This window comes from Flagellimonas pelagia, assembly GCF_003584135.1.
In the GTDB taxonomy this organism is placed as follows: Bacteria; Bacteroidota; Bacteroidia; order Flavobacteriales; family Flavobacteriaceae; genus Flagellimonas; species Flagellimonas pelagia.
Genome location: NZ_QXFI01000021.1, coordinates 1 through 49,977 on the forward strand (window position 1 = coordinate 1; position 49,977 = coordinate 49,977).

Genomic DNA, 49,977 nt, shown 5'->3' on the forward strand with positions numbered 1-49,977 from the left:
TGTGACTACGTCAACTAAAAGTGTACTATTTTGATAATAAATCAAGAGACACTTTTGACATGGAAAAGACAAGAGAAATTGAGCAATACTTAAGATGGAAGTTCAAACTAAGAGTACTTGAATTTGCAAAAGATTATGGAAAGGTCAAGGAGACCTGTGAAATGTTCAATGTTAGCAGGAGCAGCTATTTTAATTGGAAAAGAAAGTTTGACAAACATGGAGCAAAGGGTCTTTTAAGGAAAAAGAGGGAAGCTGATACCTACCCCAATAGAATCAATCAGAAAACGGTTGATCTGATATTGGACCTTAGAAAGGAATACAAACTTGGCACATGGCGCATCAAATGGTATTTGGAAAGATATCACAGTATCAATGTCTCTGAATCAAGTGTCTACAGAACCCTGAAAAGGAATGGTATCAAGCCGCTCGAACGAGCCGTTACCAGAAAAGCGATGGGACCTAAACGCTATGCCAAGAAAACCCCGGGCCACCATGTTCAAGTAGACGTCAAGTTCTTGGTTTTCCACACCAAAGAAGGAAAAAAGATAAAAAGGTATCAGTACACGGCGATTGATGATTGCACACGTATCAGAGCGTTGAAAGTATATGAAAGGCACAACCAATCAAGTTCCATTGACTTTATGGATTATGTGGTCGGTATGTTCCCGTTCCGAATCCATACCGTCCAAACCGACAATGGGCATGAATTCCAATCCAAGTTCAATTGGCATGTGAAGGACCTTGGCATGGAGCACCGTTATATAAAGCCCGGAAGACCCCAGCTCAATGGAAAGGTGGAACGGTCGCACCTCACGGACAAAAAGGAGTTCTATCAACTATTGGACTACTCCGACGACGTGGATTTGAACAAAAAAATAAAGCAATGGGAAGACTTTTATAACTTTGATAGACCACATGGTGCATTTAAGGGAAAGACACCCTATGAAATTTTAATGTATCACTTGAAAAAATAAGAATTCAGTGCCATTTTAGCTGAAGTAGCACAAAAAGTTTTGCAGACCATTTCTTTTTGTTTATTCCACAAAAGACAAGGGTTTTAAAAGCCCCTTCTTCTTTATTACAAAAAGATACAATTAGATTTTGGATACTACCCCTACTGATTTTTTTTCAGTTTACCCAAACTTATTCTCATGATCCTTATTCTGGTAGGAAAACCAAAAAACCTCCCTATTACTTTTTTAAAGCCAAAGATCCCGCACTAGAAATTAATGATATTCTGGAAAAAGACTCCCTTTTCAAGCCAAGTAAATTATTTAAAATTGATGATCTAGATGCGCATTATTGGATAAAAATCGATTTTATAAACGAGCTTGATACCCTTGAAACAAAAGGTGAATGGAAATTGATGACCATTAACATTTCAAATGCCACAATATACTATTCGATTGATAATAAAATACAACAAAAGCCCTATGGTCAAAGGTGGATCGAGCCAGAAAAGGCTACATCCATTTGGTATTATCAAGGATTTAATTTCAAAAAAAGCAACTTAATCAATAATAGATATTTATATCTTAAGGTTCGATACATTGGTGGAGATAACATGGCTCCAGGTATCGGTTATCTCTCCATTCCAGCAAGTAGTTTATATACCAAATATTATGCTCAATATGATTTGGACTGGATTACATATGACCATATTTATATAGGCGCCTGTCTGATAATTTTTGTAACCTTTCTATTAATTTATTTAAGCACTCGCAGACATGAGTTCTTGTTCTATTCACTTTATGTTATTTTCTCCCTCATTTACTTAACAGACATTAACCTTGGCCCAAACTTATTTCACAGCGTGTATTTCTCCCCTTTAGGCCTTTGGACAACTATATCATCTCAAATATTTATCAATCTTTTCTACATCCTCTTTGCAAAGTACTATCTGGATACAAAAAAAAATTACCCAAAACTTGATGCAATTATATTTTATCTAAAGTATTTATTGATACTAATGATAGTAATCGATCTCTATGCATTCTTCTCCGAGCATTATAATATGAAGCGTTTTTGTTTAAGCTTCCAGAGGTTGGTCATGATAGCCTTTGGTTTATTTTCAATGATATACTTGCTATTCAAATCAAAAGACAAACTTGCAATTTTTCTTGTTGTTGGTTCATTCATATTTATGACAGGTGCCCTTGGATTCCTTTTTACCAGAGACAGACATTATATGATGATTGGATCCATTCTGGAAATCATCATCTTTTTCCTTGGTCTAGCCTACAAAATCAAACTGGAATACGAAACTAGATTAACCCTACAACAAGAGGTTTCTTCCAAGGAAATTAGTGCGTTGCGTGCCCAAATGAACCCTCATTTCATCTTTAACTCCTTGAGCTCCATTCAAAACCTGATCCTTAAAAACGACAGGGTATCTGCTCTAAAATATCTGTCGCAGTTTGGAAAACTGGTGCGCAATGTGCTGGAAAGTTCCAACCAGGCCATTGTAACACTTACGGAAGAAATAGCCTTGTTGAAATCATATCTGGAGCTAGAGTCCCTTCGGTTTGACAATGCTTTCAAATATACCATTGACGTGGACGAAAATCTGGATGCCGATAGTTTAGAAATCCCTTTGATGCTCATACAGCCATTTGTAGAAAATGCCATCATCCATGGCTTGGTGGGCAAAAAGGAAGGCGAAAAAAAATTATCCCTAAGCTTCAAAAAAGATGGACAGTTTGCCGTTTTTGAAATCGAGGACAATGGTATCGGGCGAATAGCTTCAGGAGCGTTTGGCGACCCCTCCAAAAAGCAGCGAAAATCGAGGGGAATGGAAATCACCGAAAAAAGATTGAAAATGCTAAACAAATCCAATACCAACCCAAACATAGTGGAAATTGTGGATAAATATGATCCCTATGGCAATTCCACAGGCACGAAGGTCATCATACGAATTTTTAACCCATAAAGACAAACCTATGATTTTAAAAGTAGTTATCATTGAAGATGAAAAACACAGCAGGGAAACCTTAAAATCGATGCTTGAAGAGTTTTGCAAGGACGTTAAGGTAATCGCCATGGCCGCATCGGTAGAAGAGGCGGTAAAAGTACTTTCGGTATACAGTCCAGATGTAGTCTTCTTGGATATCGAGTTGCAATCCGGGGTAGGGTTCGATGTGCTCAACCAGATCAAAAACCCCAATTTCGAAGTCATTTTTACCACGGCTTTTGAAAAATATGCGATAAAGGCCATCAAGTTCAGTTCCTTGGATTATTTGCTGAAACCCATTGATCTTGATGAACTGCAACAGGCTGTGGAAAAGGCCCGAACCCGTATGGACACCAATGTGTACCGGGAACAATTGGACACCTTAATGCAGAGTATTTCCAAAGGAAGTGTCCGACCCGAAAAAATCTGTCTGGCCACTACGGCAGGAATCGAATTCATTGCCTTGGAAGACATTATTGCCTGTAAAGCCGATGGCTCCTATACCAGTTTTGTCCTAAAGGACAACAACACGCTGTTGGTAAGCAAGCATTTGAAGGAATATGAAAACCTCTTGGGCGACCATCAGTTTATGAGGGTGCACAACAGTTATCTCATCAACCTAAAGGAAGTTAAAAAATACATTAAATCAGATGGAGGGTATTTGATCATGAGCAATGATATGCAGGTGAACATATCACCCAAGAAAAAAGATGATCTTATCGATGCCATGAAACGACTCTAATCCTTTTTGTTGATGAGCCCCTTGGTGAACTCATTCAGGGTTTCCACCTTTTCCTCAAAATTACCTTTTAGGGTCTGTCTGTATTCATTTAGGTTTTGGACCAGGTCATCAATATTATCCGGAATCACATCCTCAAAGAACTGACGCAATCTTTTGGCCGTAGTGGGGGATTTGCCATTAGTGGAAATAGCCACTTTGACATTGCCCTTCGTCACAATACCTCCCATATAAAAATCGCAAAAGGGTGGATTGTCCGCCACATTGACCAAGATGCTGCGTTCCCTGCAATCATGATATACCTCTTCATTTACTTTGGGATTATCGGTACAGGCAATCACCAAGTGCTTCCCTTCCAAATATTCCTTTTGATATGCCGCTTGCACCAATTCAACACTATGTTTTTGGGCCAGTTCCACGGTGTCCTTCAAAAATTCCTTGGCCACCATCTGCACTTGGGCGTTAGGACTGGATTTCAACAAAAAGGTCAGCTTTTCCAGACCAACATGGCCTCCCCCCACAATCAATACGTTAAGATGGGATACTTTTAAGAAGATGGGATAGAGTTCATTCCGTTCCATAAAACCTTTCAATTTATTCTTCCTGGAACCTTTGGCTTTGGTTTCAATGATAAAGATACTGACAATTTACGTAGGCTTATTTGAAGGAAGTAGTGTAACTGCTAGAAAGTTGGTTCCTCCAATTGCTTTTTGGCCGTTTTAAATTCATACCGAATAAACAATTCGTGCGATCCTCCGGTATAGCTGGCCAAATTGGATGATGTGAGATCATACGCATATCCGGCACTCAGGTTTGGATTGATCTGCATCCCCAACAAGGTGGCGAAAGAGTCGTCCCAACGGTAGGCCAGTCCAAAGGTGAAGGTTTCCTTGAGCAAAGCATTGACCGAAATATCGGCGATCATCGGAGCACCGGGCACCCATTTTACAAAGAAGGCGGGTTTCAACTTTACTTCCGGGGTAAGATCCACAACCTTCCCCCCTATCACATAATAATGCAATCGCTCCGCGGCGATTTCCTGTTCCTGGCCATCATAATGCTTTTGGGAAAAGAAATTGGGCACGGCAAAACCTAGGTAGCCTTTGCCCGAATTATAATAGATTCCAGCGCCAATAGTCGGGAAAAATTTGCTCTTGATATTATTTTGAAAAGCCACATCGGCATCCTCGGTCAATCCTTTGGAGAAATCCACATCGAAGATGCGCCCTCCCACTTTCAATCCGAAGGATAGCTGTCTATTGGTACTGTCCAATTGAATGGTATAGGATACATTTCCATCCAAAAAAGTCTCCGAAGAAGGCCCAAGGGCATCATGGGCCAAAATACCACCAACACCAATTTTGTTTTCCAATGGAGTGTCCACAGAAAGTACCTGGGTATTTGGGGCACCATTGATCCCTACCCATTGGGAACGGTGCATGAGCAAAGCGGTCAAGTGGCCATTGGAGCCTGCAAAGGCAGGGTTCACACTCATGGCATTGTACATATACTGGGTAAATTGGGGATCTTGCTGGGCCGAAACCGAACACATCCACACCATAAGGACGGGCAAACAAAGCTGCCTTACTATTTTCACCGTATGTTTCATCGCAAAAAATACCATCCTTATCTGTTTATATACAACCAATCCGTTCGTGGTTCCGATCCGTCACCCAAATCCAATACATAGTAATACGTCCCTACCGGAAGTTGGTCCTCCTTTTGAACAATGGCCCGACCGTTGGGTGTGCCATCCCAGTCATTTTTGTAGGAGCGGGTCTCAAATACAATATTCCCCCATCTGTTGTATACCTGCAACGAATTATTGGGGTACTGGGCAATACAATCAATTTTGAAATAGTCATTGACCCCATCACCATTGGGTGAAAACTCGTTGTAGACCACCAAGCAAGTAGGCACTACATAGGCTTCAGCAAAGTTGTTGGAATCGTCCGTATCCCACTGATCCACATAGGCCAAACTTGCCGTGTTCACATAATCTTCAATATCCAAGACTTTGGCGGTGACTTCCAACGTAGCCGTTTCCGCTGGTTGCAAGATTGAGATTTCCCAAATACCTGAATCATCATATGTACCTGTAGACGCCACAGAACTTACCAATTGATATCCCAAAGGCAATTGGTCTTCAATACCGATCACGGTGGCCGGAACGTTGCCTTGATTGGTCACTGTTATAGTGAATACCACTTCATTGCCCATGCTGGGGGACATATTGTCCACCATTTTTGTAAGGGCTATGTCCGTTGTTTGTGGAATGACAAAGGCACTGGCCTCATCATCATCGGCTATACCATCTGAAAGGTCATCGGCTTCCACTCCAATGAAAGGGTCACTATCCGGATCCATAAAATTGCTTGCCGTGATGTAGGCATGGTTCACATATTCCTCTTCCATCCCAGTTGGTGCGTTGACCACGGCCAAGACTTCCAAACTCTCCGTATCTTGATCTAAAATGGTCCGGTTGATGTTCCATATTCCAGAACTGGGATTATAAACCCCAGCAGTAGAAGTGTGGGATTGATAGCTATACCCTTGCGGTAATAAATCGGTCACCATGACTCCAGAAGCATTGGTCGGCCCATGATTGGTTACACTGACCACAAACCTTAACACATCGCCTACATTCGGGGATGCATTATCCACGGTTTTGGAAAGAGACAAGTCCGATAACCCTTGCGGAACAGGTATCACGGTATCCTGATCGTCTTCGGAACCTAGGTTGTTATTCGGGGTAGAATCTGGATCATAGGTGTCCAACGCAATCAACTCGGCTGTATTCTTGTACTCCCCACTGGATAAAACAATCACTCTAATTTGGAGTGTCTCTGATATGCCGTTGGACAAATTGGGCAAGTCCCACGATCCCGCTATTTCATCATAAATTCCGGATGTAGTGGTTGCCGACACAAAATTGTACCCACTCGGCAATTGATCTTCCATCACCAAGCCTGTCGCATCATTGGGACCATCATTGGTCACTACTATGGTAAACAGAATTTCATCGCCTGCATCAGGATTCATATTATCCACTTTCTTGGTCACAGAAATGTCGGTCACATGCCTTGGATTGGTCGCCTGTTCATCCTGATCATCCTCAGAAGGCACATTGTTATTGGGGGTGGAATCCAAATCGTAAAGTATGGCAGCAATGACTTCCGCAAAATTGTTATAATCTCCCGAAGGGTTTACTTGAACCATCAAGTTCAACTGCAATTGATCACCTGCCGCAATATTTCCAACATTCCAACGCCCATTATTTGGGTTGAACGACCCTCCGGAATCCTCGGAAATAAAGGTGTATCCTGATGGCAATCTGTTTTCCACCATTACCCCAATGGCATCACTGGGTCCTTCATTCCACAAGGTCAAGGTAAAGGTAACATTGGTGCCTACATCTGGTGTGGTATTGTCTACGGAAACATCCAAATTCAAATCTGCCGAAGGAATGGGCGTGGTTCCCGCATTATCTTGGTCGTTCTCAAAGAAATTGTTGTTGTTCGGGGTGGAATTGGGGTCCAAATTATCCGAAGCAAACACTTCTGTCACATTGAAATAGTCCCCATCAGGATTGACCGTTGCCACAATGTTCAAGGTTTCCGTATTGCCATCCACCAAGGTGCCGTTCAAAGTCCACATGCCTGTTGCTGCACTATACGTTCCTGCTGTTGAACTGTGTGACACATAGGAATATCCTGTCGGGAGTTGGTCGATAATTTCCACGCCTGTGACATCGCTGGGCCCATAATTGGTGATGCTGATGGTAAAAATGACTTCTTGCCCCACATAAGGACTCAACACATTGACGGATTTGCGCAATAACAGGTCCGAAACGGGCACTACAATCGGTGTTATGGTCTGTTGATCATCTTCGGTCTCACTATTGTTTCCTGGGGTAGAATCTACATCGTCCTCGGTAACGTTGGTCAGTTCAGCTGTATTGGAATAGATTCCGGTTGGCAACACTTCCACTGTAACATCCAACGTTTCAGAAGTTCCATTTGGCAAACTGCCCACAGTCCAGGACCCGTTGGAAGCATTATATGCTCCGTTTGAGGCCACGGCATTCACAAATTGGTATCCAGAAGCCAACGCATCTGTTACCACAACATTGGTGGCATCACTGGGGCCATCATTGGTGACAGTTACCGTAAACACAATCTCCGCGCCTACTTCAGGAATAAATTCATCCACCGTTTTGGTCACTGAAATATCCACTATAGGATTTGGAACCACTATCACTTCATCTTGATCATCTTCACCGGGCACATTATTATTGGGGGTAGAGTCGACATCAGTTTGGTCATGTCCGGTGATTTCTGCAACATTGATATAATTACCGCTCGCATTTACATTGGCCAAAATACTCAAGCTTTGAGATGCACCATTGGCTACTGTACCAACCACCCAAATACCTGTAAGTTCATCATAGCTACCACCACTATTATCCGAAACATAGGTGTAGCCTGAAGGCAGTAAATCGGTCACCTCTACGGATGTGGCATCACTCGGGCCATCATTGGTCACCGTTAAGGTGAATCTCACATTATCACTTACCAAAGGTGGCGATTTGTCAATCTGCTTGGTAAGGGAAAGGTCGATTACCTCCTCTGGTGCCACGGTCACATCCCCTTGATCATCCTCGGAAGAAACTCCGTTTGCTGGAGTGGAATCCGGGTCATAGGCATCGGAAGCGATCACTTGGGAAGTATTCGTATAATTTCCGGTCGGATTGACGGTTACGTTTATCACCAAGGTTTCGGTGGCCCCATTGTTCAAAGTGCCCACTTGCCAGTATCCATTGGTAGCGTTATACGTCCCCGCGGTTGCGGTGTATGAATCAAAACTGAAACCGGACAACAACTGATCTACAACAACAACATTGGTTGCATCATCGGGACCGGAGTTGGTCACGGAAATTTCAAAACTTATCTGATCCCCAACAAAAGGATTGAGGATATTGCCCACCACCGATTTGGTCAAGGATAAATCTGCCTGCAAAGGAGCGGCCGTAACAGTAGCTTCATCATCTTCGCTTTGGTCGCCATCATCATTATTTGGGGTACTATCCAAATCAAATTTATCGGCAGCCGTTACTTCTGCAACGTGGGTAAACTCGCCCGAAGTACCCGTGGGTGTCAATACCGTAGCATTGAAGGAGAGGGATACCGTATTGGTACCCAAAGGAACCGAAAGTCCTATCCAAGAAACTTTATCTGTAATAGTGCTGTACGAACCTCCATTATCGATTGCCGTTACGCTCCCAAATCCGATCGGCACCAAGTTTTCCACCGAAACCCCAGTGGCATCCACATCTCCCAAATTGCTTAGGTTGATGGTAAAAGTGACCACATCGCCAATTTCAGGGGAAGCATCACTTGCCAAGGCCTCTATTTGTAGGTCCACTCCTAAGATGGATATGGCAGCAGTATCAGAATTTGTATCGCAAGTGGCATCAGAAACGGTCCATTCAAAAATATAAGCGCCCGGTGCCGTATTCGTTATTTCCGTGTTCGGGTCATTCGCATTTGCAAAACCCACAATGGTCGGGCCTGATAACTGGGTCCATGTACCTGTACCCACAATGGGTGAAGAGGCATTCAAAAAAACTGGGGAAACCTGTGTCAAGGTTTGGTCTGGACCTGCATCAACGGAGCACAATTGCCCATACCCCATTTGCATAAAAGCGAACAGAAAAAGAAAGGCCAATAGGAAATTGCATGGTTTTTTCCGGGGTTGGGGTTTGTTCATAGTTCAGTTGATGAGGTTGTTCTTACGTAGTAAGACATACCCAAACATATCAAGAACGCCCGTAAATTGGGAAGTTATGTTGTATTACGGGGATCAAATGTTGTGAAACATCGGATAAACGATGAAAGCCAACCCTTAAATTTGATTCCTTTCGCTGGGCTATGACAATCGATACAAATCCTATTTTAGTACAAAACCATTGATTCCAAATAGATTACCATAAAAAAAGCTCGCCAATTTGACGAGCTTTTTATTTTGAAAGGATTGAATAGCTTTTTAAGAATTTTACTTTTCTGGTTCCCAGTAGTTTCCTCTTTCCGGACGTGCATTTTTTGCCAAGCCACCAGTGAGTTTTCTTCTTTCCCGAAAAACAATGGGCATGGTCTCGCAGACATCTTCAAATGGTCTTCGATTTTTTGCCAATGGCCCTGTTATCGGCTTATGGTCATGATCCTTGACTACCAACATGGATTGTGGTTTTGGATTCTTCCATGGCTTTCTATTTTTAGCCCTGGGACCTGTTAAAACATCTTCTTGACCATAGGCAAAGAAAGCTCCCAAAATCATCATTAAAAAAGTAATATAAAAATTATAAGCCATATATTTTACGATATTATCAATTAATGGTCACAAAAATATAAATATTTCAATTTCAGCAATAGATAATTATTTGTTAAAATGACCAATTTTCATGTCAAATATTAGTTAACTCAAAAAAGGAATTTCCCAATAAAAACCAAAAATCAAGCTATCATCATATTCCTATTTTAAAGAGATTTTCGTTTTAGCTCTTTTGGGATTTAAACCGGCCTATATTCATTCAAAATTGACACATCAACAATATATATTAGATAAAAAAGTAAAATCAATAACAGAAGTAATACCAACCCTATCTTTTCTATCACCTTCATTATTTATTGAAATTTATATTTTCCACTTGTATTGGCACAACATCGGAGATTCTCAAATTGGATTTCGAAACCACGGTGATGGTTGCCGTTCCAGGAGCTATGCCGGTCACAAGTCCAGATTGGTCCACAATTGCCACATCTTCATCGGTACTACCCCAGAACACATTTTGATCTTTCGCCGTTTCTGGTAAAATAGTAATGCCAAATTGTACGGATTCCCCAAGCAAAAGGGTTTGCTTATGTTCAACAATCTCCAATCCTTGAATATCGTTGGACAGAGTACTTTCATCTTCATTATCCTCCGAACATCCCATTAAAAAGAGTGCTGACATAGAGGTCAGCAATAAACCCGCAAGTTTGATTATCCATATAGTTCGTTTCATATACGTATTTTGAATTTGTTCTTTTTTGTTTGCCTTATTTGGAAAGCAAAGAGCCGGTAGAGCAATCCCACCAGCTCTTTTGCAACCAAAAACTACAGTCAAATATTGCTAGATAAACTAGCCCTCATATTGCCCAATTCCTCATAAAGGACAATGCTTTAATCCCTAATAAATTCTCAATGAAATGATCAGGAAAAACTCTTCTCATCATGGTAAGCGGCATCAATTCCTTTGATTTCCATTTCGGCATCCACACGGGTACCCTTAGTAATGAACTTGGTGACCTTGTAAATGGCAAAAGTGCCCACCACGGAAAAGAGAATGGTCACCAAAACAGCTACCAGTTGTGCAACTACTTGATTGGGGTTTCCATAAAAGAGTCCGGCCTCCCCATTTATACCGGGATCTGCAAATAGCCCGGTCGCCAAAGAGCCCCATATGCCCACAAGACCGTGTATTCCAAATGCGTCCAAAGTGTCATCATAATTCAAGGCTTTTTTGAGGTGTACTACCCCGTAATAGCCCAACAATCCTGATGTTACTCCAATGATCAATGCTCCATCGATACCGACATAACCCGCTGCCGGGGTAATGCCCACCAATCCTGAAATGGCTCCCGATGCCAATCCCAAAATAGACGGTTTTTGTTTTCGGTACCACTCTACGGACATCCAGGCCAATGCCCCGGCACATGCCGCTACATTGGTGACCATGAACGCGTTTGCCGCAATCCCGTCTGCCGCCAACTGACTACCTGAATTGAATCCGAACCAACCGAACCACAACAATGCGGAACCCAACACGGTAAGCTTGGTTGACGAAGGGTCAATTTCCACATGTTCCTTTCTTTTACCCAAAATCAGGGCTAGTACCAATCCGGCCACACCAGCATTTACATGGATTACGGTTCCCCCGGCAAAATCCAGTTCGCCCAAAAAGTGGAGGAGTCCATCCCCCCAGATCATCCGTACCAAGGGCGCATAGACAAAAAGTACCCATAGGGCCGAAAACAAAACCCAACTGTTGAATTTGAGGCGCCCTATCACCGACCCGGATATGATGGCCACGGCAATGGCAGCAAATACACCCTGAAAGGCCACAAAAGCAAGTTCGGGAATGGTCCCTATCAATTGATCGGGAGCAATGCCTTTCAGAAAAAAGACCTTTAAAGAGCCAAAAACTACATTCCCTTCTGGACCAAATGCAATACTATATCCACCTATGATCCATACCAATGTGGCCACACAAAAGGCCACGTAGCTCATCCCAACGGTATTGATTACATTCTTTTTATTGGACAGCCCTCCATAAAATAAGGCCAGCCCAGCGGGGGTCATCAACATGACCAATGCAGTGGCGATCAACACCCATGCTGTATCTCCTGTATTCATTTTACTTTTTTTTTGTTGTCTTAAGCCAGAACTTCAACTTTTTTATCGGCCCTTTGCTTTATGGCCAGTTCCAGCATTTCTTTAATTTCCTTGTTCTTGAACTTGATGGCATCATCCAGTGGGGTATTGCCCCATCGATCCTTTGCCTCCAGTTGTACCCTTTGGGTTACTAAATGCCGTACCACTTCAATTTGATTTTCACATGCTGCCAGGTGCAAGGGCGTGCGACCATCATAATCCGCCGTATTGGGGCTCACACCCTCAGCTTCCAATCGATAGATCTCATCTAGATCACCATAACTGGCAGCCCTGATCAACTCCATGACCTTGGTGGCCATTACCTCATTTTGCTTTCTTCTAGGGTTGATTTTTTTGGAATGTCCGACCAAGGAATCATACTGGTGAAAACTGAAACGCTCCACCAATCGTCGACAGAATTCCACACCTCGGACAGTATTCCCTACCTGGTCCAATCTTGGTGACCATATACTGATGCCCATCAGATTGGGAATGACCAACATCAATGCCCCAGAAACCCCACTTTTAGCAGGAAGACCGATCTTGAAGGCAAACTCGCCCGAGAAATCATACATGCCACAACTCAACATCAAAGAGAGGCAATTCTGTACGGTTGAAGCCCCAAAAATCACTTTTCCCGTCAATGGATTGGTGCCTGCATTGGCCAAGCTGGCCGCCGCAACAGATAAGTCGCTAGTACAGGATTCTATGGAGCAGCATTGAAAATAGAATTCCAATGTTTCAGTCAGATTGGTTCTTTCCGGAAAGGCATTCTTTTCACGCATAAAATAGGCCAAGGCAAAATTTCGGTCAGCCGTCTGTCGTTCCGAGAGGTATACCGAATTGTTGAAACTAATCTGTTTATCACCACATAGAGCCTGCCAAGTCTTACTTACCTTATCGAAACGATCAGCAATGTCACTTTCCCTATCGATAAGGGAACAACTCATCATAGCTCCTGCATTGATCATTGGATTATGGGGTAGTCCTTTGGAGTTTAGCGCCAATTCGTTGAAGGATTGTCCACTAGGCTCTCTTCCAATGTGGCTGTGTACCCGTTCCTCTCCCAACTCTTCCAAGGCAAGGCAATAGTTAATGGGCTTACAGGATGATTGGAGACAAAAATTCACCTTGGAGTCACCAAAAGAGTACCGTTGCCCGTCTACCGTACAGACAGAAATGGCAAAATGGTCAGGATGTACACGGGCCAATTGTGGAATGTAATCAGCCACCTTGCCGTTGTTGTTTTTAAGGGTCTCCCTAAAGATTTTGCCCAGTTCATCGCAAAACGATTCAAAGTCAGGAATGACCAGATTTTCGGTCAAGGATTTTTTCACAAGGGCATTTTGCCTCAGGATATCATTAAACTCCGTGGCTGAAATCGTCGGACTCTTTCTTCGTTCCCTTTCCTTTTGTCCAAAGCTTTGCAACAGTTCCTGAATGCGGGGATCATCAGGTAAAATTCCCGTTCGGGCCAGTTGGTCTATAAACCTATCCGATTCAATGGATTTTTTCTTCCCTTGGTCCAACATACGGAAAAGGGAGTCTGCCGCATGATTGTCCATCTGCGTTGTTGTAGTCATAGAAATAAGAATTTTATGGTTTAAAGAGGATAGTTAGGGCCATCAAAGATGGCCCTTTCAACTAACTAACCCAACTAAGAAACCAAGGTTTCCGATGGAACAGCCTTAAGTATTTTTGATGTGACCAAATAAGGGCAAGCATTGGATGCGGGACGCCTGTCCTCCAAGTAGCCTTTCCAACCATTCTCCACTGTGGTCACTGGGATACGGATGGATGCTCCCCTATCGCTGACACCGTAAGAAAAACAATCTATGGATTGGGTCTCATGAAGCCCAGTTAGCCGTTCATGGTTCATGGAACCGTAATTGGCAATATGTTCATGGTGCCTATCACCCAAATTATCCAATATTGATTTGAAATATGCCTCACCCCCAATGGTACGCATGGTGCCATTGGAAAAATTGGTGTGCATTCCCGAACCGTTCCAATCCCCTTTTACCGGTTTTGGGTGCAGCTCAATGTCCACGCCATATGTTTCGGCCAACCTGAACAACAAGTATCTGGATACCCAAAGGTCATCCGAAGCACTTTTAGCTCCTTTGCCCAAGAGTTGAAACTCCCATTGTCCCAACATCACTTCTGCATTGATCCCCGTAATATTGAGTCCACATGCCAGACAAAGCCTTAGATGTTCTTCCACAAAGTCTCTAGCCACCACATTTTGGTTCCCGATACCACAATAGTATTTACCTTGTGGTGCAGGAAAGCCCTCTTTGGGAAAACCAAGAGGGGCACCCCTCTTTGTTATTACGTATTCCTGTTCAAAACCGAACCAGAAATCCGTATCGTCATCGTAGGTGGCTCTATGGTTGGTAAAGTGTGGGGAACCATCCACGTTGAGCACTTCGCACATGACCAAATACCCATCCTGCCTACTGGCATCCCTGTAAATTTTGACCGGTCTTAGTATACAGTCCGAGGAATTTCCTTCTGCTTGAAGGGTTGAACTTCCATCATAGGACCAAAGCGGCAAATTGTCTAAAGAAGGGGCTTCTTCCAGTTCCAGCACCTTTGTCTTGCTTCTTAAATTGGCCTCGGGTCGATACCCATCAAGCCAGATATATTCGCACAGATATGTTTTCATTTCCATGTATTGTTTGTTTAGAATTTATGTGATTTGATTTAAAAATTGAATATTGGTCTCACGTTTGGACGATGCCTCCTTTTGAGACTCCAACCATAGCCCACTGGTGAATTAGGCCTCGGTCTAAATGTGTTCCTTTTTGATGTTCTCATGATTTTGTTCGTTTTTTGATGATTTTTGATGATTGATGAATAAACTCTGGGAGCTATTGGGCCCATTCTTCCGGTTCCCAATAATTTCTGTGTTCAGGACGGGTATTCTTGGCCAAAGGACCTGTAAGTTTTCTTCTTTCCCTAAAAACAATTGGATAGGTTTTGCATAAATCGACACCCGGTTTCCTGTTTTTGGCCAAAGGTCCGGTCATTGATTTGTGGTCATGGTTCTTGATCAACATGGTCGCTTGCGGCTTAGGATTCTTCCATGGCTTTCTGTTCTTGACCAAGTGACCTGTTGTCTTTTTCTGCTGTGCACTCATCAAGCACACACTCAATAGACCCATTAAAATTGTTATAAAAATGCTTTTTTTCATATTGTTTGTTATTTCTGACATTTTAGCGATGCAAAACTAAGACGCACATAACAATCCAATATGTCACATTTCCGCTAAATCGATGTACATTTCCGACACCTGAAATGCACAATTCCGACAGGGTATCACTTTTCCGACATTGAACATCACCTAAACATCCCAAAAAGCACAATCACTCTTTAGTAATTTGATATAGTGTCAATTACAGTAAGCAATACATCCCCTATACATGAAGAAATTAGGATGGGTCATCTATATTTTTGAAGGAATGCCGTAGGGCTCAGGCCAAATTCTTTTTTGAACGACTTTGAAAAATAAGATGGATTGGAAAAGCCGGTTTGATATGCAATCTCGGCAACATTGTCATCGCTTTGCAACATAAGCTGCTTTGCCCTGTGCAACCGTACAGAGGAAATCAATTGGATGGGCGACTTGTTGGTCACTGCTTTCAGTTTGCGCTGTAATTGTCGCTCCCCGACCCCAATCTCTTCACAAAGCATTTCCACCCCAAAAAGTTCGTCGTCCAAATGGGACTCAATACTCTGAAGTACATTTTCCAAAAAATTACCATTCTTGGGCAGTTGGCGCGTCACTGTTAAATTATTGGGTTCTTCAGCCTTGCCTTCATCACATACCCTAAAGAGAATATGTGGCTCCCCGGTATTATTATCGAAGACGGATTTATGCTGGGCAAAGGTCAAACCTGCACCGGACAACAGGTATTTTACGGTCTGTGTGATCAATATTTGGTTAGGGTTGGCCTGCTCCAAAATTGAACCAACAAATTCCTCGGTGTCGGGACTGATAAAATGTGCCTCATCAACGGAGCCTTCCTTAATATGGATTCCAACGGCGAGTTGGCCTCCCATTGTCTTGACCGTTTCAAAAAGGTTCATGAAACAGTTTACTGCCTTACTGGGTCCTTCAAAGGTTGAAAAAAAAGTCCTCCCATCGCATTGAATCACCTGCCCCCTATATTGTGACACGAACTGGGCAATAAGCTCTTGCTGTGTGGGTGTTGCCCTTTCCGCGGCAAAGAGACGTGCCGCGGCTATGGTGTAGAGTTGTTGACCATAGCTTTGCTGAGGCCTGATTCTTAGGGTGAATTTTCTGATTTCATCCAACACCTCCTTGGAATTGCCCACCCAAAACAGATGGTCGCTCCCATCAAGTTCCACAAATTTGGCATCAGGTATGCGTTCGGCAATGAACCTGCCTTCATCAATTTTTACATCTATATCTTGGGCACGCTGAAGAATCAATGTCGGCACCTTTATGGAGCCCAATATATTAATTATGTCCACCTCAGTGTTCATTTTGGTGAGTACCAGAGCCGCACTTGGACTGGCACCCGATCGGAAATAGTTGGCCAACCAATCCATAAATTCCTTATCATCTTTTTTTGAAGGCGCAAGGGATTCCAGGTTCATTTCTCCGCTTCCCCAATTCTTCTCGATCATGCGATAGACTTCCTGTCGCTCTTCATATGTTGGGGCCCATGGATAGTTAGGTGCATATATTCTTTTGGCAAAAATCCCAAAGGTTATCAAGGAATGTGTCCTATTGGGATAGGTTGCTGCGAACAATGCGGAGACCGAGCCTCCTTCAGAATGTCCGAACAAAACTGCCTTTTCGGAACTGACTGCATCCATGACCGCCCTGATGTCATCCATTCGTTCCTCCAACGTGGACAGCTCCACAATCCTATCCGAAAGCCCGGTACCTCTTTTATCAAAAAGAATCACTCGTGATATTTTTCCCAACTCTGTCAAAAAGTCGACCAGTTCTGGGCAAGCCCACATCAAATCAATATTGGAAACCCAACCAGGGATATAAACCAAATCGACCGGTCCCGTACCAAAAACTTGATAGGCAATGTTGATGTGGCCACTTTTTGTATACTGAGTAGCTGGCTTCATGATTGTGAGTGTTCTCGAATTAATTGGTAATTAAGGCTTTATACTTGTCATTTTAGCCTCTAATCCATATAAGACGTATTACAAAAATAGTAACAGTTTTTATTAATGGGCCAAGAATGGACATCATAATACCTCTTAAATGGTAAAGTGACCGAATATAAATACATAAGGGAATGCCCTAAAAATGCCCCCACTTAATTTAGAATCCCTTAAAAATTCACAATTATGAGTCAATTTAGGTTTAGATCTGTGTTTTTTTAATAAGTTTGTTGGTGCATGAAACAAAATCGTTACAGAAATAGTATCTCATACATACTTCTTGCCCTTTTTCTGGCAACGAAACTTGTTGGTCTTCATGTTATTACCCACAGCCATGACAAAGACTACCTAGATCACTGTGCCATTTGTCACAATATCGCTTCCGATAGTCATGCACCTGTTGTTTTTGTTGGTACTGATGAATTCATATTACACGAAGTAGAGTTTGTTCCTCAAAAGGAGGTCAGCAATGCTTATGATTTTCAGATTTCTTCCAACCCAATCCCTAGCCTTCTCTTTTCAAGGCCACCCCCTTCCATCCTTTCCTTAGGATAGTTACACACTTTTTTCACTCACTCTCCCCATAAAAGGGAGAAAACTTAGCATTAAATGCATATTAAAACACTGATTTCAGCTGTTTTATGTGTTTTCGTATCATATTGTTCCACGGCTCAAGATTGCACCTATACCTTGCATGGAACCATTAACGATTACCATAACAAAACAGCTCTGTCTGGAGCTACTGTCATTATTGCAGGAAGTAGACTATCAACCATTTCCGACGTGGATGGCACTTATAAGATTCAAGGCCTCTGTAAGGGTAATATAGAATTGGAGGTATCCCATCCTGAATGTACCTCACTAATAATCCCCCTTCAAATAGACGGGGACACTGTATTTGACATAAAACTGGAACATCATCTGGAAGAGTTGGATGAGGTTAAGGTTGTGGGAAGCATTATACAGGATAAGACGAACTCGGCCCAGGAAAAAACTTTAAAACTCAACACCTTGGAATCCTTTAGCGTAGGCAACTTAGGCGATGCCTTGAAGGAACTCAGTGGTGTCTCTTCCCTCAATACTGGGGCAAACATAGTAAAGCCTGCCATTCATGGCTTGAATGGTAGTCGGGTGCTGATCTTAAATGACGGTGTCCGAATGCAGGATATGGAATGGGGAGCCGAACATGCCCCGAACATCGATATCAATTCTGCAGGGTCCATTTCGGTCATCAAAGGAGCATCGGCATTGCAATATGGAGGTGATGCCATTGGTGGCACCATTGTAATGGAACAAGAAAAAATTCCCATGAAAGATACCCTTTATGGCAAGACCTTGCTCAACGGGGTTTCCAATGGAAGGGGTGGAAATGTTGTTTCTGAATTGACCAAGGCCTATAAAAGCGGTTGGTTTGTTAAAGGACAAGGGGCTTACAAACGAATGGGGGATCATGAGGCCCCGGACTATGTGCTGTCAAATACCGGGGTAAAGGAATTAGCTGCCTCACTCCAGTTCGGGAAACACCAATTTACATGGGGATGGGATGCCAGATACTCCTATTTCAACACGGAAATCGCCATTCTCCGTTCCTCCCATATAGGAAATGTGGACGATTTGATTCGAAGCATCAACAGTGGTGAACCCTTGATCATCAACCCGTTCACCTATGATCTTCAAAACCCTAGACAGAAGGTCACACACCATTTGGGCAAACTTAAATTTTATAAGCGTTTTGAAGGTGTTGGAAAGTGGAATTTACAATACGATTTCCAGAGCAACCGAAGGTTTGAGTATGACATACGGCGTGGTGATCGGGACAATACACCCTCAATTGACCTTGAACTGACCACACATACCCTTTCCACTGATTTTTTGTGGGATGCCAACAACAAATGGCAACTTCATGCGGGAGTATTAGGGAGGTACCAAGACAATTTTGCAAACCCTGACACCGGTGTACGTCGTCTCATCCCAGACTATCAGAAATTCGATATTGGAAGTTTTCTCATCGGTCAATATAGGGTCAACGATCGATTGTTGCTGGATTCGGGAATACGTTATGATTTCAGCAAGATAGATGCCAAAAAATACTACAGGACCTCTCGTTGGGAAGAACGCGGGTACGATGATGAATATCAGGATCTTGTCGTTGAGGATCTGGGCACTCAGCTTTTGGTGAACCCCGTATTTGACTACCACAACATTTCCACTACGGTTGGAGGAAAATATAGATTCAAGGATTATTCCGAGCTTAAGATCAACTATGCTCTTGCACAAAGGGCACCCAACCCATCGGAGCTGTTCAGTGATGGCCTTCATCACTCCGCTTCCCGTATTGAACTGGGAGATCTTCGGATCAAAAGTGAAACATCGCACAAGATTGCCGCATCATATGAGAAGGATTTCAAAAAGTGGGGATTCATTCTTGAGCCTTTTGCCAATTGGATCCAAGATTTTATCCTTTTGGAGCCGACTGGAGTGGAATATACCATCCGCGGGGCGTTTCCTGTTTGGGAATATCGTCAGACCGATGCCCGTTTATTGGGTGTGGATCTTTCCGCTTCGGCAAATTGGACCGACCATTGGAAAACGGACCACAAATTTTCTTTGGTAAAAGGTAAGGATTTAGATAATGATGGTGCATTGATCAATATCCCAGCAGCCAATTTTAGGAACAAGTTGATTTTTTCCATGCCCCAATGGAACAACTTTGAAGCTTCCTTGGAAAGCCAATATGTGTTCCGTCAAAATGAGGCCCCTGACAATATCATGGTTTACTCACCAGAACAGCAACAGGATGTTCTACTCGAAATCAACACTCCTCCAGATGCCTACCATTTGCTTGCATTTGGGTCAAAGATGGAGTTTCCGTTCAAAAACAGGACGAAATTGACAACTTCTTTAACCGTGAACAACCTTTTGAATACGAACTATAGGGATTACCTAAACCGGCAACGTTTCTTCGCCAACGATCTGGGAAGAAACATCATTTTACAACTTAAGTTTAACTATTAATTACATTTCAAATTATGAAGACGATCAAAATCCTATCACTATTAATGTTTGTAGCAGTAACGTTTACTGCATGTTCAGACGATGACGAAACCCCAGAAGAAATCAACGAGGAAGAGACCATCACAACCATGACGGTAACCTTGGTTCCAGATGGTGGTGGTGCAACCATTATCCTACAGTCCCAAGATTTGGATGGGGACGGCCCAAATGCCCCTGATGTAACAGTTTCTGGGAACTTGGCAGCCAATACTGCCTATTCAGGTTCCGTGGTTTTGTTGAACGAAACCGAAACTCCGGCTGAAAACATTACCGAAGAGGTTGAAGAGGAAAGTGATGAGCACCAGTTCTTTTACGTTACCACGGGAAGTATCGCAAGTGTAACTTATGACGATACGGATGCGGATGGAAACCCAGTAGGATTGGAATTTACCTTGACCACCGCTGACGCTGGAAGCGCAACTATGGCCGTTACACTCCGCCATCAACCTAAAAAACCCAATGACGGTACCTTGGCCGATGCGGGCGGCGAAACCGACATTACGCAGACGTTTAATCTCACCGTAGAGTAAAAAATCAAACTTGTTTCATTGTGATAGATTGGGGGCAGGAGACCCTCCTGTTCCCTTTCTTTCCATACAAAAGAGTGTGGTAGTATCTACATCAATTGCCATGGATGGTCATTTCATCATTTCAATTTCTTTTAACATCCAAATTGTAGTTTTAAACCCTAAGCAATCAAATGAGGTTTACTGCCAACAAAAAAGAGGCCACGAAAATATCGGACCTCTTTTTGGGTTTAGGCTGTAGTTAGTTACGCTTCGCAACTGGTGCATTCCTTCTTCTGCTTGAACTTCTGAGCCGCGTTCATACTATGTTGGTAGTAGAGCGACTTTAATCCAAGCTTCCATGCTGTTACATGGATCTTGTTGATTTCCTTGGTCGGCATTTCTGGGTGTACGATGATGTTCACCGATTGTCCCTGATCAATATGGTTCTGTCTGTTGGCTGCTTGGTAGATGATATCCAACTGATCCAATTCGGAATAAGTTTTGAACACGGCTTTCTCCTCTTCTGTCAAGAAATCGAGATGCTGTACCGAACCGTCCATATCGCGGATGCTTTTCCAAACCTCATTGGTATTCTGTCCCTTTTCTTCCAACAAGTCCATCAAATATGGGTTTTTGATGGTCACCTTGATCTTGGCGATATCCTTCACATAGCAATTGGACCAAATCGGCTCGATACCTTGGGAAACCTGGCCCAAGATAAAAGCTGAGGAAGTGGTTGGGGCAATGGCGTTCAAGGTTGCATTTCTTCTACCATACCCTTTCAATACTTCGGGTTCACCAAAACGTTCGGCCAACTCACCAGAAGCTTTATAGGAACGTTCTTTGATGGTCCTGAAAATTTCACTGTTAAGGTTATAGGCATCCTGACTATCAAAAGCCAAACGTTTGGATTGTAACAAAGAGTGCCAGCCCAATACACCCAATCCCAAAGCACGGTTTTCCTTGGCAAAGTTGTAGGCCCTTTCCATGAACAAGAAGGTTTGGCGGTCATCCCTATCAGAAGAATCTCGATACGCTTCCAGCTTTTCAACAAATTCGGTGATTACGGCATCCAAGAAATATACCATGGTCTCCACGGCATCCGTGTTTTTCCATTTGTCATAATGCAACACATTGATACTGGACAACACGCATACAAAGGACCAGTTATCGTTGGATGGCAACATGATTTCGGTACAAAGGTTACTGGCATGGATCCTGTGGTCCTTGTCCTTATACACGTCTACTGCGCCATTGTTGGCATTATCCGAGAAGAAGACATAGGGATACCCCATCTCTCCCCTTCGCTGCAAAACCTTGGCCCAAACGGTCCTTTTGTCCACATCGCCCGCAATCATTTCCTCCATCCATTGGTTGGTTACGGTAACGCCGTGGGTCAATTGTTGAATGGGGTTCCCTTCGGTACCGATTTCCAAGAACTCCAAGATGTCCTTATGATCAATGGGCAAGTATGGGGAAAATCGGCCGCGACGTACCGAACCTTGGCTTACCACATCTACCATGGATTCGAACAATTGCATAATGTGCACTGCACCGGAAGCCTGACCATTGTTCTTTACAGGTGCACCTCTATGACGGATTTTCCCAAAATACCCGGAGGTTCCACCACCCAACTTGGACATCATCCCTACCTCGGATTGGGTATACAGGATGTTCCCCATATCGTCATCAATATGGGAGCCAAAACAACTGATGGGCAAACCACGTCTTTTCCCAAAGTTGGACCATACAGGCGATGCCAAGGAAAAATATCCTTCGGACATATAGTTGTAGAACTTATCGGAATAGCCAGGCATCTGCAATATCTGCTCGGCACGATTCCCAATTTCACGAATACGTTGCTCGGGTGTCACTCCTTCGGTCAGATAGCCTGATGCCAAAAACTGGCGGCTATATTCGTTCAACCATTCAAATCCGCCTTGCTCTTCCTTTGCCTTTATTTTTGCCAAAGCATCCTTTCTGGCATTGATAAGATCTTGGGTCTTGTCTATTTTTTGGTCAGTAATGTGGGGTACGTTTGTTTTGTTCTCCATAATTAAAAAAGGTCGTCGCTGGTTATACTTTGTGTTCTCTTGCTATAGTTGATAGATCTTTTTACAAAAAAGTCTCCGTGTTTAGTTCCAATGATCTCGTCATCGAACCATTCGGTCTGGGCCAATACTTTTTGATCGATTTCGAATATTTTTGGAATACCGATGCTTTCCAATGAATTGTTGAAGCGGTTCTTGATGAATTCGTTCACCACTGCCTTGGGCAGAAAATCCAATTCCCCTTCCTCAAAGATCCAATCCACAATCTTGCTCTCGGCCTCAAAAGCGTTTTCACAGATTTCTTGGATCATGCTGTTATATTCCGCATCAAACCACTCTGGGCGTTCTTTTTTGATGATGTTGATGACATCGATACCAAAATCGCCGTGGATCTGTTCCTCTTTGGAGGTAGCCTCCACCACATTGGAGATTCCTTTCAGTACATTTTTGTGCTTGTTGAAAGCCATGATGATCAGAAACTGGGAGAACAGGGAAACGTGCTCTATAAATAATGAAAAGAGCAAAATGGATTCCGCATATTCCTGGTTGTTCTCGCTTTTGGCATTTTTAAGGGCAGTCTCCAAATACTGCACCCTTTTCATAATCACCGGCTTTTTCTTCAGGTTTTCGAATTCCTGGTTCAATCCCAAGATTTCCAAAAGATGGGAATAGGCATCATGGTGCCTTACCTCACTTTCCGCGAAAGTGGCCCCAACGGAACCGATTTCCGGCTTTGGCAAACGGTGGTAAATATCGCCCCAGAAGGATTTTACGGCCACCTCAATCTGAGAGATGGCCAACATGGTATTCTTGATTGCACTACGCTCCACATCTGTCAACCCAGATTTAAAATCCTGGATATCGCTGGTGAAATTGAACTCGGTATGGATCCAATACGAGTGGCGAATAGCGGGTACGTATTCGTACAATTGTGGGTACTCATAAGGCTTAAGGTTGATGCGCTTTTCAAAAATATCGGTCTCGCGCATTTGGGCCCTTTTGTTCCTATAAATGATGTACGCCTTGGCCACATCGTGGAACTCACTGTTCATGAGTTCGTTCTCCACCACATCCTGTACCTCTTCCACGGTCGGCACATAGTGCTCGTCCAAATTTTTTCTTTCCAATAATGTCTTTTCAACATTGCCGGCAATGTGCTGCGCATCGTTGATCTGGCCATGGTCAACAGCCGTCATGGCCTTCAGGATGGCATTCGTAATCTTGTGTAAATCAAAAGTCTGTGTACTAAAATCCCTTTTAGTGATATGAGAAATTTGCATGCGGAAAATTGTTTGGAGTTGTGTTATATAGCTCGATTGTAAAATTCATATTTTCTTTACTTTGATTTTACATGGCCCGATTTAGGTTCTCAACACTTTTATCAACATTCACTTTTTTCAGGCTAAAAAAATCATGGGAACAAACGTAAAATCGAGCTTCTGAAAAAAATCTGACAGGTGTCATACGGCCCGAAGATTTTTCCACAAGGTTATCAACATCCCAATCTTTGTCGCTCTAAAAATCTATGATGTTTTTAATCCCGTCGATTAAAAGAGTGGGTTCGTAGAATGCTTTTCGTACTACGTCTATTCCTATAAAATAGCATTGGTGATTGCCCGAATTTTGAATCAAAATGTATCGCAATGAAGATTCAGGCAACCGTGTTGTTTCTTTTCATGGGACTCTTTTTGAGTGCACAGGAACCCGATTCCTTATCCACAAAAAAAGTATGGTCCCTGGAAGATTGCATTTCCTATGCACTGGAAAACAACATTACCATAAAACAGGCAGCGCTGGAAAAAAACAGCTCGGAGGTAAACCTTACCCAATCCAAATATGCCAAACTCCCTAATTTGAGCAGTAGCGCTTCCCAAAATTTTTCATGGGGTTCCACCATCGATCCCATCACCAGTGATTTTGTATCGCAACAGATCAAGGCCACCAATTTGGGGCTGAGCACTTCGGTAACCCTTTATAACGGAAGCCAGTTGAGCAATACCGTAAAACAGAACAGATTAATGGTGGAACAGAACGAACTTTATGTGGAAGAGGCCCAGAACAACATCTCCTTAAGTATTCTGGAGGCCTACTTGCAGATCCTATATAATAAGGAAAGTATGGAAGTGGCACAAAACAATGTGATTGCCTCCGAAAAAGAAGTTGAAAGAGCCAAGGCAAGATTGGATGCAGGCACCATTACCATGATCGATTATACCGATGCGCTGTCACAGGCCGCCACCAACAAAACCAACTTGATCAGTGCCAAGAACAGCTATGCCCAACAAATAATTGTCTTGAAACAATTGTTGGAATTGGATCCTTCCGTGGAACTAGAGATAGCATCTCTGGACAATCCTTTGTTGGAAGGCCAGGCCGTACCCAGTAAATTGGATGTATACCAAAATGCCATTGGTTCAATGCCGGAAATAAAGGCTTCAGAACTCGGAACCACTATCAACGAGAAAGACTTGGACATTGCCAAAGGAGGGTTTTTGCCTTCGCTTTCCTTGACCGGAAGTCTTGGTTCTGGATACACCAGCACCAATGACCTCACTTTTACAGATCAGTTGGATGTCAATTTTAACCAAAGGATAGGACTATCACTAACGGTTCCCATTTTCTCTCGATATCAGAACAAGGCCCAAGTTGCCAACGCCAAGATTGGGATAGAGCAATCCAAGCTACAATTGCAAACAGCTAAAAAATCGCTCTACCAAAAAATTGAAACGGCATGGCAAAATGCCCAATCTGCCCAAGAACAGATAGAAGCCGCCAAAGTTGCCAGCGAGGCCGCCCAGGAGTCCTACAAATTGGCGCAACGAAAATATGAACTCAACGCATTGAGTACCACGGATTTGGTCATCAGCCAGAATACCTACACCAATGCACAATTGAATTATCTCCAAGCCAAGTACATGGGGATATTGTACAACGAACTACTCGATTTTTACCAAGGAAACGAAATTAAATTATAGATCCAATGAAGAAAAAAACCAAATTGATATTGGGTATCAGTGCTGTAATTGGCTTGGCCATTATAGCCTATATGGCATTTTCATCTGATAATGTTTCAGAAATTCAGGTGGAAACCGTCCTTGCCAAAAAGGGTGATGTAACCACCATGGTCACTGCAACGGGTACCATTGAGGCCACCACCCAAGTGGATGTGGGTACGCAGGTCTCCGGTGTGGTAGAAAAAATCTATGTGGATTTTAACAGCGAGGTCACCGAAGGACAACTGCTTGCCGAACTGGACAAGACCAACCTAAAAGCTGCGCTTGAACAAGCCCAGGCTGCCTATGACAATGCCGTAAACGAAAGGGACTACAAAAAGAACATTTACGAAAGACAAAAGACCCTCTATGAGAATCAAGTGCTCAGTAAGGCAGACTACGATGATGCCCTTTACGAATTCAATGCCTCCAAAAGTGCCGTGGTCCAAAAACGATCTGATCTACAAAAAGCACAGGCCAATTTGGGTTATGCGAACATTTACTCGCCCATAAACGGGGTAATCCTATCCCGTGATGTGGACGAAGGGCAGACCGTGGCCGCAAGTTATAGCACCCCTACCCTGTTCACCATTGCCAAAAATTTAAAGGAAATGCAGGTAGAGGCCGATGTGGATGAAGCCGATATTGGCCAAGTGGAAGAAGGCCAGCGCGTAACTTTCACCGTGGATGCCTATCAAGGAGAAATCTTTAACGGAACAGTGACACAAGTGAGGCTGAATCCCACTGTAAGTTCAAACGTAGTGACCTATACCGTGGTCATCAAAGCGGACAATCCTGATTTGAAATTGAAACCAGGACTTACCGCCACTATATCCATCTATACCTTGGAACTCAAGGATGTGCTCACCGCAGAGGCCAAGGCCGTAAACTTTCATCCTAACATGCCGCTTTTGATGGCCTATGAAGAACAACAGGGCATTGAATCCAAACGTCCTGGACCTGGCAATGGGCCTAATAATGGACCCGGTAATGGCGGTCCACCGCAAGAAGACGCCACCATGCTATGGGTACTCCAAAAAGACCTATCCATAGTTCCCAAAAAAGTAACGCTTGGGGCCAGTGATGGGGTCAACGTACAGATTATTAGCGGGGTTGAAGAAGGCGATCAACTAGTATACAGCTTAAAATCGGTACAATCGGGTGAAGTACAAGCGGCCCAAGACAGTGGTAGCCCTTTTATGCCCAAACCACCAGGAAGAAACAACAACAAGAAGAGTTAATCAGGGTCATGGGAAAAACAATCATCGAAATAAACGATCTGAAGCGTGATTTCCGAATGGGAGAGGAAGTGGTACATGCCCTGAAGGGCGTATCACTCGATATCCACGAAGGTGAATTCGTGACCATCATGGGGTCCAGTGGTTCCGGAAAAAGTACCATGCTCAATATTTTGGGTTGTTTGGACAATCCTACTTCTGGCAGTTATCTGATTGATGGGGTACCTGTGGCCCAACTCAACAAGAATGAACTTGCCACCATTCGAAACGAGAAAATCGGGTTCATTTTTCAATCGTACAATCTTTTACCAAGGACCACCGCAATTGAAAATGTGGAACTCCCATTGATCTATAACAGTAAAATCTCACCCGAAGAACGTCACCGGCGTTCTAGCGAAGCTTTAAAGATGGTAGGGCTGGAAGATAGAATGGATCACACCCCTGCTCAATTATCGGGCGGGCAACAACAACGGGTGGCCATAGCCCGATCATTGGTAAACGACCCGGTCATCATCTTAGCGGATGAGGCCACAGGAAACTTGGATACACGAACGTCTTATGAAATCATGGCATTGTTCCAAGAACTCAACAGAAAAGGAAAAACCATAGCCTTTGTGACCCATGAACCGGATATTGCTGCCTTTAGTAGTCGAACCATCATTTTAAAGGATGGTCATGTCATTAAGGACGAAATGAACACCAACGTCAATGATGCTGCAAGGGAACTGGCTGCTCTACCTAAAGAAGACGAAGAATGAAAACCAGGATCTTAAATCTGATAAAAATAGCGCTCAAGGCCATCGTCTTGAACAAAATGAGGACTTTGCTCACCATGCTGGGCATTATCATCGGGGTGGCCTCGGTCATTGCCATGCTCGCCATCGGTGAAGGCTCCAAAAAAAGCATCAAGGATGAAATCTCCAAAATGGGATCCAACATGATCAATATCCGGCCCGGTGCCGATATGCGGGGCGGGGTACGCATGGGAGGCAGTGAAATGCAATCCTTGAAATTGGAAGACTATGAGGCCTTAAAAGAAAAAGCCACGCTATTGTCCTACGTTACCCCACAGGTAAATGGCAGCGGACAGTCCATCAATGGGGCCAACAACTGGCCGACTTCCATTTATGGAGTAAGCCCAGAATATCTGGACATTAAGATCTGGGAGCTTTCCGAAGGAAGTATGTTTACCAGTGCAGAGGTGAAATCTGCCGCCAAGGTGGCCGTGGTAGGCAAGACCGTGGTGGAAAACCTATTCCCGAACGGGGAAGATCCCATTGGTAAGATGATCCGTTTCAACAGCATTCCTTTTAAGATCATTGGGGTTTTGGAAGAAAAAGGAGAGAGTAACTTTGGCCAAGATCAAGACGACATCATCATAGCTCCCTATACCACGGTCCAAAAACGTATTTTGGCCATCGACTACATTCAATCCATTGTGGCATCTGCCGTAAGTGAGGAAGAGGCCGAAGCAGCAGTTGATGAAATAACCACTATCTTGCGGGAACAACATCACATTGGCAGCAATGATGATGATGATTTCAACGTTTTTTCCATGGATGAACTCATTTCCACCTTTAGTTCCACCAGTGAAATGCTGACCGTGCTCTTAGTGGCCATAGCCAGTATTTCCTTGTTGATCGGTGGTATTGGGATCATGAACATCATGTACGTTTCGGTCAAAGAAAGAACTAGGGAAATAGGACTCCGAATGGCCGTTGGGGCCAAAGGGACCGATATTTTATTACAGTTTTTGATAGAGGCCGTGCTGATCAGTGTTACCGGTGGGATCATTGGGGTGTTGCTTGGTTTTGGAGCCACCTTGTTCATCCAGGGCGTATTGGGATGGCCTACCATCATTACCCCCTATTCCGTAATCATTTCGTTTGCCGTGTGTGCCATTACAGGGATTTTCTTCGGATGGTACCCAGCGAGAAAAGCAGCAGTCCTAGATCCTATTTCCGCATTACGATATGAATAACCCGAACATAACATGGAGCATATGAAAAACAAATGGCGCAAAGTTTTTTTCCATGTTATGGTATGGGTAGTCCTGTTCAGTTTCCCATACTTGTTGAGCTATGATACGGAACAGGCCTTTAAGCATGTACTGATTTTTTCATGGGTGCCCCTGTTCCTATACATGGTAGTCTTTTATTTGAACTATCTACTTTTGGCGGACCGACTCTTTTTTCCAAAGAAAATAGCGTGGTTCGTCTGCATCAATATAGCTGTGATTATTGTATTGATCTTTTTTAGGGAATGGTTCACGGATTTCTTTTTCCCCAGACCCATGGATGGAGGCGACCGTAAGGGACCACCGAGGACCATGATCATCTATGTTCAGACCCTTTCCTTTTTGGTGCCCATCGTGTGGGCCGTAGCGCTACGGGCCATGGAACGTTTGATCAAATCGGAAGTGGAAAAGAAAGAAGTGGCCCATCAACAGCTCAAATCAGACCTTCAGCATTTGCAGTACCAATTGCAGCCGCATTTTTTCTTCAATTCGTTGAACAATATTTATGCATTGGTCGATATTTCTCCAGAAGATGCCAAGGACACCATTCACAGTTTGGGGAAGTTGATGCGCTACCTGTTGTACGAAACCCATACCGAAAAAGTCTCCCTAGCCAAGGAAATCGACTTTATGGTCAAATACATTGAATTGGGTAAATTGCGATTGACGGAAAAAACCAAGGTGGAATATCATTTCCCGGAAGTGGATCCAACAGTACAGGTGCCTCCCCTTCTTTTTATTTCCTTGATCGAAAATGCCTTCAAGCATGGGGTTTCTGCCCAAGAGGAAAGCACCATCAATTTTATAATGGAACTGAAGGATGATAAGGTAATTTTTAAAGGCAAGAACACGGATTTCCCAAAATCCCATACAGACCAAAGTGGTTCTGGAATTGGTTTAAGGAACCTTAAAGATCGTTTGGATCTATTGTATCCCAACAAACATTATTTTGGAAATGAGATTGTTTCGGGACAGTTCCGTATCATCGTGGAAATTCCATTGAACACCTAGCCATGGAGAAAAGAACTTTGACCTGTATCGCCGTTGATGATGAGCCCATGGCCCTCAAATTAATTGAGGGATACATTGCCAAGACCCCTTTCTTAGAACCGAAAAGTTCCTTTTCCAATGCCATTGCCGCGTTGGAATACTTCAACCAAAATCCTGTGGACCTCATTTTCTTGGACATACAGATGCCCGATTTGAATGGCATGGGACTCTCCAAGATTATCAAAGAAAAGGCTAAAGTGATCTTTACCACGGCTTTTGACCAATATGCTTTGGAAGGTTTTCGAGTGGATGCGGTGGATTATTTATTGAAACCTTTTGACTATGCCGAATTTTTGGTGGCCGCCCAGAAGGCGCACGATCGTATTGCCATTTCAAAGCCAAACCCGGGAACTATAGCTGATAAGGAGTTTCTGTTTGTGAAATCGGGCTACAAACAATTAAAAATTGCCTTGGATCAAGTGCTTTATTTTGAAGGATTGAAGGATTATGTCAAAATATGGGTCAAGGGAAACCCCATTCCCGTTCTTACTTTGATGACCTTAAAAACTTTGGAAGAAGAACTGCCCTCCAGCCAATTTATGCGAGTGAACCGATCATTCATTGTTGCCTTGCCCCACATTGAGGAAGTGGAACGAAATCTCATCACCATCAACAACAACCAAATTACCGTTTCTGAGCAGCATAAAGTGAAGTTTCAGGAGTATATCGAAAAGCATTCCTTCTAGTCAATAAAAAAATTGAGCGTCACCCTTGTTCCCAAGGCTTTACCATCATCCCCGTACAGGTCCTCAATAACAATTGTCTGTTCATCTCTGTCTATTTGCAAGGCATCCAAACGTTCCTGCATAATGGAAACTCCCTTGGATTGGTGTTCCACACGCCCCAGTTTGTGTCTTTCACTTTCCACCCTGCCAATACCATTATCCATAATAATGCATTGTAAAGTTTGTTGGCCTGCTTTTCTAAATGTAATCGAAAGTTGTCTACTCCCATTTTCTTTAGGCAGCAATCCATGGATTATGGCGTTTTCAACAAAAGGTTGGGTCACCAACAAGGGCACTTCAATGGTATCCGGGCACAATCCAGGATCCGTGGAAATCGTATAACCGAAATCCTTTTGAAAACGAAGTGATTCCAATGAAATATATTTTTCAAGAAAGGATATTTCTTCAGACAATAACACATTCTCCTGTGAAGAGCTTTCCAGAACATGGCGCATCAACTTGCTGAACTTGTTCAGGTAATGCAAAGCAGCAGATTTTTCTTCTGACAATACCAAATGTTGAATGGAGCCCAAGGCATTAAAAATAAAGTGGGGGTTCAACTGCGAACGTAAAAGCCTAAGATAAGTCTTGGACGCTTCATGTTCCGCTTGTATCTTTTTAAGGTTCTCTTCCCTGACCTTATAACCAAGTCCGAGCGAAAAAACCGTTATTTCGCCAACTGCTCCCAATCTAAGATAATTTCCATCTCCACTGACATAGACAAGTACAGAGCAAAGTCCATAAATAAAGGAGCCCACTATGATAAACCAATTCAATGAATCTTTGGGCCTTATGATCAAATACCCCAAACTGAACAAAACCAGAATAGTTAGGAGTACCGCCCGAGTGTCCAATAACAAAAAATGTAACTGAAAATTCCCTATCAAAATAAGAAGGGTATCGATTACCAACCAGACGATAAAAATGGCCACGGAAATATTAATGGCCTTGTTCAGCAGGGGGTAATTTTGTTTGGTATTCAAAAAATATTTTTCAAACAACGCATAGAACAGTCCGGCCAACAGCTCAAAGGTATTGCCCAACAAAAAGGAAGTGAAGGAATAGTTTCCTACGAAACGTTCGTACCATCCAAAGCCATATCTGCCCAAAAAAATGGCCAGTGAAACAGCGTATAACGAATAATATATATACTCAGGCTGTTTGTAGGTACGATAAAACACCATACTTATGACCACTCCAACAAAAACGGCTCCCCACAACAAATAGCCCAATGAAAAAATTCGTACAGAACTTTTGGAAAGATGTCCTTGCTTGTATTCTTCAAAGGGTTTTGCATAAAAAAGGAATGCCTTATCCCCCAAATACTGCCTGGTATTCAATTTTGAAAACTTGAGGTACAGATACCGGCCATGAAATAGATTTCCCTTTTGGAAGGTAAATTTTCCAGTAAACCTTGCATTCAACTCAAAACTGCCCATAGTCAATGAATCCAGTTCATTTTGGTTGGAATAAAATAATTTGGCCCTGTTCTGGTTTCCAATTTGCAAGACCCATGGATCCTGACCTTCGTCCAAAAGTTTCCCATATGGACCAAAATCCAATCGGGCCACATAGATGGCCCTAGGATCGGTAGGACCAAAATTAGAAGGCTCTTCATATTCCAGATTGGCTACCCGTTCCCCTGAAATATTTTCTTTGGTCTTATATAAATGATATGGAATAATAAAGTCCATGCCTTGCAATGGATCGGACTGGGCAGCTACCACAGAAATATGCAACAGGGCAAAGCACACGAAAAATAAGATTCTCCTTATAGGGATGGAGAGCACTGCTGGCATAGAAAAAATGGTATGGGTCTGCACTTTTAAAGATATAAAAATGAAAGGATTAAACGATAAGTTCCAGTAGTAACAAAAAGTGGCGTTTTCCCCTTTAAAAAAATAATTATTCGGCTGATGACATTTCATAATGATTTCGATAGCAAGATATAACCCTATCAAAAGTCCATTATGAGAACACTGATTTTTACCTTCATTTGTCTTGCCTTGGCCTGCAAGGAAAACTCACAAGACTCCAATAGCTCCACCTATAATGAGCGACTTGACGAGGAGAGCGCCTGGAACAACGGCACATCCGATCAAAAAGAGCCATTTTTCCAAACCAGCCGAAATAAAACCCATGAACTGCGCGATGCCCGTACCGGAATGGTGGTGCAAAGCACTGAATATCCTTCTAACTGGAAAGTGATTTCCAAACCGATTTACACCCTTGATCAAAAAATACCAGACTTTCTCGTACAAATTGAAGGACCCAATCACTTAAAAACCTTCAACACGCCCACCAATTTCCACGTATCCTATCAAAGTCAACAATTGACCCAGATGATGTCGCAATACGGCATGGCATCCTTGATCCGACCCATGGTGGGCAACCAGCAGCTTTTTAAGGAAGATGTGGAACCCCGAATGCAGAATAGCGGCTACTCCTTTGTACGTCAACGCTCCATGCCGAAAGACGAAGCCTATGTGCGCCAAAAAATGCAGGAGAACGGGTTCGGACAAGGCTATTTGGAGTACACAGCCACGGAATGGAAGAACCAAAATGGCCAGAAGGCCTTGGCCCGTATCGTAAAAATAGCCATACAACAACCCCTCATGAACAATGAGATGATGACCATGTGGCTCTATACAACGGATTATGTTTTTGTGGATGAAGGACAGTTTGAAGCGACCCTTGACCAACTCCATAAATCGACCGTAGACACCCAAGAAAACCCCCAATGGAAACAATATTTAGCCCAATTGAACCAACAAAGGGCCATGGAGAACCAGCGAAAAATGCAAATCGCCTCACAACAGCACCAACAACGCATGAATGCCAGATGGGCGGCTTTTAATGCGCACCAAGAGAATATGAGAGCCATTTCAGCGGCCCAAGATGCTAACCATGCCGCTTTTATGAACCGGAATTTTGGCGCCGGTAGTGATACGGGCCAACGCCAGTTCCTGAACACGATCAACGAACAAGAGACCGTTTACAATCCCCTCACCGGGAACAACTACCAAGTAAATGCAGGATCCACGGAATATTGGATGGACAGTGACGGCAACTACATCCAAAACAACGACCTCTTTTACACCCCTAATGGCGATATCAACCTCAACAACAGGGAATGGGTAAAAGTGGGCAATGCCTATTGATGACATTTTTAATGAAATACGATATCCTTAAAACCTTAAAAAATCAAACAACATGAAACGATTTGCAAAATACACCGTATTCTTAATGGCCTTGATTGTCTTGTCCTGCTCAAAAGACGGCGATAGCTCCGATGATATTGACCTGTACGCAGGCCAATGGATGGGAAATGTAACGGGAGATGACGGTGGCACGGTCAGCTTTTTCATTTATGAAGATGGATCGGCCACCGGGGACTTCTTTACCAATGGCACACAGACCCCTATCCAAATGGATGGAACAGTGGATTCTTCAGGATCCTTTTCCGCAACCTTCAGTACTACAGAAATCAATGGAAGTCTGTCTGGAAAATTGTCGGAGACATCTGGAAACGGAACATGGTCCATTACCTCCAACCAAACCAAAGGAACCTGGTCCGTCACAAAAAAATGATCACACAAAATAGATTTCAACATAAAAGTTCAACCAAATGAAAACCTTAATTAAAGTATTTACACTGCTCACCCTTGTGTTATCATTGGGTTGCAGTTCCGACGATTCCCCTCAACCTGGTGGCGATGGCCCAGACAATCCCACGAGCGAATATGAAATGGTGGATGTTCAGGTAATCCTTCCCCAAAATTCAACGATCGATTTATCCAAAACTATCATGGCGAGCTTGGGATCTACAAGTGAGATAAATGGTTCGGCAAAAGGATCGATCCCGTTCAACCCAGGGAGTGTGGAATTGGCCTATCTGTTAGACCAGGACAACAATGTTCTTTTGGCAGGATTCCTTAGTGATGGCAGGAAGGAGATCTCGTTGGAAACCACTGCCGAAGTCATCCTCTATTATGGACTGGACTACTACTTGCTTCCTCCATCGGCAAAGAAAGCCTTTTTGAACAGCGTTGGACAGGTTACTGGTTTTGATGAATTGGTGAACGACTTGACCACCCTTTTCGTGAGCGATCCACTCATGTATTCCACAGGAGCCTATCTTGACCTTTTGAATGAAAAAATTGAACAAATATCCAGCAAAAATGGAAACACCTCAGAAAACAGGATCTTCATCAACGATGTCTTGAACAAAAGTGGGATCGTAATCCAAAACCCGGATTCCTTACATGTGCAATTGCAAAATTTCTTCCCAAGGAGAACACATGCCTTTGTGTATAAAAAATTGGTATATGATCGTGATGGCAACCTGACCGAAATACCCGACTATTCCGAAAACCCCATGGTGCATTTTGATCTTAAGCCAGGAAAAAAACAACAGATAGACGCCTTTCAGGTAGGCAATCAGTTGAGTCAAGTTGGCACTCAAGCCTCTATCATAGAGAATGCCTCCGTCAGTGATCCCATTGCATTGCCCTTTAGCGGAAACACCGAATTTGTTGCGGAATATGAATTGGTAGTAGTGGGCTCCGGGGCAGAAAAGACCATTTCAAGGGACCTATCCTCTGTTGAAAAAGAGGCTTATGAAGCATTGAATGTCAAGACTTATATTCTGGATTATTTTCTTCCAACACTTTTGGACATTGGTGGAAACAAGAACCTATTGCCCAGGTTTGGCGACGCCAAGGAAGATGCCCTCTATGATGCGGTACTCCCCGCTTTACAGGCCAACAATACCGTTTTGGAAGCGGTAAAGCAGAACAAGTTCAAGGAAGCGTCCGAAGTCTTTTTGCCGGAACTTTATGGAAACATTCGCCTGTCCGATGACTTGAGGAACATATTGACAGATGTGTACAACATCATTTCCAATGGAGGATCCATGCCCAACACCTTTGTGCAAAGCCAAGAATTGGTGGAAACCGGCATACAACGTATGGAAATGGTCATGGAGGCCCTATACAAGAACATGAACTTGGGGCAAAAAACCAATGTAAAAATGCTCAATACGGAAGCTAATGCAGTGGAGAGTTGGATCATGGATTCCATTAATGCCGAGGTCACCATCTTTCCCACAGAAGCCGACGTATGTTTAGGCGACCCCTTGGAAATCCGGGCAGGATATTACACCTTCTATGAACCTGGGGTGGAAGATTTTGAATACCACTGGAGCACTTCTAACAAATTCGGGGGAAGGATACAGGACATTGAAGGCTATCCAAGTAACTATGGGGTTTCCATCGTGACCACAAGTAACATCGTATCCTATATCAGTGTGGCAACCGAGTCCGATCTCACCGATGGTGACAATTTTGAAACCGTGGAAGTTGTGGTTTATACCAAAAACCTGCAATCAGGACAACTTACGGAAGTGGGGCGCAAATCCATGATGGTGAATAACAAGAAAACCTGTATCTCCTTCTTTGCCCCATTTGAAAAAGAAGTGCCCATCACCACGTTCAGCTCACAGCTGCTTTGTGGCGGAGGACTTGTTTATACCGTAGGCATACCCGGTTATATAGCCAGATTCAAGGCTGTGGATGGCGCCACATCCTATACGGCAAAAATCCTGAAAAAAGATGGAACGTATGGAAATGAATTTGCCTTGACGGACTTGGAGGATATTGGCGATGATATGTTGGAATTCCGTTTGGGAGTAGGATCAATAAACATTTTACAAACCTGTGATCAGGCAGAGGCCGAGCAGGAACAACAACGAAAATTGGATGATATGGACAATATTGGGCATCAAGGAATTGAGATAACGCCCATATTTTAACAATTAAAACGGATTTACGGTAATTTTTATCGATGCCGCTTTTTATTTGAAGAAGAGAATATTAAATTCCCCATACTTTCCAACAAAGTATGGGGAATACACACCAAAAGGCAGGCAAAACAGTCAATGGTTTCAGAAAAAATGATTCGGAAACCATGCAAGCAACCTACCAAGAGGTGTATCCAAAAGTGCGCACCCATATCTTAAAGAACAATGGTAATGAAGATCAGGCCAAGGATATTTTCCAAGAGGCATTTGTAGCCTGCTGGAGAAATATCAAAGATGGTAAGTTTTTGGAAGGAAATGTTTCCGGGTATCTCTTTACCATTGCCAAGAACAAATGGACCGATTTTTTACGGTCATCGGATTATAAAAAAACCATCAACACGGATTCACAATCCTTTTTAACGGTGGTACAAGATGACCCCATACCCAAGGAAGACATCCTTGAGGAAGAACAGAACAGAAGTGCCATGCAAACCGCTTTGTCCCAATTGGGGGAAAATTGCAGGTCCCTCCTCAAGATGTTTTACTTTGAAAGGAGATCCATGGAAGAAATCTCAAAAGAGATGGGAATGGCTCCCAGTTCAGCACGCAACCAAAAATACCGTTGCATGGAAAAACTGAGAAGCCTGAGCCTTCAAATCAAGAACAATGAACGATAGCTCATACATATCACAAGAACACCAAGAAACCTTTGAAAGGTATTTGATGGACCAAATGGACGATCGGGAACGTTCCCAATTTTTGGAAAATTTGGAGCAAGATGCCCAATTGATGCAGCAATTCAATGAATTCAAGGCCTTGTTCCATAGCGTTGAGGAAGCAGCGCTTCGTGAAGAGTTGGAATCCTTTCATTCCGAATTGGAATCGCCATCCAAAAAAACAACCAAAGGCCGCACCTTCCCCATCTACAAAATTGCCGCAGTCATTACAGTTTTGGTTGTAATGGGTCTATGGCTCCTTTATCAAAAAGACCCTAGTGAAAAACTATACCAAGAATATTTTACTGCAGACCCAGGACTTCCCACAGTGATGGGAAACAGCAGCAACTATGCTTTTTACGAAGCTATGGTGGATTACAAACAAGGCCATTACAAAACCGCCATCAGCAAATGGGAACAGTTATGGGCACAGAAAAAAGATAACGATACCCTTAACTATTTTTTGGGTTCCGCATATCTGGCAGACGGGGAGACAACCAGGGCTATTTCCTTTTTTGATCTTGTCGTGGAAAACGAGCAAGCCTCTTTTAAAAACGAAGCTGCTTTTTACCAAGGACTTGCCCACTTAAAAAATGGCGACACCCAAGCGGCATTAAAAAGTCTGAAAAAAGCCCAAGATGAAAAAAGTCGGGAATTGATAAAAAAACTTAAGGACTGATTGGTTATGCACAAGGGCCTATCACATTTTCTCTTGATGTTTGCCCTTTTGTTGCAGACATCGATATTTTCCCAACAACATCCCTCCCTAAAAAAACTGGACAGCCTCATATCCATCGATGCCTTTAAGGAAGCACAGCATATTATTGCACAAGAAATCGGGAAGGCCCCAAAAAATGCCCAATTGAATTTGGGTAAATTGGTGTACCCCCTTGCCAAAACCGAATTCCTATTAGACCGCCAGACCAGCTTTCCAAAGGCACAAAAACTTTTGAAAGACCTGGAGAGTGGTCATCAACCGGATTCCGTTCGTTTTGACGCCCTCATGGGTATGGGCCTTGCCCAAATAGACCAGGGCAATGTGATCCAAGCCAATGAAACGGTCCTTCGGGCCAACACCATTGCCACGGCCATGCAGGATCCGCAAAGAAAACTTACATCGGAATACTATTTGGGTGAGATTGGGCTGAAGTTGGGGGATTTTGACCAACTCATGGACCGGACCGAAAAGGCGCTCCGAGTGATGAACGACCATCCAAAATCCAAATTCCGATTGGCCCCAAGAGTCTTGAATTACAAAGCATCACTCATGCATTTTATGGGAATACCCGATAGTGTCAACTATTATTTTGAAAAAGCCATCAAAAGCATTGACACCGACGATGAAGACCCTGAATATCGATATTACCTTCCGAGTGTGATCTACGGCAACTGGACTTTGGCCAAACAAACGGCTGGAGACTATCAGGCAGCCATGGAATTTACCCTAAAGTGCATTTCCAGTTACAACACTTTCCTACAAAAGACACACAATCACCCCCTAACCGAAAAGGTTCAGGGCAATCTTTCCATTGCCTATAGGAACCTGGGTAGCCTTTACAACGATTTGGGGGACAAGGAAAAGGCGATTCAAGTGGCCACATTGGGTTACCATCATGCCAAAAAATACTTTCTTCCCAACACCGTACAATATTTCAGTGCAGTGCTGATGATGGGGGAAGCCTACCTTTATGGGGAAAACCCTGAAAAGGCAAGAAAATACCTGGAGGAGGCCAAGACATCATTGCAGACCATCCCTGGGGACAATTGGCTGTATGCAGCAAACCTGTATTCGGTTTTGGGCGATCTAGAAAAAAAGGACGGGAGTATATCTCAGGCCATCGCTTACTACCAAAAGACGTTGGAGGCTTATGAAAACAGTAGTCCTGACGCGTTCAGCCAAAATGTGGTCTATGCCCAGTTCAACCTTGCCCAGTCCTTTGCCGATGATCATCAGTTCAACAAGGCCGAAAATCTGATTGACGAAACCTATGCCGAAACGGCAAAAATATATGGTACAGAAAGTTTTTTGGCCAAAACGGCACTGCTCACCAAAATTCGGATTTCTTATTTGAAAGGGGATTTTGAGAAGACCGTTCAACTATGTGAACAATTATTGCCTTCCCAAGAAAACGAAACAGAAGATCAGGAACGGCTTTACCAATGGGGGGATCGCGCCGAGATTTTATTGTATTTGGCAAAATCCAAATTCCAACTATTACCCCATTCCTTGAAGAATCTCCAAGATTTGGCGCAAACCATAGATGGGGCAACAGCTTTTGTAGAGAAACGAAAATCATTGGTCTCCTCCCAAGAAGGTGTGGCCAGCCTTATCGAAAACAATAGGGAAATCTTCAATTTTGCCAAAAAAGTGTATCTGGAACTGTACCAACAGACCCATGACGACAAGTATCTTGAAAAGGTCATGACCCTAAACGAATCTTCCATTTATAATCGGATCAGGGCCAGACTGAACCTCGCCAACAATGGCTTTTCCCCAGTTAAAATCCGAGAGCAGGAAAACCGGCTACGTGAACAGATCGATGCATTTTTTAACCTTGAGGAAGATCAGACCCAGTTCAACGCGGCAAAATGGGACTCTCTTTCCACTGCATGGCAAGACCATTTGACCTTGCTTCAACAAGAATATCCGGAATACTATAAAATGAGGTACGCTTCCATTTTGGAGCCCTTAAAAAACTTGAAAGAACAAGTGCCCTCGAATACCACACTGGTTCGCTATTTTTCTGATGGGGAAGATGCCTATGCCTATGTGTACCATGATGACAAAGCTGCCCTGACGCGATTGGGAAACCTTAAAAACCTATGTATTTCCTCGATTTCAGATTACAGTATTCCCGAAAACGAGCTGTTCGAATGTCTATATCAACTTTATGTAAATCTGTGGAAACCTTTTGAAAAACAAGTGAAAACAGAGAATGTTATCATTTTTCCTGACGGCGAACTTTTTAATTTAAGTTTTGAACTGCTCACACCTAAAAAAATCAATTCGCTGAAACAATTGGCCATCAATAGTCTTTTGTCCAAACACAATATTTCATACAACTATAGCCTTTTCATGTTGGATCAACAGCAAAAGGTCCTGGAATTTAAAAAGAATTTCATCGCTTTTGTACCGGAGTTTGGTGCTCAAATGAAAAGTGAATATGAAATGGCCATCATGGATACCCTTTATCTGGACAAAGCCTATCTTACCTTGTTACCCCAGCCCTTCAGCTATGATTTGGCCAAAAAATTCGGAAAAGTCTTCCATGGTGATGCGTTTCTGAATGAGAAGGCATCCAAGCAAGTGTTTTCCAAAACAGCCAAGGAACACAAGATCATCCACATTGCCACCCATGCCGAATCCAACAACTTGAGTCCGGAACTCTCCCGTTTGGTCTTTGCCAAAAATACTTCGGATACCCTGGACATTAACGACAATTATCTCTACACCTATGAGATCTATAACGAAAATTTGAGTTCCAATCTTGCCATATTAACAGCCTGTGAAACCGGTAAACCTACCTATCAACCTGGGGAGGGAATGATTTCCTTGGCCCATGCCTTCAACTATGCAGGCAGTGAAAGTATTTTGACCAGTTTGTGGCAGATTGATGAAAAATCCAGCGCGGAAATCCTGACTTCCTTTTACGATTATCTTTCCAAAGGGAAACGCAAGGACGAAGCCATACGTTTGGCCAAGTTGGATTATTTGAAGCAATCCGAAGGCCGAACCCTACACCCCCAATATTGGGCAGGCCTGATCTTGATGGGCAACACCTCCCCTATTAATCTGCACCAACCTATACATTGGATGGTCTGGACCCTTATTTTGATGTCGCTTTTAATCCTTGCCCTGATTTTCTTCCGTAAAAAGAAAACCCCCGCGAAAACGGGGGCAAACTCAAACAACTAACTAACTTAGAGAGAAATCCTATCCTCCTGTATTGTTCGGAATATTGGGATCATTATCATCGGGATCCTCATTGGCGGGCACACCATCATTGTCATTGTCCACAAAGGTTCCGTCCCTACCCACAAAAAGCTGGAAGTTTATAGGAAAAAAGGTATCCATGACCTGGGTTTCATATTCGCTTGTGGGTGCCGTGGTGACTGATATGGCCGAAAAGGTACCCCCTGCCGCATAGGTGGAGCGCACCCAAATTTGGGCCGTAATGCCATCAAAACGGAGCAATCGGGCCGTGAACTGGGATGAAATACCTTCAAAAGTATTATTGGCCGTTGTCGTGCACAACACCTCTGGGGTGCCGGAAAATCCGTAGTGGGCAAAAACCCCATCGATTTCATTGGCGATGATACTTGTGGCAGATACCTGACCAGCAGCTTGGGTATTGGGAATCCAGCGGAATACTACCATATTATCATCACGGACCAGGTTGACCCCGAGTGTAGCGGTTTGGGCATCGGTCACCTCAAAGGCTGTAAAACCTTTGGGGTAGGTAAATCCGATGAGGGGCTGCAAGCTGTGGATAAACTGTCCGCCCGGATTTTTGATGACAGGCACTTGGGCCAAAGGAGCGGGAATGGAATGGGCAAACTCCCAATATATACCGGTGATTCCGGACACATTGGCACAAAGGCCTTGGGGCTCCGCATTGAGTTTCCCGTTATCGGAATCCGAACTACAGCTAATACAAAAAAGGAAAATACAAGTGGCAATTAAAGTTTGAATGGTTTTCATGATGATGCTTTTTCTTCTTATCGAGCTAAAAGAAGAATGTCATCAAGATTTTTGGAATAACCTGGGAAAGGGCATAAAAAAAGCCGAGAAAATCTCGGCTTTTTTCCTGTACCTTGGGTGTGAATCCTCACATAATATTATTTGACACAAATTGCATTTAGTTGACTGTATATCAAATACTTGATCCATTCTCTTCACTTGTAAGTTTTCCCTTCATTTCGTATTTTTAGACAAAAACCGTCACTTTTACGTCACTTTTTTATGTCAGTACAACTTCGAAGCAGAACATTAAAATCAGGAGCAAAAAGCCTCTATTTGGACATCCATCACAACGGTGAAAGATGGAGAGAATTTCTTAAAATAAAAATACTGCCCAAGGATCCATCCAAAATTGAAAAGAAAAGAATTGCCGAAAGAATTCGGGTCAACAGGGAATTGGAAGTTTTATCAGATGAAACAGGACATATTCCACAACACCTAAAGAAAATCAATTTTTTTGTTTTTGCTGAAAAATACATTCAAGATTATAAAAATAAGGACGTACGCATTATTGCAAGCTCTGTGGAGAAATTTAAAGAGGCTGTCAACAATCCGAGGTTAACCATTACGGGAATTGGTCCTAAAACCATGACATTATACAAAGATTATTTAATACATGATGCAGGTCTTGCCGGCGAAACGGCACATAACTATTTCACAAGGTTCAAAAAAGTTTTAAAAGCTGCAAAAATTCAGGGTTACCTAAATGAAATGCCAACAGCCGAGATAAGATTTACAAATCCCAACAAAGACGATACATTAAAAAAACAAGTATTAGATAAGGATGAACTTCAAATACTTGCCAATACCGAATGTGGAAATACTTCCGTAAAAAGAGCCTTTCTATTTGCTTGCTTTACTTCCCTTGGCCTTGCGGAAATCCGAAAGCTCAAATGGAAAAATATAAACAAAGGCCGATTGATAACCACTAGAAACAAAACTGGGGAACTGATTAATAACAGACTCAATCAAACAGCTCTTGATATCTTGGGCAAACCAGGGGAAAAAGATTCCTTTATTTTCAATATCCAATCTTTAAGTGATAATGGGGCCAACAAAGCAATACGCTACTGGGTCAATAGGGCTCAAATTGAAAAGCACATCACCTTTTATTGTGCCCGTCATACTTTTGCCTGTCAATTACTTATCAATGGGGCCAACCTCAAAACTGTTGCCGATGCCATGGGTCATAGCTCAACCAGAAGTACTTTGAAATACCTTAATCATGTTCAGCAATTGCAGGATGAAGCAATTGATAAATTGCCCAGTATTAAATTTTACCACTAAAATAGCTTGACATTTTCATGTAAATAAATAAAATTAGTTGGGCTCTTTATATACCAATTTGTTCAAATCGACCTCACCTATCTTCTTTGTTAGTTGGGCATCCGAAAACAGCTCCAGAATTGGATCAAGAAAATGGTAAGTATAATTGGCACTATAGACAAATGGGTTGGCTATGTCAAATCCTTTGAAAACAGACCTAACCTTCATGGTCATCTGTAGTAGCACAGTTTTGTCATTGATTAAGGATTCGGCTTTATCGGGACTCATTTTGAACAATACATCCCCATTGATGTAATCCACTTGTTCGGTCTTGTTGTAAAACTGTTGTCCATATGGCGTATTAGGTAAAAATTCACCAAAATACTCCACAGAGGAAACTCCCAATGGGGGTCTTTTGATAGGTAACCGTATCCAAAAACCTCCTTTGTCAAAATCATATTGGCCTTGGAACTTTATGGCATGGACCAATTGAAAATCCTCGGTTCCATCACTAAAAAAGCTTTTGCTCCATTTTAAAATGATATCCAGATACTTTTCTACAAAAGATACATACCGCTCATTCTCCGTAAAATCGTCCGCTTGGTGACCTCCCCATTCACGGACCAAGGCACTCTTACCGGTTCCGCTCCAATCGTTCATAAAATATTCCTTTTTCAGGGCATCGGTTCCCATATCAAATGCAAATTCCTTCAATACTTTTTGGGCCAAGCTCGACTTTGCTTCTTCCTCAATGATCTTTCCTTTTGTCTGCTGCGTTAGGGCAGTCCTGTCCATCACCTTAAAATGCTCCTTCAAACTATGGATACGCACCAAGTGGGCAAACCCAGCATACCCGGTACCCGTCAGATTCCTTTTTTCACCGGCTTCCTTGGAAAGGTCCACTTTTTTGGGATTGTCCTGCATCATATAGGAATCTATGGCCCCAAATCGGGGAAGGCCCTTGAATTTCTGAACCACAATATCCTTAAAGGCTTGGTTAGGGGATTTATAAACCAGGTAATCATCCTCATTGTAAGCTATGGCGGTATTCTGTTGTGTAGCTTTTTGCTCTGTTTTTTGGGCCTCGGGTAGTGTTATGGCCTCAGTTTGCGTATTCGTTCCATTCGCCGAATCTTGTTTCCCATCCAAAATATCACCCACTTTCTTATCGGCCTTTTTAATTATTTTTTCCTCGGCCTGCTGCTTCAATTTTTTAAAAAACTGACCGTTCATGTTCTGAGGCAATGTCATCAGCAATACCCCTACAATCCATAAAACTTGTTTCGTACGATTACATTTCATTTGATCAATCTTTAAATTTAACGGTCTTCATATCCACCTCTCCCATTTTTTTGGTTAGGGGGGCATCCTTATAAAACTCCATTGTTGTACTTTCCAACTCAAACTCCCAATCCACATGGGTAGGATTTGTAATACGAGGTGTCACCTTCACCTTGAACACCACAAATACGGGTGATCTGGATTGGAGGTTAAATTCTTTGGCCGCTGTTGGGTCTACGGACAAAAAAACCTTTTTTGATGTGTTCTTCAAGGTTTTTTCATTCTCAGAGTAGGCCAAAAAATTGGAATTATGAAGTATAAAGTCCCCTCCTATGGAGAATATATTGCCAATCCAATAGCCTTTATCCTTAAAATCATATTTTTCAGCTACCGCTCCCCTAGCCACGAAGTAGGCGACTTGGCTTCCATTTTCATAGAATGTTTCACTCCAATCCCGAAGGGTCTCAAAATGATTCTTGATAAACTTGGAGTAACTGCGATTTTGGGCAAATTCATTGTTCCGTGTCCCTCCCCAGCTAGGTACAATGGTTCGTTCACCCACGGCATTGGTAAAATTACACGGGGCCTTTGCTTCGGGGTCACAAAAGTATTCTTGCATATTTTCATCCGAAAAAACATCCTTTGCGAGCATCAACAAATGATGTTGGGCCTTATTGGAGTTCTTTGCCTTAAGGTCATTGTCCGCATAATTGTATGAAGTGAGTTTTGACCGGTCCATATCCTTGAAAAGGTCTTCCATAAATTTAAGTTCCAAGAGTGCCCGATAGGCTTTGCTATGGGTCGGGGCCGTAACCCCCCTATGATAATAAACATCTCCATAGCGGGGAAGTCCCTTGTGAGATTGTATGACCACATCCATAAAATCCTTGTTGGGGGCCTTATAGGTGATAATATTATCGTCCTTAATTTCAGGCGATTTATTCTGGGTTTGATTTCCTATCGGTATGCTGTTTGGGGATGTTTTGTTTGTTGATGCAGGCCCAGTCTTTGGACTTGGTTTCTCTTTTTCTGGAGCCGATGTCTTTTCCCCTTCCCCATTCAATAACTCATCGGTTTTTTCACTGGCCTTATTTACGATTTTATCCTCCACATTCTTTTTCAGTTTTTTTAAAAACTGTCCTTGGACCGAGATTGGCGCCAACAGACCAAAAACCGCAACAAGCAATATGGATTTGGTTTTTATATCTTTCATTTTCATAGCTTAGATTTTATCTGGTTTTGGACACCATGGAATTGATGTCTATTTCCCCCACTTTTTGGGTAAGGCCATCATCCGAGTACAGTTCTATGACAGGGCTGTTCAAACTGAAGGTGGTCTTGAGCTGATCTGCACGATAATTTTCCACTCCATTCAGGTAGCCGGTCACATCCAACACCAAATAGAGGTATTGGTGCTTTTCAGAAAAGTGCTCTGCCTCTTCCGGAGACATTTTGAAGAGGATAGAAGTGCCATTGGGATGCATCAAATTTCTTTCGGTGGAGTTGGATGGTTGAAGTCCATACCAATGTAACAAAAAGCCAGTGTTGTAAAATTGATTGGTATTGAACCAATAACCCCCATCCTTAAAATCGTAGGTGCCCAAATTGGTTCGGGCCACATAGTATCCCTCCAAGGTATTGTCTGTATAAAGGGTCTTTGCCCACTTTTCTAACATGGGAAATTTTTCCTTCACAAAAGCGGTATACGCACGCAATTTCTGAAACTCCGAAGCCCCCCTGCCTCCCCATGGCCTTTGGTTCCTTGGTTCGTTGTAATACCCTTCTTGTGGAAACCCGGAAACACAATCCTCTTCTTTTGGGTTGCAGAAAAACCGAATCAACTGTTGTGTATTGCACAATGCATTTGCCAAGGCCAGTACATGCTGCTGGGCGGTGAGGGATTTCAACTCTTCCTCATACATATTTTGCTTTCGTTCGGTAAAAAGATCTTTGTCCATTACCGCAAACATGTCTTCCTTAAACCTCATCTTCAAAAGCTCCATAAAGGCGTGCTTACTGGCCATATGGTGGCTGGACCGTTTGTCCATTTCAAAATACCCTTCTTCCCTAGAGCTTATATAGGTGCCATCGGCCTTCACAAAATATTCATCCTGTACCCCAAAGCGGAGCTTCCCTTTGTGGGTCTGTAAGGATAGGGAAATAAAATCGGTACTGGGTGGATCAAAAACCTTTTCCATTGGTTGGCCCCACCCTACTCCTTGGCAAACAATTATTATAATTACAAAAAGCAAATTCTTCATAGATCAATTGGTTTTTAACGTGAGGTTGGCAAGGGAAAGCGTCATAAAATGTTCTGTAAGGGCTTCGTCCTCATAAATTTCCACATCGCTGTCCACATGGGAATAGTTGAACTCCACAGGGTCATAAGGAAAGGCCATCGGTTTGCCCGAACGTTTCAATTTTATCTTCTTCACCAAATACAACCGGTTGATGTCTTCCTTCAAGAACCGTTCGGCGGTCTGTTCGTCGATTTTGAGAAAAAATTGAAGATTGTTCTTTCCGTTGATTTTCTTCAAAAGTTCATGCTCATATGCCGCAACAGGCTCGAAGACCACTCTTTTGGCCCCACCTTGCTTTGGGGTAAAAACATCGTTCAGATTAAGATAATGTCCTACCCAATACCCTAATTTGTCAAAGTCATACCCCCTTCCAACATGAAGTGTGGATACATGGTATCCTACCATTTCATCATTTTTGAAAAACGATTGGCCCCACCTTTGAAGTGGCTCCAAACATACCTCAACAAAAGAGGTATAATTGCGAAGCCTCTCAAACTCGTTTTTTCCTTGATTGGTTTGGTTGCAGGCATTGTCCAAACAAAGATTCGGACCGACTTGGGTCCGTAAAAACTGCTGTAGAAATGCGGAATTCCGTTGTTCTTGTGATGTATTGGAACTGGCCACGGTCAAACGCCCGCGGTCCAGATCACTCATAAAGGGCTCCAAATATTTCAACCCCACCAAAATGGAAAAATTCAAGAGACCGTTTCTTTCCTTTTTGTTCTGTTCCATCACATGGGCCCCATCATTTCCCCGTGCGGGTCTCATCGCGGGCGTGGCACCCGTATTCTTAACCATATGACTGTTAAATGCCCCAAACCGAGGAAGGCCCATATGGGCCTGTAGTTTAACGGGAGCAAACTTCTCGGAAGGTGGATCGAACACAATCAGATTGTTGGCACTTGGGGCCTGTGCCTCTAATTCAAGCAACCCCAAGATAGCCAACAATACCCCCAAACTTATCTTATGTATCATTTTCTTCAATATGAACCGTTACTCCCACGTTATCACTCCATCCATAGTCAAAAGCTTGTCATCATCGGTATTGATTACCGTGGTACCTTCAAAAGTGACTTTTTTGGCTTCGAAATCAACTTCAAACCCATCTCCACAGGCCATAAAGAATCCTTGATAGGGGGAGGAACACGCATGTGGATATTCTTCCCCGTTCTTTACAATGGTCATGGAAATGGTCTTGTCGATATCGGGTGACCCCCCAGTGGAAAAATCCGCAGCCACGATCACAAAACCGCTCTGGTCATTACTATAGACCAGTTCGTTATCTACCACTGTAATATTATCGGAAAGTAATATGACAGATTTGTCCGTTCCTGTCAATGATGCATTTCCGACCTCAATGTTCCCTACGGTCAAAGAAGTCCCCAAAACCCCAGTCTCCTCCCCGGACAACTGGATGATTCCCTCAACCTTTCCGGATTTCCCATCCTCTGGTTCATCGCCATCGTCAGAATTACAATTTGTGAACATGGTAAGTGTAAAAATGGAAAGGAAAAACAACTGCATTTTTTTCATAGTATAAAATGGTTATGGTGCGTAGAAAACACCAAGCTATATATTCCCCATAGCCTATGCCACGACCACTTATTCACCGTTGTAAATATGAACATGAGCGTTGTCTTTTGTTGAATTACCGCAATACACAATGAACGGGGCAGCATATTGAGTCAAAACCTTTAAATTTGGTTTTGACCAATCACCCGCCATGCCAGATTCCTTTAAAAAGATCTTTTTAGTCCTATTGCTCTTTCCCCTTTGGGGAATTTCCCAACAAAGCGTATTGGATTCGTTACAACAGGAATTGGCCACCCATTCGGCAAAAGATTCTGTCCGCGTTTCTTTATTGATAAAAACTGCTGGGGAAATGACCTATTCCAATCCCAAGGAAGCTTTTCCTTTGGTAGATGAGGCCATTGCCATATCCTCCGAAACAGATTGGATCAAGGGGGAGAGTTACGCATTGAGACAGAAGGGAAACCTGCATTATGTTATGGGAGACGACCTAGCCGCACTGGATGTCTACCAAAAAGCGCAACATCTTGCCGAATCCATAGGGGACAGGTCACTTGAAGCGTCGTTGTTGAGCAATATCGGAAACATTTTTGCCGATTTAAAACAGTACGATAGGGCCTTGGAAAATTATGAAGCCTATTTGACCTCTGCACAAAAGTTGGGCAATGTCCCTGATGAAATAAAAGCACTGTCAAACATTGCAATCATCTACAACGACACTAAAAAATATGAAGAAGGAGTGGCCAATCTTGAAAAGGCCCTAAAATTGTCCAAACAGGAAGAAAATGACCTCTTTGTGGCCGCCATTACCAATAACTTGGCCCTAGCTTACAAAAAACTCGAAGATTACCCAAAGGCACTCTTGTATTATCAGGAGGCGGCGGATCTTGCCCACCAGATCGGGAACAAATACATTGAAGCTTCTGCCCTGAACAGCATAGGAATGGTCAATATCATATTGAAAAACTATGACTTGGCTGCCTTAAATGGGAGGAAAGCCCTTGACCTATCCCAAGAGATCGAAGCCGTGGAATGGCAAGCGGATTCCTGGAAAGTATTGAGTGAGGTATACGAACATGAAGGAGAAATGGCAGAAGCCCTCCATGCTTACAAAGAGCATGTACGTCTTCAGGACAGTGTGTTGAGCTAAGAAAAAAAATCTGAGCTGACCCGGAAGGAAATGCAGTTCAAAATGGAGAGGCAACAGGCCGAGGCCGAGGAGGAAATCAAACGGCAACATCTCGTCAAAAATGGTTATTTGGCTGGGGCCATCCTTCTGGCACTGATCTCAATTGCAAGTTATTTTCTATATAAACGCAGACGTGATGCCTTGGAAAAAAGAAAGGTGGTCGAATTCAATGCCAAGGTAGCCGAGACAGAACTCAAGGCC

At 43.1% G+C, this 49,977-nt stretch carries 39 protein-coding genes; 20 read left to right on the top strand and 19 right to left on the bottom strand.

From position 1 onward, the window contains the following. Positions 1-59 precede the first annotated feature (59 nt). Genes D2V05_RS08185 through D2V05_RS08195 form a run of 3 tightly spaced genes read left to right on the top strand, consistent with a single transcriptional unit; the run spans position 60 to position 3,692 of the window. Positions 60-974, top strand: a complete 915-nt coding sequence (locus tag D2V05_RS08185; RefSeq protein ID WP_119646114.1) for an IS481 family transposase — start codon at positions 60-62, stop codon at positions 972-974. 56 nt (positions 975-1,030) lie between these two features. Beyond that, complete coding sequence (locus D2V05_RS08190; RefSeq protein ID WP_119647182.1) at positions 1,031-2,929, top strand: sensor histidine kinase; 1,899 nt, start codon at positions 1,031-1,033, stop codon at positions 2,927-2,929. 10 nt (positions 2,930-2,939) lie between these two features. Continuing rightward, positions 2,940-3,692: a LytR/AlgR family response regulator transcription factor gene (locus D2V05_RS08195; protein WP_119647183.1), complete on the top strand. Its 753-nt coding sequence runs from the start codon at positions 2,940-2,942 to the stop codon at positions 3,690-3,692. On the opposite strand, the gene D2V05_RS08200 is transcribed toward D2V05_RS08195, so the two are convergent. The 10 genes from D2V05_RS08200 to D2V05_RS08245 all read right to left on the bottom strand — a co-directional run bounded on the left by D2V05_RS08200 (position 3,689) and on the right by D2V05_RS08245 (position 17,277). Further along, positions 3,689-4,270, bottom strand: a complete 582-nt coding sequence (locus D2V05_RS08200) for a precorrin-2 dehydrogenase/sirohydrochlorin ferrochelatase family protein (protein WP_119647216.1) — start codon at positions 4,268-4,270, stop codon at positions 3,689-3,691. The genes D2V05_RS08195 and D2V05_RS08200 overlap by 4 nt on opposite strands. A gap of 101 nt (positions 4,271-4,371) precedes the next feature. Beyond that, complete coding sequence (locus tag D2V05_RS08205; protein WP_119647217.1) at positions 4,372-5,313, bottom strand: PorP/SprF family type IX secretion system membrane protein; 942 nt, start codon at positions 5,311-5,313, stop codon at positions 4,372-4,374. 2 nt (positions 5,314-5,315) lie between these two features. Next, complete coding sequence (locus D2V05_RS08210) at positions 5,316-9,458, bottom strand: T9SS type B sorting domain-containing protein (protein ID WP_119647184.1); 4,143 nt, start codon at positions 9,456-9,458, stop codon at positions 5,316-5,318. A 285-nt stretch (positions 9,459-9,743) separates the two neighbouring features. Further along, a complete protein-coding gene (locus tag D2V05_RS08215) occupies positions 9,744-10,028 on the bottom strand; it encodes a hypothetical protein (protein ID WP_147378249.1) in 285 nt (94 codons plus the stop codon). A gap of 340 nt (positions 10,029-10,368) precedes the next feature. Continuing rightward, on the bottom strand, positions 10,369-10,854 hold the full coding sequence (locus D2V05_RS08220) for an Ig-like domain-containing protein (RefSeq protein WP_119647186.1): 486 nt from the start codon (positions 10,852-10,854) through the stop codon (positions 10,369-10,371). 86 nt (positions 10,855-10,940) lie between these two features. Further along, a complete protein-coding gene (locus D2V05_RS08225; RefSeq protein WP_119647187.1) occupies positions 10,941-12,143 on the bottom strand; it encodes an ammonium transporter in 1,203 nt (400 codons plus the stop codon). Between the two features lie 20 nt (positions 12,144-12,163). After that, complete coding sequence (gene glsA, locus D2V05_RS08230; protein ID WP_119647188.1) at positions 12,164-13,744, bottom strand: glutaminase A; 1,581 nt, start codon at positions 13,742-13,744, stop codon at positions 12,164-12,166. Between the two features lie 74 nt (positions 13,745-13,818). Continuing rightward, entirely contained in the window at positions 13,819-14,829 is a 1,011-nt protein-coding gene (locus D2V05_RS08235; protein WP_119647218.1) for a glutamine synthetase beta-grasp domain-containing protein, read from the bottom strand. Positions 14,830-15,034: 205 nt separating this feature from the next. Next, positions 15,035-15,358, bottom strand: coding sequence for a hypothetical protein (locus D2V05_RS08240; protein ID WP_147378250.1), 324 nt, complete (start codon positions 15,356-15,358; stop codon positions 15,035-15,037). Between the two features lie 248 nt (positions 15,359-15,606). Beyond that, complete coding sequence (locus D2V05_RS08245; RefSeq protein ID WP_119647190.1) at positions 15,607-17,277, bottom strand: alpha/beta fold hydrolase; 1,671 nt, start codon at positions 17,275-17,277, stop codon at positions 15,607-15,609. 648 nt (positions 17,278-17,925) lie between these two features. Here D2V05_RS08245 and D2V05_RS08255 point away from each other — a divergent pair. Both D2V05_RS08255 and D2V05_RS08260 read left to right on the top strand, forming a co-directional pair. Next, entirely contained in the window at positions 17,926-20,331 is a 2,406-nt protein-coding gene (locus D2V05_RS08255) for a TonB-dependent receptor (protein ID WP_119647192.1), read from the top strand. Positions 20,332-20,375: 44 nt separating this feature from the next. Further along, complete coding sequence (locus tag D2V05_RS08260; protein WP_313786748.1) at positions 20,376-20,900, top strand: type 1 periplasmic binding fold superfamily protein; 525 nt, start codon at positions 20,376-20,378, stop codon at positions 20,898-20,900. A 242-nt stretch (positions 20,901-21,142) separates the two neighbouring features. On the opposite strand, the gene D2V05_RS08265 is transcribed toward D2V05_RS08260, so the two are convergent. After that, complete coding sequence (locus tag D2V05_RS08265; RefSeq protein WP_119647194.1) at positions 21,143-22,933, bottom strand: ribonucleoside-diphosphate reductase subunit alpha; 1,791 nt, start codon at positions 22,931-22,933, stop codon at positions 21,143-21,145. A gap of 2 nt (positions 22,934-22,935) precedes the next feature. Then, a complete protein-coding gene (locus D2V05_RS08270; protein WP_119647195.1) occupies positions 22,936-24,210 on the bottom strand; it encodes a ribonucleotide-diphosphate reductase subunit beta in 1,275 nt (424 codons plus the stop codon). A gap of 363 nt (positions 24,211-24,573) precedes the next feature. Here D2V05_RS08270 and D2V05_RS08275 point away from each other — a divergent pair, with 363 nt between their 5' ends. From D2V05_RS08275 to D2V05_RS08300, 6 genes are read left to right on the top strand one after another with little or no spacing between them, the layout of a single operon-like run. After that, entirely contained in the window at positions 24,574-25,905 is a 1,332-nt protein-coding gene (locus tag D2V05_RS08275; RefSeq protein ID WP_119647196.1) for a TolC family protein, read from the top strand. Between the two features lie 5 nt (positions 25,906-25,910). Beyond that, a complete protein-coding gene (locus D2V05_RS08280) occupies positions 25,911-27,164 on the top strand; it encodes an efflux RND transporter periplasmic adaptor subunit (protein ID WP_119647197.1) in 1,254 nt (417 codons plus the stop codon). A gap of 8 nt (positions 27,165-27,172) precedes the next feature. Next, the gene (locus D2V05_RS08285) at positions 27,173-27,919 is read left to right on the top strand and encodes an ABC transporter ATP-binding protein (protein ID WP_119647198.1); all 747 of its coding nucleotides are present in this window, start codon (positions 27,173-27,175) and stop codon (positions 27,917-27,919) included. Further along, positions 27,916-29,142, top strand: a complete 1,227-nt coding sequence (locus D2V05_RS08290) for an ABC transporter permease (RefSeq protein WP_119647199.1) — start codon at positions 27,916-27,918, stop codon at positions 29,140-29,142. The genes D2V05_RS08285 and D2V05_RS08290 overlap by 4 nt, the downstream gene beginning before the upstream one ends. A gap of 21 nt (positions 29,143-29,163) precedes the next feature. Next, the gene (locus tag D2V05_RS08295) at positions 29,164-30,189 is read left to right on the top strand and encodes a sensor histidine kinase (RefSeq protein ID WP_235855414.1); all 1,026 of its coding nucleotides are present in this window, start codon (positions 29,164-29,166) and stop codon (positions 30,187-30,189) included. A gap of 2 nt (positions 30,190-30,191) precedes the next feature. Beyond that, positions 30,192-30,914, top strand: coding sequence for a LytR/AlgR family response regulator transcription factor (locus tag D2V05_RS08300; protein WP_119647201.1), 723 nt, complete (start codon positions 30,192-30,194; stop codon positions 30,912-30,914). Here the strand turns inward: D2V05_RS08300 and D2V05_RS08305 are convergent. Beyond that, positions 30,911-32,752: a sensor histidine kinase gene (locus tag D2V05_RS08305; RefSeq protein ID WP_183114807.1), complete on the bottom strand. Its 1,842-nt coding sequence runs from the start codon at positions 32,750-32,752 to the stop codon at positions 30,911-30,913. The genes D2V05_RS08300 and D2V05_RS08305 overlap by 4 nt on opposite strands. A gap of 171 nt (positions 32,753-32,923) precedes the next feature. Here D2V05_RS08305 and D2V05_RS08310 point away from each other — a divergent pair, with 171 nt between their 5' ends. The 6 genes from D2V05_RS08310 (at position 32,924) to D2V05_RS08335 (ending at position 41,385) form a co-directional block, all read left to right on the top strand. Next, positions 32,924-34,114 carry a hypothetical protein gene (locus D2V05_RS08310; RefSeq protein ID WP_119647203.1) on the top strand — a complete coding sequence of 397 codons (1,191 nt, stop codon included), beginning with the start codon at positions 32,924-32,926 and terminating at the stop codon, positions 34,112-34,114. 52 nt (positions 34,115-34,166) lie between these two features. Beyond that, on the top strand, positions 34,167-34,544 hold the full coding sequence (locus tag D2V05_RS08315; protein ID WP_147378251.1) for a hypothetical protein: 378 nt from the start codon (positions 34,167-34,169) through the stop codon (positions 34,542-34,544). Between the two features lie 37 nt (positions 34,545-34,581). Continuing rightward, complete coding sequence (locus D2V05_RS08320) at positions 34,582-36,765, top strand: hypothetical protein (RefSeq protein ID WP_119647205.1); 2,184 nt, start codon at positions 34,582-34,584, stop codon at positions 36,763-36,765. 89 nt (positions 36,766-36,854) lie between these two features. Further along, the gene (locus tag D2V05_RS08325) at positions 36,855-37,430 is read left to right on the top strand and encodes an RNA polymerase sigma factor (RefSeq protein ID WP_119647206.1); all 576 of its coding nucleotides are present in this window, start codon (positions 36,855-36,857) and stop codon (positions 37,428-37,430) included. Continuing rightward, the gene (locus D2V05_RS08330) at positions 37,420-38,148 is read left to right on the top strand and encodes a tetratricopeptide repeat protein (protein ID WP_119647207.1); all 729 of its coding nucleotides are present in this window, start codon (positions 37,420-37,422) and stop codon (positions 38,146-38,148) included. The genes D2V05_RS08325 and D2V05_RS08330 overlap by 11 nt, the downstream gene beginning before the upstream one ends. 36 nt (positions 38,149-38,184) lie before the next feature. Continuing rightward, complete coding sequence (locus D2V05_RS08335; protein ID WP_183114808.1) at positions 38,185-41,385, top strand: CHAT domain-containing protein; 3,201 nt, start codon at positions 38,185-38,187, stop codon at positions 41,383-41,385. 18 nt (positions 41,386-41,403) lie between these two features. Here the strand turns inward: D2V05_RS08335 and D2V05_RS08340 are convergent, their stop codons facing one another. Next, the gene (locus D2V05_RS08340) at positions 41,404-42,171 is read right to left on the bottom strand and encodes a hypothetical protein (RefSeq protein ID WP_119647209.1); all 768 of its coding nucleotides are present in this window, start codon (positions 42,169-42,171) and stop codon (positions 41,404-41,406) included. 261 nt (positions 42,172-42,432) lie between these two features. On the opposite strand from D2V05_RS08340, the gene D2V05_RS08345 reads away from it, so the two are divergent. Further along, on the top strand, positions 42,433-43,497 hold the full coding sequence (locus D2V05_RS08345; protein WP_108424075.1) for a site-specific integrase: 1,065 nt from the start codon (positions 42,433-42,435) through the stop codon (positions 43,495-43,497). Positions 43,498-43,530: 33 nt separating this feature from the next. On the opposite strand, the gene D2V05_RS08350 is transcribed toward D2V05_RS08345, so the two are convergent. The 5 genes from D2V05_RS08350 to D2V05_RS08370 form a co-directional block, all read right to left on the bottom strand. Next, complete coding sequence (locus D2V05_RS08350) at positions 43,531-44,778, bottom strand: hypothetical protein (protein ID WP_147378252.1); 1,248 nt, start codon at positions 44,776-44,778, stop codon at positions 43,531-43,533. Positions 44,779-44,782: 4 nt separating this feature from the next. Further along, positions 44,783-45,970: a hypothetical protein gene (locus D2V05_RS08355; protein WP_147378253.1), complete on the bottom strand. Its 1,188-nt coding sequence runs from the start codon at positions 45,968-45,970 to the stop codon at positions 44,783-44,785. A gap of 16 nt (positions 45,971-45,986) precedes the next feature. Next, entirely contained in the window at positions 45,987-46,955 is a 969-nt protein-coding gene (locus tag D2V05_RS08360) for a hypothetical protein (protein WP_119647212.1), read from the bottom strand. Between the two features lie 66 nt (positions 46,956-47,021). Beyond that, the gene (locus D2V05_RS08365; protein WP_119647213.1) at positions 47,022-48,032 is read right to left on the bottom strand and encodes a hypothetical protein; all 1,011 of its coding nucleotides are present in this window, start codon (positions 48,030-48,032) and stop codon (positions 47,022-47,024) included. An 18-nt stretch (positions 48,033-48,050) separates the two neighbouring features. After that, a complete protein-coding gene (locus tag D2V05_RS08370) occupies positions 48,051-48,590 on the bottom strand; it encodes a hypothetical protein (RefSeq protein ID WP_119647214.1) in 540 nt (179 codons plus the stop codon). A 190-nt stretch (positions 48,591-48,780) separates the two neighbouring features. Here D2V05_RS08370 and D2V05_RS08375 point away from each other — a divergent pair, with 190 nt between their 5' ends. Both D2V05_RS08375 and D2V05_RS08380 read left to right on the top strand, forming a co-directional pair. Then, positions 48,781-49,737 (top strand): tetratricopeptide repeat protein, encoded by a 957-nt coding sequence (locus D2V05_RS08375; protein WP_119647215.1) that lies wholly within the window; start codon positions 48,781-48,783, stop codon positions 49,735-49,737. A 30-nt stretch (positions 49,738-49,767) separates the two neighbouring features. Continuing rightward, the coding region (locus tag D2V05_RS08380) for a hypothetical protein (RefSeq protein WP_147378254.1) at positions 49,768-49,977 on the top strand (210 nt) is incomplete at its 3' end.

Coding starts and splice junctions, on each gene's coding strand:
- D2V05_RS08185 (WP_119646114.1), top strand. CDS start 60: ATGGAAAAGACAAGAGAAATTGAGCAATACTTAAGATGGAAGTTCAAA.
- D2V05_RS08195 (WP_119647183.1), top strand. CDS start 2,940: ATGATTTTAAAAGTAGTTATCATTGAAGATGAAAAACACAGCAGGGAA.
- D2V05_RS08200 (WP_119647216.1), bottom strand. CDS start 4,270: ATGGAACGGAATGAACTCTATCCCATCTTCTTAAAAGTATCCCATCTT.
- D2V05_RS08205 (WP_119647217.1), bottom strand. CDS start 5,313: ATGGTATTTTTTGCGATGAAACATACGGTGAAAATAGTAAGGCAGCTT.
- D2V05_RS08210 (WP_119647184.1), bottom strand. CDS start 9,458: ATGAACAAACCCCAACCCCGGAAAAAACCATGCAATTTCCTATTGGCC.
- D2V05_RS08215 (WP_147378249.1), bottom strand. CDS start 10,028: ATGATGATTTTGGGAGCTTTCTTTGCCTATGGTCAAGAAGATGTTTTA.
- D2V05_RS08225 (WP_119647187.1), bottom strand. CDS start 12,143: ATGAATACAGGAGATACAGCATGGGTGTTGATCGCCACTGCATTGGTC.
- glsA (WP_119647188.1), bottom strand. CDS start 13,744: ATGACTACAACAACGCAGATGGACAATCATGCGGCAGACTCCCTTTTC.
- D2V05_RS08235 (WP_119647218.1), bottom strand. CDS start 14,829: ATGAAAACATATCTGTGCGAATATATCTGGCTTGATGGGTATCGACCC.
- D2V05_RS08240 (WP_147378250.1), bottom strand. CDS start 15,358: ATGAAAAAAAGCATTTTTATAACAATTTTAATGGGTCTATTGAGTGTG.
- D2V05_RS08245 (WP_119647190.1), bottom strand. CDS start 17,277: ATGAAGCCAGCTACTCAGTATACAAAAAGTGGCCACATCAACATTGCC.
- D2V05_RS08255 (WP_119647192.1), top strand. CDS start 17,926: ATGCATATTAAAACACTGATTTCAGCTGTTTTATGTGTTTTCGTATCA.
- D2V05_RS08260 (WP_313786748.1), top strand. CDS start 20,376: ATGTTTGTAGCAGTAACGTTTACTGCATGTTCAGACGATGACGAAACC.
- D2V05_RS08265 (WP_119647194.1), bottom strand. CDS start 22,933: ATGGAGAACAAAACAAACGTACCCCACATTACTGACCAAAAAATAGAC.
- D2V05_RS08270 (WP_119647195.1), bottom strand. CDS start 24,210: ATGCAAATTTCTCATATCACTAAAAGGGATTTTAGTACACAGACTTTT.
- D2V05_RS08275 (WP_119647196.1), top strand. CDS start 24,574: ATGAAGATTCAGGCAACCGTGTTGTTTCTTTTCATGGGACTCTTTTTG.
- D2V05_RS08280 (WP_119647197.1), top strand. CDS start 25,911: ATGAAGAAAAAAACCAAATTGATATTGGGTATCAGTGCTGTAATTGGC.
- D2V05_RS08285 (WP_119647198.1), top strand. CDS start 27,173: ATGGGAAAAACAATCATCGAAATAAACGATCTGAAGCGTGATTTCCGA.
- D2V05_RS08290 (WP_119647199.1), top strand. CDS start 27,916: ATGAAAACCAGGATCTTAAATCTGATAAAAATAGCGCTCAAGGCCATC.
- D2V05_RS08295 (WP_235855414.1), top strand. CDS start 29,164: ATGAAAAACAAATGGCGCAAAGTTTTTTTCCATGTTATGGTATGGGTA.
- D2V05_RS08300 (WP_119647201.1), top strand. CDS start 30,192: ATGGAGAAAAGAACTTTGACCTGTATCGCCGTTGATGATGAGCCCATG.
- D2V05_RS08305 (WP_183114807.1), bottom strand. CDS start 32,752: ATGCCAGCAGTGCTCTCCATCCCTATAAGGAGAATCTTATTTTTCGTG.
- D2V05_RS08310 (WP_119647203.1), top strand. CDS start 32,924: ATGAGAACACTGATTTTTACCTTCATTTGTCTTGCCTTGGCCTGCAAG.
- D2V05_RS08315 (WP_147378251.1), top strand. CDS start 34,167: ATGAAACGATTTGCAAAATACACCGTATTCTTAATGGCCTTGATTGTC.
- D2V05_RS08320 (WP_119647205.1), top strand. CDS start 34,582: ATGAAAACCTTAATTAAAGTATTTACACTGCTCACCCTTGTGTTATCA.
- D2V05_RS08325 (WP_119647206.1), top strand. CDS start 36,855: ATGGGGAATACACACCAAAAGGCAGGCAAAACAGTCAATGGTTTCAGA.
- D2V05_RS08330 (WP_119647207.1), top strand. CDS start 37,420: ATGAACGATAGCTCATACATATCACAAGAACACCAAGAAACCTTTGAA.
- D2V05_RS08335 (WP_183114808.1), top strand. CDS start 38,185: ATGTTTGCCCTTTTGTTGCAGACATCGATATTTTCCCAACAACATCCC.
- D2V05_RS08340 (WP_119647209.1), bottom strand. CDS start 42,171: ATGAAAACCATTCAAACTTTAATTGCCACTTGTATTTTCCTTTTTTGT.
- D2V05_RS08345 (WP_108424075.1), top strand. CDS start 42,433: ATGTCAGTACAACTTCGAAGCAGAACATTAAAATCAGGAGCAAAAAGC.
- D2V05_RS08350 (WP_147378252.1), bottom strand. CDS start 44,778: ATGAAATGTAATCGTACGAAACAAGTTTTATGGATTGTAGGGGTATTG.
- D2V05_RS08355 (WP_147378253.1), bottom strand. CDS start 45,970: ATGAAAGATATAAAAACCAAATCCATATTGCTTGTTGCGGTTTTTGGT.
- D2V05_RS08360 (WP_119647212.1), bottom strand. CDS start 46,955: ATGGAAAAGGTTTTTGATCCACCCAGTACCGATTTTATTTCCCTATCC.
- D2V05_RS08365 (WP_119647213.1), bottom strand. CDS start 48,032: ATGATACATAAGATAAGTTTGGGGGTATTGTTGGCTATCTTGGGGTTG.
- D2V05_RS08370 (WP_119647214.1), bottom strand. CDS start 48,590: ATGAAAAAAATGCAGTTGTTTTTCCTTTCCATTTTTACACTTACCATG.
- D2V05_RS08375 (WP_119647215.1), top strand. CDS start 48,781: ATGCCAGATTCCTTTAAAAAGATCTTTTTAGTCCTATTGCTCTTTCCC.